Source organism: Pseudomonas sp. A014, assembly GCF_052378495.1.
In the GTDB taxonomy this organism is placed as follows: domain Bacteria; phylum Pseudomonadota; class Gammaproteobacteria; order Pseudomonadales; family Pseudomonadaceae; genus Aquipseudomonas; species Aquipseudomonas machongensis.
The window spans coordinates 1,917,389-1,972,976 of the sequence record NZ_CP199001.1 but is presented as its reverse complement, the minus strand read 5'-3'; the positions used below and the strand labels follow the sequence as shown (position 1 = coordinate 1,972,976).

General features: G+C 65.0%; 53 protein-coding genes, 1 tRNA gene and 1 pseudogene (2 of these 55 cut by a window edge). 32 read left to right on the top strand and 23 right to left on the bottom strand.

All coding sequences use genetic code 11. From position 1 onward, the window contains the following. The 3 genes in view from ACTYOL_RS09225 to ACTYOL_RS09215 are tightly spaced (each overlapping or abutting the next) and all read right to left on the bottom strand, a layout consistent with a single transcriptional unit that may run on beyond the window. Positions 1 to 702 carry the 5' portion of a carbohydrate ABC transporter permease gene (locus tag ACTYOL_RS09225; RefSeq protein WP_054892398.1) on the bottom strand. Its footprint begins 162 nt before the window's first position, so the window shows 702 of its 864 coding nt (coding positions 1-702); it begins with the start codon at positions 700 to 702; its stop codon lies beyond the left edge, outside the window. Beyond that, positions 699 to 1,796: an ABC transporter ATP-binding protein gene (locus tag ACTYOL_RS09220; protein WP_153772946.1), complete on the bottom strand. Its 1,098-nt coding sequence runs from the start codon at positions 1,794 to 1,796 to the stop codon at positions 699 to 701. The genes ACTYOL_RS09225 and ACTYOL_RS09220 overlap by 4 nt, the downstream gene beginning before the upstream one ends. Next, complete coding sequence (locus ACTYOL_RS09215; protein WP_054892400.1) at positions 1,796 to 2,890, bottom strand: ABC transporter ATP-binding protein; 1,095 nt, start codon at positions 2,888 to 2,890, stop codon at positions 1,796 to 1,798. The genes ACTYOL_RS09220 and ACTYOL_RS09215 overlap by 1 nt, the downstream gene beginning before the upstream one ends. 223 nt (positions 2,891 to 3,113) lie before the next feature. Here ACTYOL_RS09215 and ACTYOL_RS09210 point away from each other — a divergent pair, with 223 nt between their 5' ends. The 3 genes from ACTYOL_RS09210 to ACTYOL_RS09200 all read left to right on the top strand — a co-directional run bounded on the left by ACTYOL_RS09210 (position 3,114) and on the right by ACTYOL_RS09200 (position 6,998). Beyond that, a complete protein-coding gene (locus ACTYOL_RS09210; protein WP_444757811.1) occupies positions 3,114 to 4,877 on the top strand; it encodes a sigma-54-dependent Fis family transcriptional regulator in 1,764 nt (587 codons plus the stop codon). Positions 4,878 to 5,014: 137 nt separating this feature from the next. Beyond that, on the top strand, positions 5,015 to 5,932 hold the full coding sequence (gene ctlX / locus ACTYOL_RS09205) for a citrulline utilization hydrolase CtlX (RefSeq protein WP_125930347.1): 918 nt from the start codon (positions 5,015 to 5,017) through the stop codon (positions 5,930 to 5,932). A 19-nt stretch (positions 5,933 to 5,951) separates the two neighbouring features. Then, positions 5,952 to 6,998, top strand: coding sequence for an ornithine cyclodeaminase (locus ACTYOL_RS09200; protein ID WP_444757810.1), 1,047 nt, complete (start codon positions 5,952 to 5,954; stop codon positions 6,996 to 6,998). A 40-nt stretch (positions 6,999 to 7,038) separates the two neighbouring features. Here the strand turns inward: ACTYOL_RS09200 and ACTYOL_RS09195 are convergent, their stop codons facing one another. From ACTYOL_RS09195 to ACTYOL_RS09175, 5 genes are all read right to left on the bottom strand, one after another. Further along, the gene (locus ACTYOL_RS09195; RefSeq protein WP_200603231.1) at positions 7,039 to 8,439 is read right to left on the bottom strand and encodes an aspartate aminotransferase family protein; all 1,401 of its coding nucleotides are present in this window, start codon (positions 8,437 to 8,439) and stop codon (positions 7,039 to 7,041) included. A gap of 167 nt (positions 8,440 to 8,606) precedes the next feature. Further along, positions 8,607 to 9,932 carry an ATP-binding protein gene (locus tag ACTYOL_RS09190; protein WP_054892405.1) on the bottom strand — a complete coding sequence of 442 codons (1,326 nt, stop codon included), beginning with the start codon at positions 9,930 to 9,932 and terminating at the stop codon, positions 8,607 to 8,609. Then, the gene (locus tag ACTYOL_RS09185; RefSeq protein WP_054892406.1) at positions 9,929 to 10,612 is read right to left on the bottom strand and encodes a response regulator; all 684 of its coding nucleotides are present in this window, start codon (positions 10,610 to 10,612) and stop codon (positions 9,929 to 9,931) included. Before ACTYOL_RS09185 ends, ACTYOL_RS09190 begins: the two co-directional genes overlap by 4 nt. A gap of 99 nt (positions 10,613 to 10,711) precedes the next feature. Continuing rightward, positions 10,712 to 11,515 (bottom strand): MOSC domain-containing protein, encoded by an 804-nt coding sequence (locus ACTYOL_RS09180; RefSeq protein ID WP_063544082.1) that lies wholly within the window; start codon positions 11,513 to 11,515, stop codon positions 10,712 to 10,714. Between the two features lie 63 nt (positions 11,516 to 11,578). Then, the gene (locus tag ACTYOL_RS09175) at positions 11,579 to 12,514 is read right to left on the bottom strand and encodes a chemotaxis protein CheV (RefSeq protein ID WP_063544080.1); all 936 of its coding nucleotides are present in this window, start codon (positions 12,512 to 12,514) and stop codon (positions 11,579 to 11,581) included. A 354-nt stretch (positions 12,515 to 12,868) separates the two neighbouring features. Between ACTYOL_RS09175 and ACTYOL_RS09170 the strand changes: the two genes are divergently transcribed. From ACTYOL_RS09170 to ACTYOL_RS09160, 3 genes are all read left to right on the top strand, one after another. Further along, positions 12,869 to 13,387 carry a histidine kinase gene (locus ACTYOL_RS09170; RefSeq protein WP_444758138.1) on the top strand — a complete coding sequence of 173 codons (519 nt, stop codon included), beginning with the start codon at positions 12,869 to 12,871 and terminating at the stop codon, positions 13,385 to 13,387. Between the two features lie 428 nt (positions 13,388 to 13,815). Further along, positions 13,816 to 14,709: a sensor histidine kinase gene (locus ACTYOL_RS09165; protein ID WP_200603229.1), complete on the top strand. Its 894-nt coding sequence runs from the start codon at positions 13,816 to 13,818 to the stop codon at positions 14,707 to 14,709. Then, the gene (locus ACTYOL_RS09160) at positions 14,702 to 15,358 is read left to right on the top strand and encodes a response regulator (protein WP_054892411.1); all 657 of its coding nucleotides are present in this window, start codon (positions 14,702 to 14,704) and stop codon (positions 15,356 to 15,358) included. Before ACTYOL_RS09165 ends, ACTYOL_RS09160 begins: the two co-directional genes overlap by 8 nt. Here ACTYOL_RS09160 and yegS read toward each other — a convergent pair. Then, positions 15,342 to 16,229, bottom strand: coding sequence for a lipid kinase YegS (gene yegS, locus ACTYOL_RS09155; protein WP_063544072.1), 888 nt, complete (start codon positions 16,227 to 16,229; stop codon positions 15,342 to 15,344). The two genes, ACTYOL_RS09160 and yegS, sit on opposite strands and share 17 nt — an antisense overlap. Positions 16,230 to 16,411: 182 nt before the next feature. On the opposite strand from yegS, the gene ACTYOL_RS09150 reads away from it, so the two are divergent. Further along, positions 16,412 to 17,647, top strand: coding sequence for a glycosyltransferase family 4 protein (locus tag ACTYOL_RS09150; protein ID WP_444757809.1), 1,236 nt, complete (start codon positions 16,412 to 16,414; stop codon positions 17,645 to 17,647). On the opposite strand, the gene ACTYOL_RS09145 is transcribed toward ACTYOL_RS09150, so the two are convergent. Continuing rightward, entirely contained in the window at positions 17,636 to 18,823 is a 1,188-nt protein-coding gene (locus ACTYOL_RS09145) for a molybdopterin molybdotransferase MoeA (RefSeq protein WP_153773088.1), read from the bottom strand. The genes ACTYOL_RS09150 and ACTYOL_RS09145 overlap by 12 nt on opposite strands. A 22-nt stretch (positions 18,824 to 18,845) precedes the next feature. Continuing rightward, on the bottom strand, positions 18,846 to 19,385 hold the full coding sequence (moaB, locus tag ACTYOL_RS09140; RefSeq protein ID WP_372821170.1) for a molybdenum cofactor biosynthesis protein B: 540 nt from the start codon (positions 19,383 to 19,385) through the stop codon (positions 18,846 to 18,848). A gap of 162 nt (positions 19,386 to 19,547) precedes the next feature. On the opposite strand from moaB, the gene ACTYOL_RS09135 reads away from it, so the two are divergent. Both ACTYOL_RS09135 and ACTYOL_RS09130 read left to right on the top strand, forming a co-directional pair. Next, the gene (locus ACTYOL_RS09135) at positions 19,548 to 19,769 is read left to right on the top strand and encodes a YgdI/YgdR family lipoprotein (protein WP_054892416.1); all 222 of its coding nucleotides are present in this window, start codon (positions 19,548 to 19,550) and stop codon (positions 19,767 to 19,769) included. An 81-nt stretch (positions 19,770 to 19,850) separates the two neighbouring features. Beyond that, positions 19,851 to 19,927 (top strand) — tRNA-Pro (locus ACTYOL_RS09130). Positions 19,928 to 19,983: 56 nt separating this feature from the next. Here ACTYOL_RS09130 and ACTYOL_RS09125 read toward each other — a convergent pair. After that, positions 19,984 to 21,753, bottom strand: coding sequence for an ABC transporter transmembrane domain-containing protein (locus tag ACTYOL_RS09125; protein WP_444757808.1), 1,770 nt, complete (start codon positions 21,751 to 21,753; stop codon positions 19,984 to 19,986). 242 nt (positions 21,754 to 21,995) lie between these two features. Between ACTYOL_RS09125 and ACTYOL_RS09120 the strand changes: the two genes are divergently transcribed. The 3 genes from ACTYOL_RS09120 (at position 21,996) to ACTYOL_RS09110 (ending at position 24,327) form a co-directional block, all read left to right on the top strand. Beyond that, complete coding sequence (locus tag ACTYOL_RS09120) at positions 21,996 to 22,169, top strand: PA1571 family protein (protein ID WP_176717846.1); 174 nt, start codon at positions 21,996 to 21,998, stop codon at positions 22,167 to 22,169. A 217-nt stretch (positions 22,170 to 22,386) separates the two neighbouring features. Further along, positions 22,387 to 22,971 carry a hypothetical protein gene (locus ACTYOL_RS09115; protein ID WP_444757807.1) on the top strand — a complete coding sequence of 195 codons (585 nt, stop codon included), beginning with the start codon at positions 22,387 to 22,389 and terminating at the stop codon, positions 22,969 to 22,971. A 51-nt stretch (positions 22,972 to 23,022) separates the two neighbouring features. Continuing rightward, positions 23,023 to 24,327, top strand: a complete 1,305-nt coding sequence (locus ACTYOL_RS09110; RefSeq protein WP_444758137.1) for a methyl-accepting chemotaxis protein — start codon at positions 23,023 to 23,025, stop codon at positions 24,325 to 24,327. Positions 24,328 to 24,380: 53 nt separating this feature from the next. Here the strand turns inward: ACTYOL_RS09110 and ACTYOL_RS09105 are convergent, their stop codons facing one another. The 3 genes from ACTYOL_RS09105 to ACTYOL_RS09095 all read right to left on the bottom strand — a co-directional run bounded on the left by ACTYOL_RS09105 (position 24,381) and on the right by ACTYOL_RS09095 (position 26,861). Then, entirely contained in the window at positions 24,381 to 25,691 is a 1,311-nt protein-coding gene (locus ACTYOL_RS09105; protein WP_444757806.1) for an MFS transporter, read from the bottom strand. A gap of 54 nt (positions 25,692 to 25,745) precedes the next feature. Next, positions 25,746 to 26,231: a response regulator gene (locus tag ACTYOL_RS09100; RefSeq protein ID WP_125930357.1), complete on the bottom strand. Its 486-nt coding sequence runs from the start codon at positions 26,229 to 26,231 to the stop codon at positions 25,746 to 25,748. A 153-nt stretch (positions 26,232 to 26,384) separates the two neighbouring features. Beyond that, on the bottom strand, positions 26,385 to 26,861 hold the full coding sequence (locus tag ACTYOL_RS09095) for a sigma-70 family RNA polymerase sigma factor (RefSeq protein WP_054892480.1): 477 nt from the start codon (positions 26,859 to 26,861) through the stop codon (positions 26,385 to 26,387). A gap of 211 nt (positions 26,862 to 27,072) precedes the next feature. Between ACTYOL_RS09095 and ACTYOL_RS09090 the strand changes: the two genes are divergently transcribed. From ACTYOL_RS09090 to ACTYOL_RS09080, 3 genes are read left to right on the top strand one after another with little or no spacing between them, the layout of a single operon-like run. Then, the gene (locus tag ACTYOL_RS09090; protein ID WP_200603223.1) at positions 27,073 to 28,251 is read left to right on the top strand and encodes an efflux RND transporter periplasmic adaptor subunit; all 1,179 of its coding nucleotides are present in this window, start codon (positions 27,073 to 27,075) and stop codon (positions 28,249 to 28,251) included. Continuing rightward, positions 28,252 to 30,216, top strand: a complete 1,965-nt coding sequence (locus ACTYOL_RS09085) for a MacB family efflux pump subunit (RefSeq protein ID WP_444757805.1) — start codon at positions 28,252 to 28,254, stop codon at positions 30,214 to 30,216. Between the two features lie 3 nt (positions 30,217 to 30,219). Next, positions 30,220 to 31,614 carry an efflux transporter outer membrane subunit gene (locus ACTYOL_RS09080; protein WP_444757804.1) on the top strand — a complete coding sequence of 465 codons (1,395 nt, stop codon included), beginning with the start codon at positions 30,220 to 30,222 and terminating at the stop codon, positions 31,612 to 31,614. A gap of 96 nt (positions 31,615 to 31,710) precedes the next feature. On the opposite strand, the gene pvdP is transcribed toward ACTYOL_RS09080, so the two are convergent. After that, the gene (gene pvdP, locus ACTYOL_RS09075) at positions 31,711 to 33,333 is read right to left on the bottom strand and encodes a pyoverdine maturation tyrosinase PvdP (protein ID WP_444757803.1); all 1,623 of its coding nucleotides are present in this window, start codon (positions 33,331 to 33,333) and stop codon (positions 31,711 to 31,713) included. 138 nt (positions 33,334 to 33,471) lie between these two features. Between pvdP and ACTYOL_RS09070 the strand changes: the two genes are divergently transcribed. From ACTYOL_RS09070 to ACTYOL_RS09030, 9 genes are all read left to right on the top strand, one after another. Further along, the gene (locus ACTYOL_RS09070) at positions 33,472 to 34,401 is read left to right on the top strand and encodes a siderophore-interacting protein (protein WP_444757802.1); all 930 of its coding nucleotides are present in this window, start codon (positions 33,472 to 33,474) and stop codon (positions 34,399 to 34,401) included. A gap of 270 nt (positions 34,402 to 34,671) precedes the next feature. Next, positions 34,672 to 35,451 carry an ABC transporter substrate-binding protein gene (locus tag ACTYOL_RS09065; protein ID WP_444757801.1) on the top strand — a complete coding sequence of 260 codons (780 nt, stop codon included), beginning with the start codon at positions 34,672 to 34,674 and terminating at the stop codon, positions 35,449 to 35,451. 94 nt (positions 35,452 to 35,545) lie between these two features. After that, positions 35,546 to 36,247, top strand: a complete 702-nt coding sequence (locus ACTYOL_RS09060; protein WP_200603218.1) for an ABC transporter permease — start codon at positions 35,546 to 35,548, stop codon at positions 36,245 to 36,247. Continuing rightward, positions 36,244 to 36,957, top strand: a complete 714-nt coding sequence (locus ACTYOL_RS09055; protein ID WP_197892539.1) for an ABC transporter permease — start codon at positions 36,244 to 36,246, stop codon at positions 36,955 to 36,957. The genes ACTYOL_RS09060 and ACTYOL_RS09055 overlap by 4 nt, the downstream gene beginning before the upstream one ends. 4 nt (positions 36,958 to 36,961) lie before the next feature. After that, complete coding sequence (locus tag ACTYOL_RS09050) at positions 36,962 to 37,777, top strand: ABC transporter ATP-binding protein (RefSeq protein ID WP_232233559.1); 816 nt, start codon at positions 36,962 to 36,964, stop codon at positions 37,775 to 37,777. 11 nt (positions 37,778 to 37,788) lie between these two features. Beyond that, a complete protein-coding gene (locus ACTYOL_RS09045; protein ID WP_054892429.1) occupies positions 37,789 to 38,283 on the top strand; it encodes an Lrp/AsnC family transcriptional regulator in 495 nt (164 codons plus the stop codon). A 299-nt stretch (positions 38,284 to 38,582) separates the two neighbouring features. Beyond that, positions 38,583 to 39,893 (top strand): C4-dicarboxylate transporter DctA, encoded by a 1,311-nt coding sequence (locus ACTYOL_RS09040; RefSeq protein WP_054892430.1) that lies wholly within the window; start codon positions 38,583 to 38,585, stop codon positions 39,891 to 39,893. A 70-nt stretch (positions 39,894 to 39,963) separates the two neighbouring features. Further along, entirely contained in the window at positions 39,964 to 40,671 is a 708-nt protein-coding gene (locus tag ACTYOL_RS09035) for a FadR/GntR family transcriptional regulator (RefSeq protein ID WP_054892431.1), read from the top strand. Between the two features lie 16 nt (positions 40,672 to 40,687). Further along, entirely contained in the window at positions 40,688 to 41,383 is a 696-nt protein-coding gene (locus tag ACTYOL_RS09030) for a GntR family transcriptional regulator (RefSeq protein ID WP_054892432.1), read from the top strand. On the opposite strand, the gene ACTYOL_RS09025 is transcribed toward ACTYOL_RS09030, so the two are convergent. Then, complete coding sequence (locus ACTYOL_RS09025) at positions 41,365 to 42,330, bottom strand: GlxA family transcriptional regulator (RefSeq protein WP_153772928.1); 966 nt, start codon at positions 42,328 to 42,330, stop codon at positions 41,365 to 41,367. The two genes, ACTYOL_RS09030 and ACTYOL_RS09025, sit on opposite strands and share 19 nt — an antisense overlap. A 182-nt stretch (positions 42,331 to 42,512) precedes the next feature. Here ACTYOL_RS09025 and ACTYOL_RS09020 point away from each other — a divergent pair, with 182 nt between their 5' ends. From ACTYOL_RS09020 to ACTYOL_RS09010, 3 genes are all read left to right on the top strand, one after another. Then, positions 42,513 to 43,154, top strand: a complete 642-nt coding sequence (locus ACTYOL_RS09020) for an HD domain-containing protein (protein WP_054892434.1) — start codon at positions 42,513 to 42,515, stop codon at positions 43,152 to 43,154. Between the two features lie 67 nt (positions 43,155 to 43,221). Beyond that, positions 43,222 to 43,665 (top strand): GNAT family N-acetyltransferase, encoded by a 444-nt coding sequence (locus tag ACTYOL_RS09015; protein ID WP_112897857.1) that lies wholly within the window; start codon positions 43,222 to 43,224, stop codon positions 43,663 to 43,665. Positions 43,666 to 43,763: 98 nt separating this feature from the next. Beyond that, positions 43,764 to 44,762, top strand: a complete 999-nt coding sequence (locus ACTYOL_RS09010; RefSeq protein ID WP_444757800.1) for a hypothetical protein — start codon at positions 43,764 to 43,766, stop codon at positions 44,760 to 44,762. Positions 44,763 to 44,766: 4 nt separating this feature from the next. Here the strand turns inward: ACTYOL_RS09010 and ACTYOL_RS09005 are convergent, their stop codons facing one another. Then, entirely contained in the window at positions 44,767 to 45,195 is a 429-nt protein-coding gene (locus ACTYOL_RS09005) for a PACE efflux transporter (RefSeq protein WP_054892437.1), read from the bottom strand. Between the two features lie 101 nt (positions 45,196 to 45,296). Between ACTYOL_RS09005 and ACTYOL_RS09000 the strand changes: the two genes are divergently transcribed. From ACTYOL_RS09000 to ACTYOL_RS08985, 4 genes and pseudogenes are all read left to right on the top strand, one after another. Beyond that, positions 45,297 to 46,175 (top strand): LysR family transcriptional regulator, encoded by an 879-nt coding sequence (locus ACTYOL_RS09000; RefSeq protein ID WP_063544036.1) that lies wholly within the window; start codon positions 45,297 to 45,299, stop codon positions 46,173 to 46,175. A gap of 6 nt (positions 46,176 to 46,181) precedes the next feature. Beyond that, positions 46,182 to 47,345 (top strand): annotated as a pseudogene (locus tag ACTYOL_RS08995) (HAMP domain-containing protein); the annotation flags it as partial. Then, positions 47,322 to 48,200, top strand: a complete 879-nt coding sequence (locus tag ACTYOL_RS08990) for a methyl-accepting chemotaxis protein (RefSeq protein ID WP_371926246.1) — start codon at positions 47,322 to 47,324, stop codon at positions 48,198 to 48,200. The pseudogene ACTYOL_RS08995 and the gene ACTYOL_RS08990, both read left to right, overlap by 24 nt. Positions 48,201 to 48,563: 363 nt before the next feature. Then, on the top strand, positions 48,564 to 49,349 hold the full coding sequence (locus ACTYOL_RS08985) for a sulfite exporter TauE/SafE family protein (protein WP_054892440.1): 786 nt from the start codon (positions 48,564 to 48,566) through the stop codon (positions 49,347 to 49,349). A 9-nt stretch (positions 49,350 to 49,358) separates the two neighbouring features. Here the strand turns inward: ACTYOL_RS08985 and ACTYOL_RS08980 are convergent, their stop codons facing one another. Then, complete coding sequence (locus tag ACTYOL_RS08980) at positions 49,359 to 49,904, bottom strand: histidine phosphatase family protein (protein ID WP_200603211.1); 546 nt, start codon at positions 49,902 to 49,904, stop codon at positions 49,359 to 49,361. A gap of 97 nt (positions 49,905 to 50,001) precedes the next feature. On the opposite strand from ACTYOL_RS08980, the gene ACTYOL_RS08975 reads away from it, so the two are divergent. Further along, positions 50,002 to 50,607: a biliverdin-producing heme oxygenase gene (locus tag ACTYOL_RS08975; protein WP_444757799.1), complete on the top strand. Its 606-nt coding sequence runs from the start codon at positions 50,002 to 50,004 to the stop codon at positions 50,605 to 50,607. A 193-nt stretch (positions 50,608 to 50,800) separates the two neighbouring features. On the opposite strand, the gene ACTYOL_RS08970 is transcribed toward ACTYOL_RS08975, so the two are convergent. From ACTYOL_RS08970 to rlmM, 4 genes are all read right to left on the bottom strand, one after another. Then, positions 50,801 to 52,996 (bottom strand): TonB-dependent siderophore receptor, encoded by a 2,196-nt coding sequence (locus ACTYOL_RS08970; protein ID WP_444757798.1) that lies wholly within the window; start codon positions 52,994 to 52,996, stop codon positions 50,801 to 50,803. Between the two features lie 195 nt (positions 52,997 to 53,191). Further along, the gene (gene pdxB, locus ACTYOL_RS08965; RefSeq protein WP_414155088.1) at positions 53,192 to 54,334 is read right to left on the bottom strand and encodes a 4-phosphoerythronate dehydrogenase PdxB; all 1,143 of its coding nucleotides are present in this window, start codon (positions 54,332 to 54,334) and stop codon (positions 53,192 to 53,194) included. Between the two features lie 56 nt (positions 54,335 to 54,390). Then, on the bottom strand, positions 54,391 to 54,633 hold the full coding sequence (tusA, locus tag ACTYOL_RS08960; protein WP_054892445.1) for a sulfurtransferase TusA: 243 nt from the start codon (positions 54,631 to 54,633) through the stop codon (positions 54,391 to 54,393). Between the two features lie 81 nt (positions 54,634 to 54,714). After that, positions 54,715 to 55,588, bottom strand: partial view of a 23S rRNA (cytidine(2498)-2'-O)-methyltransferase RlmM gene (gene rlmM / locus ACTYOL_RS08955; protein ID WP_054892446.1) — the 3' portion only. Its footprint extends 191 nt past the window's final position; only the last 874 of its 1,065 coding nucleotides appear in the window; its start codon lies beyond the right edge, outside the window; its stop codon occupies positions 54,715 to 54,717.

The following is a 55,588-nucleotide window of genomic DNA, read 5'->3' as shown; positions in this document are numbered from 1 at the left end:
CCCGCCACCGGTGAGCACGAAAGGCTCGGTATAGATCATGAAGCTGTCCATGAAGCGCAGCATCACCGCGATCAACAGCACGCTCTTGAGCTTTGGCAGCTGGATATGGCGAAACACCGCCCAACCCGAGGCGCGGTCGATGCGTGCAGCCTGGTAGTACACGTCGGGAATGGCGCGCAAACCCGAGTAGCACAGCAGTGCCACCAGCGAGGTCCAGTGCCAGACATCCATCACCAGCACGGTGACCCAGGCATCCAGCGGATCGCCCGCATAGTTGTAGCTGACCCCAAGCTTGGCCAGGGTGGCGCCAAGCAGCCCGATATCGGCGCGGCCGAAGATCTGCCAGATGGTGCCGACCACGTTCCACGGGATGAGCAGCGGAATGGCCATGATGATCAGGCACACAGAGGCCATGCGCCCCTTGGTCGGCATGGTCAGGGCAATGGCGATCCCCAGCGGGATCTCGATCAGCAGCACGCAGCCTGAATAGATGAACTGACGCAGCAGTGCATCGTGCAGCGCGGGGTCGCGCAACACCTGGCGGTACCAGTCGGCGCCAACGAAATAGCGGTTGGAGGCGTCGAAGATGTCCTGCACCGAGTAATTGACCACCGTCATCATCGGCACCACGGCGCTGAAGGCCACCAGCAGGAACACCGGCAGCACCAGCCACCAGGCCTTGTTGTTCGGCACCTTGTTCATGGCGTGGCCTCCAGCAGCAGGTCATCGGCATAGAGCATCAGCCATTGCGCTGGCAGGCTGACCCACGCGCGCCCTTCAGGCAGGGGACGGTCCTCACCCATGCGAGCCTTGAGGGTGACGCCAGCCAGCTCCAGGGTGAGGATGCGGTAGGTGCCCAGGTCTTCTATATCCAGGACCTGAGCCTCGAAGGCATCATCGATCGGACGGTCCCAGACCTGCACGAACTCCGGGCGAATCCCTACCTGCAAGCGCTCGCGCGGTTGCTCGGCGAGGCGCTCGCGCAGGCCATCCGGCAATGGCAGGTGCAGACCGCCGAAACTCACGCCATCGGCTTCGGCACGCACTTCGATCAGATTCATCCCGGGGCTGCCAATGAAGTAGCCCACGAAGGTATGGCGCGGGCGCTCGAACAATTCGCGCGGGGTGCCGAACTGGACAATGCGCCCACCGTGCATCACCGCGATCTTGTCAGCGAAGGTCGATGCCTCCAGTTGATCGTGGGTGACATAGATCATGGTGATGTTGAACTGCTCGTGAATCTGCTTGAGCTTGCGCCGCAGCTTCCACTTCAAGTGCGGGTCGATCACCGTCAGCGGCTCGTCGAAAAGGATCGCCGACACATCGTCGCGCACCAGGCCGCGGCCCATCGAAACCTTCTGCTTTTCGTCGGCGCTCAGGTTGCGCGCCTTTTTCTTCAGCACCGGCCCCAGGTCGAGCACCTCGGCGATCTCTTCGACGCGCGCCCTCACCCGCTGCTCATCCAGGCCCTGGTTACGCAGAGGGAAGGCCAGGTTGTCGAACACGCTCATGGTGTCGTACACCACCGGGAACTGGAACACCTGGGCAATGTTGCGCTGCTGCGGCGACAGCGCATTGACCGGCTGACCGTCGAACTGCACCTCCCCCTGGGACGGACTGAGCAGGCCGGAAATGATGTTGAGCAAGGTCGACTTGCCGCAGCCGGACGGTCCGAGCAAGGCGTAGGCCCCGCCCTGCTCCCAGACATGCTCGAGTTCGTGCAAGGCATAGTCGCCAGCGCCGGAGGGCTGGCGGCTGTAGCTGTGGGCCAGGCGATGCAAGCGGATCTCGGCCATCAGCGGCGCCTCCCCTGACGCAGGCCGGGGGCCTGTACCAGTTGACCGGTGCTGTCGAAGACGAACAGCTTGTGGGTGGGGATGAACACCGGGACCTGGGTGTCCACCTGATATTCGTGCACCCCCGGCAGATGCAGGATCATCCGCCAGTGCTCGTTGCGCACATGCAGGAAGGTCTCCGAACCGCTGATTTCAGCCAGCTCGACCAGCACGGTCAGCTCGAGGTCGTCGTCATGGGAGGGCACCAGGGTGATGTGACTGGGGCGCACACCGAAGCGGTAGTCGCCATCGGCCAGGGCGCGCAGATCATCGGTACGGGCGAAGTGCACGGCGCCGGCCAGGCTCACCTCGTTGCCCGCGACCCGGCCGCTGACCAGGTTGATCGGCGGCTCCGAGAACAGCTCGGCAGCCAGCACGTTGCAAGGCTTGTGGTAGACCTCGGCGGTCGGGCCGCTCTGCAGCAGCCGGCCTTCGTGGAGGATGGTGGTGGTGCCACCCAGGGCCAAGGCTTCGTTCGGTTCGGTGGTGGCGTACACGGCGATGCAGTTGCGTTCGGCGAACAGCGCGCGCAACTCCTGGCGCAGCCCTTCACGCAGCTTGTAGTCGAGGTTGACCAGCGGCTCGTCGAAGAGGATCAGCGAAGCGTCCTTGACCAGCGCGCGAGCCATTGCCGTGCGCTGCTGCTGGCCACCGGAGAGCTCCAGCGGCAAGCGCTGCAGGTAGGCTTCGATACGCAACATCTCGGCGGTCTGGCGCACCCGCTGGCGAATCTGCGCCTCTGGCAGGCGCGCCTGGCGCAGCGGTGAGGCGATGTTCTCGAACACGCTGAGGGTGGGGTAATTGATGAACTGCTGATAGACCATCGACACATTGCGTTCACGCACCGGGCGCCCGGTAACGTCCTCGCCGTCCATCAGCACCCGCCCGCTGTCCGGCCGATCCAGGCCGGCCATCAGGCGCATCAGGCTGGTCTTGCCAGACAAGGTACGACCAAGCAACACGTTGAACGAGCCCGGCTCGAAACGCAGACTGGCCTCGGCGATCCAGGCCTGGTTATCGACGTGGCGGCTGACCTGCTCCAGCACCAGGGTCATGGCGTAGCCTTCTTGTGATTGTTGTCCGCCGAACGGAGCCAGAACCGTGCCAGAAACCGCCGAACGCTCTGGCACCGGCTCCACGCAGCAGCGCTCTGTTCGCCTGCGAACACAAATGAACAGTTTCGCTGGACAGTTGAACAACCACGGCATTGACAATGAACAGTTGTGAACGACACTCAAGGGCGGTCGTCGACAACAACAATCACACAGGGACAGGCCCATGGCCGCTGATACCCCGACCCACGCCCACCTGATCCAGGCCTCCTGGGCCCGCTGCCGCGAATACGGCCTGCAACCGCACAGCGCGCCGGATTTCGACTGCCTGACCGGCGCGCAACTGAGCGAACTGCTCGAGCACCGCCAGGCCCTGCTGCAACTGACCCGCGACGCCGTGCTGCCGCAGTACACACACCTGCTGGGCAATTCCAGCTACCTGGTGATGCTCGCCGACGCCGGAGGCTGCCTGCTCGACGCCTGGGGCACGCGGCGCTTCGTCGAACCGCGCCAGCAGCACGGTTTCACACCCGGTGCACACTGGCAGGAGCGCGGCGTGGGCACCAACGCGCTGGGCACGGCATTGGCCTGCGGTGAGGCCATCCACGTAGGCCAGGACGAACACTTCCTGAGTCAGAACCGCTACATGGCCAGCGCCGCCGCGCCCCTGTTCGATGCCGAGCGCCGCCTGGTGGGCGTACTGGATGTCTCAAGCGATGGCTACCTGCCCGTCGCCCAGACCCTCGGCCTGGTGCGCATGATGGGCCAGAGCCTGGAGAACCGCCTGATCCTCGCCGCCCACGGCGACCGGCATGGGCAACTGGTGTTCAATACCGCGCCCGACAACCTCGACAGCCCCTGGGCCGGCTTGCTGCTGTTCGACGAACGTGGCCGGGTGCTGGCAGCCAATCATCGCGCAGACAGCCTGCTGGGCCAGGATCCGCGGCAATGCACACTCGAACAGCTGTTCCAGACCTCGCTCAAACAGATCCTCGCCCACCCTCAGGAGAGCGCCTTCGCCCTGCAAGTCGCCGGTCGCCACCGTTTCCACTGCCAGTGGCGCGCACCGCATCAACCCATGCGCAGCACACCGCCAAGCAGCGACCCGCGCGTGAGCAAGGCGCTGGCCCAGGCCGGCCTGCTGCTGGAAAAGGATATTCCGGTGCTGATCCAGGGCGAGACGGGCGTCGGCAAGGAGGTCTTCGTCAATGCCCTGCATCAGGCCAGCAGCCGCGTCGGCCAGCCGTTGATCGCGGTGAACTGCGCGGCGATCCCGGCAGAACTGGTGGAGTCGGAACTGTTCGGCTACGAGAAAGGCGCCTTCACCGGTGCCCACCACAAAGGCAACACCGGGCTGATCCGCAAGGCTGACGGCGGCATCCTGTTTCTCGACGAAATTGGCGACATGCCCCTTCCAACCCAGGCCCGACTGTTGCGTGTGCTGCAGTCGCGCTGCATACAGCCGCTGGGCAGTGGTGAGTCGGTGGCGGTGAACATTCGCGTGGTCTCGGCGAGCAACCTCGACCTGGCTGCCGAAGTCCGCGCCGGGCGTTTTCGCCAGGACCTCTACTACCGCATCGCCGGGCTGGCACTGGTACTGCCCCCGTTGCGCGAGCGCAGCGATCGGCGGGCACTGATCGAGCAGGTGCACGCACGTTACCGCGAACCCGGACAGGTACAACGCTTGTCGCCAGGGATGCTGGCGCTGCTCGAGCAGCATCCCTGGCCGGGAAACCTGCGCGAGCTGGTGACCGTGATGCAGGTGGCCCTGGCGTTGGCGGGGCCTGATGCCATCGGCGAAGAGCACCTGCCAGCGGCGTTCCTGGTGGAAGCTTCGGCCCCCCTGCCTGCACCCGAACGGGCCGACACCGGGCAAGACCTCAATACGCTGCTGCGCGAAGCCAACGGTAATCTTTCCTCAGTGGCGCGGGCGCTGGGGATCAGCCGTACGACACTGTACAAGCGGCTGCGCTCGACGGCCGCAGGCTGAGCCAGGGCAGCGCAGCCGATTCCGCTGCAACGCCCACCATTTCAGCTGGAGCCGCTGCCCGTCACCTGCCGTTCAGCAGGCTTTTCCTACTTCCGCACCGGAAAATGGACACACAGCCACCTGTGGATGCGTGCCCAATGCAAACAACAAATACCGTCCTCATGATTCGCCCGGCGCGGTTCGCCTTCAACCCCGACACCGCCCTGACCAACCGCTTCCAGAGCGCACCGCTGGACCCTGACGCCGCCAGCAGCAAAGCCCTCGAGGAGTTCGACGGCTATGTGCAGACCCTGCGCCAGCACGGCGTCGAGGTTCTGGTGGTGCAGGACACGCCCGAACCGCACACACCCGATTCGATCTTCCCCAACAACTGGTGGAGCAGCCATGCCGATGGCAGCCTGGTGCTCTACCCGATGGAAGGTCACAACCGTCGCCTGGAGCGCGAAAAGGGTGTGCTGCAAGTGATCGAGGAACGCTTCGCCATCGAACGCACCATCGACCTGAGCCCACTGGAACAGCAGAATCTGTTCCTCGAAGGCACTGGCAGCATGGTTCTGGATCGCGAGCACCGTATCAGCTACGCCTGCCATTCCGGCCGCACCCACGAACAGGCGCTGCGCCAGTTCGCCGAACGCCTCGGCTACCGCCTGTGCCTGTTCCACGCCCTCGATCGCCAGCAGGCACCGATCTACCACAGCAACGTGATGATGAATGTCGGCCGCACCCTGGCTGTGGCCTGCCTTGACGCCCTGCCCCACGCCGACGAACGCCGCACCCTCGAACACTCCCTGCGCGACACCGGCAAGGAGGTCCTGGCTTTGGGTTTCGACCAGTTGGAGGGCTTCGCCGGCAACATGCTCGAAGTGCACGACCGCAGCGGCCGCTCGCTGCTGGTGATGTCGCGCAACGCCTGGCGCTCGCTGGACGCCAGCCAACGCCGCCAGGTCGAGCGCCACAGTCATCCGCTGGTGGTCGATATCGACCACATCGAACGCATTGGCGGGGGCAGCGCACGCTGCATGCTCGCCGAAGTCCACCTTCCCTCGCGCCACTGAGCCCCCAAAGGAGCACTCCATGACTCGCTATATCGACGTGCAAGACCTCGCCCGCCTGGTCAACCGCAAGGGTCTGCCCACCTGCCTGGCGGAGATGGCTGAATACATTCGTGACGACTACCTGCGCTGGCACGACTTCGAAAAGTGCCCGCGCCTGGCCAACCACTCGCCCGATGGCGTGATCGAACTGATGCCGGTGTCCGACGCCAGCCTGTACGCCTTCAAGTACGTCAACGGCCACCCGAAGAACACCCACAACGGGCTGCTCACCGTAATGGCGTTCGGTGCGCTGGGCGATGTCGGCACCGGCGCCCCAGTGCTGCTCAGCGAAATGACCCTGACCACCGCTATTCGCACCGCCGCCACCTCGGCCCTGGCCGCAGGCTACCTGGCACGCAAGGACAGCCGAAGCATGGCGCTGATCGGCAACGGTTCGCAAAGCGAGTTCCAGGCCATCGCCTTCCACACCCTGCTGGGCATCGAAGAGATCCGCCTGTTCGACATCGACCGCGCCGCCTCGCAGAAACTCGCGGCCAACCTGGCCGGCTACCCCAAGCTCAAGCTGATCATCGCAGCATCCGTGGCCGATGCGGTACGCGGTGCCGACATCGTCACCACGGTCACTGCCGACAAGGCCTATGCCACCATTCTCACCCCCGAAATGATCGAACCGGGCATGCACCTCAACGCCGTGGGCGGCGACTGCCCGGGCAAGACCGAACTGCACCGCGAGATCGTCGAGCGCGCACGGGTGATCGTCGAGTACGAACCGCAGAGCCGCATCGAGGGTGAAATCCAGCAGATGCCGGCGGATTCGCCGACCACAGAATTCTGGCAGGTGGTCGAAGGGATCGCTGCCGGTCGCGAGAACGCCGCGCAGGTGACCCTGTTCGATTCGGTGGGCTTTGCCCTGGAGGACTACTCGGCGCTGCGCTATGTGCTGGATGTGGCCAAGGCGCTGGATATCGGCCACGACATTGCCCTGGTGCCCGAGCTCGAGAACCCGAAGGACCTGTTCGCCCTGCTGCAACCAAAAGCCGCGGCGCGTAAGGCCAGCGCAGCATAAAAAAGCGGGGGCTGTAGTGCGCAGCCCCCGCAGGCCTGGATCAGTCGCCGGCCACTGCAGCCTGGACGGCACGGGCGAAGCGGTCGGCCACTTCGTCGATCTGCTCGGCGCTGATGATCAGCGGCGGCAGGAAACGCACTACCGCGCCATGCCGGCCGCCCAGTTCAAGAATCAGGCCGCGCTTGAGGCACTCGCGCTGAACCTTCGGTGCCAGGCTGCGTGAGGCCGCCGGGTGGCCGAGGGCATCCAGCGCACCGTCCGGATCGATCAACTCGACCCCCAGCATCAAGCCTCGACCGCGAATATCGCCCAGGTGCGGGTAGTCACGCTGCAGGTGCTGCAGATGGCCGCGCAGGCGCTGGCCCATGGCGGCGGCGTGTTCGTCCAGGCGATGCTCCACCAGGTAATTGATCACCGCCGACCCTGCGGCCATGGCCATCTGGTTGCCACGGAAGGTCCCGGCGTGAGCCCCGGGCGCCCAGGTGTCGAGCCACTCACGGTAGACCACTACCGCCAGCGGCAGGCTGCCGCCAATGGCTTTGGACAGGGTCACCACGTCCGGCACGATGCCCGCATGCTCGAAGGCGAACATACGCCCGGTGCGGGCGAAGCCGCTCTGGATCTCGTCGACGATCAGCGCCACCCCAGCCTGCTCGGTGATACGGCGCACACCGCGCAGCCACTCGATATCGGCCGGAATCACACCGCCCTCGCCCTGCACCACCTCGAGAATCACCGCCGCCGGCAGCTGTACCCCGGCCTCCGGGTCGAGCAGCAGGTTTTCCAGGTAATGCAGGTTGGCACGCACCCCCGCCTCGCCGCCCAAACCGAACGGGCAGCGGTAGTCATAGGGATAGGGCATGAACTGCACGCCGCTGTTGAGCAGTGCACCCAGGGGCTTTTTCGGCCCCAGGCTGCCCATCAGGCTCAGGGCGCCCTGGGTCATCCCGTGGTACGCCCCCTGGAAAGCCAGCACCGTGCTGCGCCCGGTGGCGGTACGCACCAGCTTCAACGCAGCTTCCACCGCATCGGTGCCAGTCGGCCCGCAGAACTGGATCTTCGCCTCGCGACGCAATGCCTCGGGCAGTACCGCAAACAGGTCCTGAACGAAGCGATCCTTGACCGGCGTGGTCAGGTCGAGGGTGTGCAGCGGCAGCTCATCGGCCAGCACGCGCTGGATCGCTTCGACCACAACCGGGTGATTGTGCCCCAGCGCCAGGGTACCGGCACCGGCCAGGCAGTCGATGAACTGACGGCCTTCGACGTCCTCGACATGGATGCCCCGGGCGCGCTTGAGCGCCAGCGGAATGCGACGTGGGTAGCTGCGGGCATTGGACTCCTGCTGCTGCTGGCGCAGCAGCAAGGCTGAATCCTCGAACTGGTACAGAGATTCCGGCGCAACAGCCGGCAGTGCCTGGGCAAGGCTGGAAGCGGTAGACATCGGCGAACCCTCGCAAGCAAGTAGGAATGCCCGCCACGTCCCTGTAACCGGATGTGTGTCGGGAAGTCATCGCTTGGGAGACGCTTGAGTAGGGTGTGGATTTAGCAGATTTTGGGGCCAAGGTGGCTTTTCGCAGAGGCGTCCGCGAAAGCCACGTTGACCGATGATCAGGCCCGAGCCTCCCGCGCAGGCACCTGCAGCCAGACCCGCAGCCCGTCACTGCGACTGTCGAAACGCAAGCTGCCCGCGCAGCGCTGGACGATCGCCTGGACAATCGCCAATCCCAGCCCACTGCCGACACTCTTGCTGTTGCGCCAGAAACGCTCGGTCAGGTGCTTGAGGTCCTCGTCGGCAATGCCCGGGCCATGATCGCGAACCAGGAAGCCCACCTGCCCATCGGCCATCTGCACCTCCAGCTCCACCGCCTCATTGCCACCATGGCGCAGGGCGTTGTCCAGCAGGTTGCGCAGCGCCGCCACCGCCAAGGGCGCGGGCATGCCCAGGTAGATGCGGGTGGCCTCTTCGGGCAGGCGCAGGACGATCCGCCGGTTGTCGCCGCCACCGGCGTCCTGCACCGCCTGGCGCGCGACTTGCTCGGCACTGCACAGCACGCCATCTTCGAACGACAGGCTACCCTCGACCCGGGCCAGCATCAGCAGTTGCTCCAAGGTCCGGTGCATGCGGTCGGCGCCCTGCTCGGCATGCTCCAGGGCCTGCTCGCGCACGCTTCCATCGGTCATGCGCGCCACTTGCAGGTGGGTCTTGATGGCGGTCAGAGGGCTGCGCAGTTCGTGCGCCGCATCATCGGTCAGGCGTCGCTCGCGCTCGATGGTCTGGGCGATCCGCAGGAACAGCTGGTTCTGGGTTTCCAGCAATGGCTGCAGCTCGCTGGGCATGCCCGCCACCTGCAAGGGTTCGACGCTGTCTGCTCGGCGCTTGCGCAGGGCATCGCGCATGCGGTTGAGCGGCTCCAGCCCCTTGCCCAGACCAATCCACAGCAGCCCCAGGCTGCCGAGCAAGGCCATCAGCACCGGTGCCGAAGCGGCCAGCAGGATTGACTGGTTGAGCGCCTCGCGTTCCTGATGGCGATCGGCCGTGGTGATCCGCACATCACCGTGGTTGTAGGTGAAGGTGCGCCATGAACTGCCATCGATCGTCTGGTCACGGAAGCCGCTGCGCTGATCGTCCATGCTGCCATCGTGCTTGTGGTTGCTGGCCAGGATCTCGCCGCGCAGGGAACTGACCTGGCAGGCCATGCCGTCCGGCACGCTGAACTGGTCGGCCGCAAAGTGCGCGTCCCGGCCCTTGGCCCCCAGCGGCTGCGGCAACTGGTCGACCAGGCCCGCCACCATCCGTGCCGAAGCCACCAGGCGCTGGTCGAGGGAGAACATCATCTGCTGACGCAGGTCGCGCAACATCCAGGCCGCGGCCAGGATCCAGATCAGGATGAAGGCACTGCCCAGGATCAGCGACAGACGAACCCGCAGGCTCATGGCGCGGTCTCCTGCGGGGCCTGCGCTGCACCCAGGCGATAGCCCAGCCCGCGTACGGTCTCGACGATACTGTTGCCAAGCTTGCGCCGCAGGTGGTGGATGTGAACGTTCAGGGCATTGCTCTCGACTTCATCGCTGAAGCCATAGACGCAATCCTTGAGCTGTTCGCTGGACAGCACGCGCCCGGGATTCTGCAGCAAGGCCTGAAGCAAGGCCTGCTCGCGTCGGGACAGATCGACCGCACGACCGGCCAGGGTCGCCTCACAACTGCTGGGGTTATAGACCAAGGGGCCGTGCTCGATGACATTCACGGCGCGCCCGGCCACGCGGCGCAGGAGCGTGTGCAGGCGCGCCGCCAGCTCGCGCAGGTCGAAAGGTTTGAGCAGGTAGTCGTCGGCGCCGGCCTGCAGGCCATCGACCCGGTCGGTGACCGCATCACGGGCCGTGAGCACCAGCACTGGCAGCACCTCGCCCTGCTGGCGCAGGCGCCGCAACAGCTTGAGGCCGTCTTCGTCGGGCAACCCCAGGTCGAGGATCATCACGTCGAACTGGGCCGCCTGGAGCAGTGCACGTGCCGCCGAGGCGCTGGCGACCCGATCGACGGTCAGGCCCTGGGCCGTGAGGCCGGCGCAGATGCCGCTGGCGATCAGGTCGTCGTCCTCGCAGAGCAGTACGTGCATGGGAAATCTCCGGGTAGGTGGATGCGCAGTGCAACAAAACGGGATTAAGCGCCGATTATGAACCTCACCCCGCGTTTCGTCGCCTGCGCCAGCCGTCGATTACTCGAGTACCTCGACCGGCATGCCGACTTCAAGTCGCCCGCTGCCATCGACCGCCAGGTTCTGCCCGAACAGTACGTCCCCTTCCCGCTCACGAAAGGTCTTGAGGGTGGTCAACGGCTCCCGGTCGCTACTGCGCTCACCCGTCTGTGGGTCGAGGGTCGTAAGGATGCAGCGCACACTGGGCTTGAGCACCCGCAGGGTCAGGTCGCCGATACGGATACGCTTCCAGCCGTCTTCGGCAAACGCCTCGGCGCCCTCGACCACCAGGTTGGGACGAAAACGCAGCATCTGCATCGGCCGGCCGATGCGCCGGTTGAGCTCATCGAGCGAGCCCTGGCCGATCAGTAATAAAGGAAAGCCGTCGGGGAAGGCCGCACGGTCACTGTTGAGCCCATAGCCGCTGGGCAGGTAGCGTGCTCGCTGCTGTGGACAGTGCACCAGGCGTACCGCCTTGCCGAGCATCTGACTGAGCCACGCAGCGGCCTCGTCGCCGGCATCGGGCACGCGCAAGGTGTCGCGCCAGATGGTCACCCCGCGCAGGTCGTCGTCGGCACCCGGCACCTTGACCGTCAGCGGCGCCTGCCCAGGGGTTTGCAGCAGCAGGCTTTCTTCATCGCCACCGGTGGCCGTGAGCCGTCCCAATTGTGGCCAGGCACGCTGGGTAAGGAAGCGCCCGGTGTCCTGCTCGACCACCATCCAGCGCCGGTCGCCCGACAGTCCCATGGCATCCACCGTAGACTCGCCCAGACTCTGCGCCTGGCAAGACTTCACCGGATACCGATACAACGCACTCAGAAACATCCCAGCCCGCCTTGTGCCAGTCAAAAAGCCAAGCTTATACCCACCACGGGGCGTGTGCAGGTATCAGACTGGCGCATGATCGAGCGACAGACGCTCGCGCACCACATCCACCAGGCGGTCCGGCTGGAACTTGGAGAGGAAGTTGTCGCAGCCGACCTTCTTCACCATCGACTCGTTGAAGCTGCCCGACAGCGACGTGTGCAGCACCACGTAAAGCCCGCGCAGACGCGGGTCATTGCGGATCTCGGTGGTCAGGCGGTAACCGTCCATCTCCGGCATTTCGGCATCGGTGAAGATCATCAGCAGTTTTTCGCAGACGTCCTCTCCGGCATCGGCCCAGCCCTTGAGCATGCGCAGCGCCTTCAGGCCATCACTGGCGATGTGCAGCTTCACACCCAGTTGCGACAAGGTGTCACGCAGTTGGGCCAGGGCCACGCTGGAGTCATCCACGAGCAGCACTTCACGACCGCGGGCACGGGCGAGCACCGGGTCTTCGAGCTTGTCGCGCGACACCTTGGCGCTGTAGGGCACGATCTCGGCCAGCACCTTCTCCACGTCGATGATCTCCACCAGTTTCTCGTCGACCTTGGTGATCGCGGTCAGGTAATGCTGGCGGCCGGCACTGGTAGGCGGTGGCATGATGGCTTCCCAGTTCATGTTGACGATGCGGTCGACGCCGCCCACCAGGAACGCCTGTACCGAGCGATTGTACTCGGTGACGATGATGGTGCTGTCCGGCCCTGGCTGCAGCGGGCGCATGCCGATCGCCTGGGACAGGTCGATCACCGGCAGCGTCTGGCCGCGCAGGTTGACCACGCCACAGACGAAGGTGTGGCGCTGCGGCATCAGGGTCAGCTTGGGCAGTTGCAGCACCTCCTGCACCTTGAACACGTTGATCGCGAACAGCTGTCGCCCCGCCAGGCGGAACATGAGGATTTCCAGGCGGTTCTCGCCTACCAATTGCGTGCGTTGATCTACCGTGTCGAGAATGCCAGCCATTGCGCAACCCCCTGGCTCTGAGCCGGAAAAAGTGGATACATCCGCCCTGTATCGGCACAATCCGCCGGAGCTTGACCCCTGCAGAAAAATGCCTGAACGGCGATTGATATCACTTTACCATCATGCTTTACTGCTGCCACATCCCTCCTCATCCGCCGCGCTGCGGACGTACCACTGCCTCTGAGACCTCATCAGGGAAACCCCTAGGAGCAATCGGGAGCAACCTGATATTCGCAATATCCATTAGCCATTAATGTGACGCCATTCTCACTGCATGAACGGAGTCAGGCTCTTGTCAGCGAACATCTCGGTGTGGCCAACCCCTGCTCCAACCCCGCACGTTGGAGTTTCATGATGGAGCGGGCGCTCTCGAACACAGCGATCCTGCAGGACTTCCTGCTGGATGCGCAGGTCCTGCTGAACGAGTCCCAGGAATGCCTGCAACACCTGGAGCTGATCAGCAATGACGCTGACGCCTGCCATTGCCTGAGCAAAGCCCTCGAGACACTCGCCCGTCGAGCAGACGCCTCGGGCGTACTCGAGATCGCCCACTACGCCTCGGCCCTGCACCGCCTGCTGGCGCCTGGCTGCACCAGCCGCAACCTGCCGCAGGGCGCGCTGCCGGCACTGGCCGACTGCCTGACACTGCTGGCCTGGCAACTGGAACTGGTCGATGAACGCACCGGACACCTGAACCTGGACAGCAGCGAGCAGCACCTGCTGCTGGTCACCCTGGCGGGTGTGCTGGATCAACCACTCCCGCAGGCCTGTACCCTGTGCGACGAAAACGAGCGCCACTGCGTGCACCCCCAGTTGCTCAATATGCCCATTGAGCCCAAGCACGCCTACGGCACATCAACTCGCAAAGACTAGGGGTCTGTCTGAAATGTGCAGACACATTTCAGACAGACCCCTAGTGATGTGGCCCCGCGTAACTCGTGTGACTGGGCGGCCCCAAACACATGGCCACTTGGCAAGTTTGTACAAGTTCTGTCTAGTTCCGCAGACTCGCCGCGTTAGTTGAGTTTGGAAGTTACTGCCTTCTCAAACGATAATGGCTTATTGCCACTTCTACAGGCATTGCACCCCATTGCCATGCCTCGGAAACACCGTGGTTTCAGGCAACTAACCAGCCGGGACCAAACCAACTCGAAGTGATACCATGCGCGCAAATGAACGAACGCCCAACGGATCTTCAGCGATTACAACAGGGCTCGTTCCTGGTTGAAAGGCAGGACATTCACGATTCTCCAGAGAGATTGGCGACCTGCGCCGGCAATAATTCAGTGGCTTTCCTATCTATGCTCCCACGCTTGAAGATTTCCCTGCGTTGTCGCTCTCGCACCGCCTTGCTGCGTGCGGCAACCGCCGTGCTGTGCGTGGCATCGCTGGTCACCAACCTGGTGCTCTACAGCAACGGGCAACCTGTATCGGCCGGTGCCCTGGCGCTGCAGTTGGCCGCCCTGCTCGGGGCCGGCTGGCACCTGCGTCATGGCGCTCGATCGATCAACCTGCTGCCGGCGGAGCTGGCCGACCGCATGCTCAAGGTCCAGGAAAGCGAACGCCAGCACCTGAGCCGCGAGTTGCACGATGACATCGGCCAGTTGCTCACCGCCGCCAAGCTTCAACTCGACTGGTTGCAACGTCGCGTGCCTGCACCGCTGCAGGCGCAGTGCGACACCCTGCGCAAGACCCTCGACGACACCCTGGGCAACGTGCGTGACGTCTCGGCGTTGCTCAACCCACGGCAACTGGCCAGCCTGGGCCTGGAGGCCAGCCTGCGCGCGCACCTGCTGCGTGCCCTCGAGAACAGCGAGGTGCACTGGAGCCTGGAATGCAAACAGCGCTTGGGCGGCATCTCCGAGGAAGTGACCATGGCCGCCTTTCGCATCACCCAGGAAGCGGTCACCAACGTGCTGCGCCATGCCCAGGCGCGCAACTTGCTGATCAGCCTGCAACGCACCCCCGCCGGGTTGCTGCTGACGATCCTCGATGACGGTGTGGGCTTCGTCCCGGCCAGCAAACCGGGCGAAGTCGGGCAACGTGGCATGGCCGGCATGCAGGAGCGAGCCACCGCCCTGCAGGGCAGCCTGAGCGTGACCAGCCAGCCCGGAGCGGGCACCCGAATCGAAGCGCTGTTCCCCTGGCCTGCACGCAGCCAGGAACGTGCCAGGACACCCGCCACCGATGATTAGACTGCTGTTGATCGACGACCATTCGCTGATTCGCGCGGGCGTGCGCGCACTGGTGTCCGATATTCCCGACTACACCGTGGTCGGTGAAGCCGACGACGGCCAGCACCTGCTGGAGATGGTCCAGCGCCTGAGCCCCGACATCGTCCTGCTGGACATCTCGATGCGCTCGACCAACGGCCTCGACGCTCTGACGCAATTGCGCGCAAACGGTTGCACCTGCAAGGTGCTGATCCTGTCGATGCACACCGACCCCGACCTGATCATGCGTGCCCTCGAAAGCGGCGCCCACGGCTACCTGCTCAAGGACACCACCGCCAACGAGCTGGAGCACGCCCTGGCCGCGTTGCGCAACGGCGAGCGCTACCTCAGCCCGGCCATCGCCCACACGGTGATCAATCAGGCCCTGCTGCGCGCACAGGCCAGCAAGCAGCCGAGCAGCGATCGCCACAACCTCACCGCCCGACAACTGGAAATCCTGCGCCTGATCGTGCGTGGCAAGTCCACGCGCGAGATCGCCGCAGGCTTGGGGCTGTCGATCAAGACCGTTGAAACCCACCGCTCGCAAATCATGAAGCGTCTGCAGATCTACGATGTCGCGGGCCTGGTGCTGTTCGCGGTGCGCGAGAAAATCATCAGCCTGGACGACTGAACAGCGGCGAATCGGCGGGCAGGTGCACGCGCAGGGCGCCCGGCGCCGCCTCGAAACGCAGGCTGCCGGCCTGCAACGGCTCACCGTCCAGGTTGATGTCCAGCCCCTCAGCCTGGCCGATCTCGACCCAGGGCAGGCGCGCACGCACGAACAGCTCCTCGCCCGTCAGCAAGTCACGCAGTGCGCCCACCATCGCCTCGGGTGCAGGCAGAATCGCGACCTCCAGCAAGCCATCATCGACCAGCGCCTCGGGGCACAGCACATGGCCGCCGCCGGCCTGGCGACCGTTGCCGATGGCCAAGGCCAGCAACTGCCCCTGCCAGTGGAAATCAGGCCCGTGCAGGGTCGCCGAAGCGGCCTGCAACTCACTGAAGCGCGACAACCCGGTGAACAGGTACGCCGCCCCACCCAGTACCTTCTTCAAGTCTTCGGACGTGTTGGCTGTCACCTGGCTGCCAAAGCCGCCGGTGGCCATGTTGAGGAACATCTGCTCACCCACCCGCCCCAGGTCGATGGGACGGGCCGGTACATCCAGCAAGGCCAGGGCGGCCGCCGGCTCCAAAGGCACACCGGCGGCGCGGGCAAAGTCGTTGGCAGTGCCCAGCGGCAGCAAGGCCAGGCTGGCGTCGGCCTGCATTTGGGCCATGGCCTCGGCGATATCGCGAAGGGTACCGTCGCCACCGCCGGCTACCACTTGCGTGTAACCGCCCGCCAGGGCTTCTTCGACCAAACGCCGGGCATCGCCCGCCTCCCAGGTCAGGCGCACATCCAGTACCTGCCCGCGCTCGCGTCGCACGCCCACGGCGCTGCGCACCTCTTCGTTCATGGCCTGCTTGCCATGCAGGATCAACATCGCCTTGTGCCCGTGCATACGAGATTCTCCTTATGAAGACGCCAACCTCAATCTCGACCACAGGCAACCGGCAATTGCTGCACGGCAACGCAAAATTCAACCCAGGCCATCACTCGACAAATAATTGGCTACGCTTAAGAGAGCCCCGCCACACAGTCATATTATTGACCCTTGTGCAGCCTCACCTGACAGGAGCGGTCATGCGTATTCTCTGGACATTGCCCTACCTGCCCTGGCCCACCACCAGCGGCAGCAAGACCCGCCAGTACCACTTGCTGCGCGAACTGGCACATCACGGCCACCGCATCACGTTGCTGGTGCAATCGAAGGTGCCTCTGTCCGATCCCGCGCGCCAAGCCCTCGAACCGCTGCTCGAACGCCTGATCGTGTTGCCACGGCGCCCCGTGCAGAGCCCGCTTAACCTGCTCGCCTCGCCCATCATCGACTACCCCATGCGCGCCATCATCAATGGCTTGGCGCCCTGCCTTCGGCACCGCTTCGAGCAGTTGCTTGACGAGCACTGGGATGTCATCCAGATCGAACACAGCTACGCCTTCCAGCCCTTCGAGAAGGCCCTGCAACGGCGCGGCCTGCCCTACCTGCTCAGCGAACACACCCTCGAGTCGGTGATGGGCGCAGCCTGCCATGATCGCCTGCCCTTGTGGTTGCGTCCGCTCAACGCCTTCGATCGCTGGCGCTACCGGCGCTGGGAGCAGCGCGTGCTGCGCCAGCCCAATGAAGTCGTGGCGGTCAGCCCGCACGACGCCGAGCTGATCGGGCAGATCAGCGGGCGGACGGTGAACGTGGTGGTCAATGGCGTCGACTGCGATCACTACCAGCACGTGCAACCGGCCCTGCACAGTCAGCGCCTGTTGTTCGTCGGCAATTTCGAATACGGCGCGAACCTGGAAGCCATCGAGTGGGCACTGGAAGACATCCTGCCCCAGGTCTGGCAGAGCAATCCGGCAGTGCGCCTGGCCATCGCCGGACACGCCCTGCCCGCGCACTGGAAGCTGCACTGGAACGACCCGCGCATCGAATGGCTTGGCTACCGCCCCGATCTTCGCGAAGTGCAACGGCGCTCGGCGCTATTCTTCGCGCCGCTGCGTTATGCCGGCGGGTCGAAGGTGAAGATTCTCGAGGCGATGGCCGCTGGGATGCCGGTGATCACCACCGGAAAGGGCGCTTCGGGCCTGGCAGTGAACAATGGCGAGCACTACCTCGGCAGTGACGACGGCAGCCAACTGGCGCTGCTGCTGACCCAGTTGCTCAACCAGCCCTGGCGCATGAGCCAACTGGGGGAAGCCGGGCGACAGTTCGCCCGGCAGCGCCATGACTGGAGCGTTGCCGCCCAGCAACTGGAGAACGTGCACATGCGCCTGACCCAACTGGCACCGGCGCAGGCCGCGCCGCTCGGCGGGATGCTAGCCAAGTAGCTCGCTGAAGGGGATGAACGTCACGCTGTCGCCTGGGCTCACCGTCGTGCCCTCACGCACCTCGACCAGCCCCTCGGCCCAGGCTGCGCTGCGCAGTACACCCGAGCTCTGGTTCGAGTAGATGCGTACCTGCCCACCCTCGATCCGCGCACGCAGGTATTCGCGACGATTGCCCGGCTTGGGCCAGTCGAAACCTGCCGGCACGTCGAAACGCAGCGGCGTGACCTGCTCGACGCCCAGGCGACGCAGCAAGTAGGGACGTGTCAGCAAGGCGAAGGTAACCAAGGTGGACGCCGGATTCCCCGGCAGGCCGATCACCGGCACGCCACGGAAATGCCCGAAGGTCAGTGGCTTGCCCGGCTTGATCGCCAGCTTCCACAGCGCCAGCTCGCCAGCCTCGCGCAGGGCCATGCCCAGGTAGTCGGCCTCCCCTACCGACACACCGCCGGTAGAAAGAATCAGGTCGACGTCGCCCAGACTGGCCAGGCATTGGCGGGTCAGCGCCAGGTCATCGGCGAGGATGCCGGCATCGATGACCTCGCAGCCCATGCGCTGCAACCAGCTGACCAGCAGTCGGCGGTTGCTGTTGTAGATCTGCCCCGGGCCCAGCGGCAGCCCCGGCTCGACCAGCTCGTCTCCGGTCGACAACACCGCGACCCGCACCCGGCGCCGCACACGCAGGTAGCCGTGGCCCAGGGTGGCGGCAAGACCCAGTTCGATCGGGCCCAACAGCGTGCCGGCGTTCATCACCTGCTCGCCAGCGCGGGTTTCCTGGCCTTGGGGCCGCACATTCTGGTGCGGCGCCAAAGCTTCGACAAAGCGCACGCGGCCATCGTCGAGCACCTCGGCGTTTTCCTGCATTTCGACGCAGTCGGCACCTTCAGGCAGCGGCGCACCGGTGAAGATCCGCGCGCAGGTGCCAGGTTGCAGCGGTGCCGGAGCGTGACCGGCAAAGATGCGCTGGCTCACCGGCAGCGGTTCGCCCTGCCAGTCGGCAAGACGCAAGGCGTAGCCGTCCATGGCGCTGTTCGGCCAGGGCGGCAGGTCGACGCTGGCGAACAGGTCGTGCGCCAGTACACGGCCTTCGGCATCGGCCAGCTCGACCTCTTCGGTTTCACTGATCGGCGCCGCCTCGGCCAGCGCCAGCAGGCGCTCCAGCGCTTCTTCCACCGGCATCAACGGCCGGCTCGACGCAGCCTCAGCCACGGCTGTCACAGGCCTGCGCCTGCTTCAGGTGCGCGACGAAATTGCAGGGACGATGGCGGGCGTCGAGCTGCTCGGCGAGGATGCCGTCCCAGCCCGTGCGCACCGCGTTGGTCGAGCCGGGCAGGCAGCACACCAGGGTGCCGTTGGCCAGGCCCGCAAGGGCGCGGGACTGTACGGTGGACGTGCCGATGTCCGGCACCGAGATCTGCCGGAACAGCTCGCCGAAGCCATCGACTTGCTTGTCCAACAGGCAGGCGACGGCTTCGGGGGTGCTGTCGCGGCCAGTGAACCCGGTGCCGCCGGTGATCAGCACCACCTGTACCAGATCGTCGGCGATCCAGGTGGCGACCTGGGCGCGGATCTTGTAGAGGTCATCCTTGAGCAGCACCCGCTCCGCAAGGCGGTGGCCTGCGGCGCTGAGGCGATCGACGAACATCTGCCCGGAGGTGTCGTTGTCGAAGGTACGGGTGTCGCTGACTGTCAGCACGGCAATGTTCAACGGCACGAAGGGGGTATCTGCCTTGGCTTTCATGAGGGTCCGTCGCAGGGGGAAAGAATGCGCCAGTTATATCACAGCGCAGCCTTGTTCTTGGTCAATGCCCGGTGATTGCCGCTATGCTCGACTATGCGAGGAACTTTGCAAGGACGCCTCGCGTCATAACGTCATCAAGCACCATCGCACTGGAGAAACACGATGATTCAACGGACAATTCCCGCCTTCATGCTCGCCCTGGGCCTGGCCACCCTCGCCGGTTGCGCTTCGCCAACCGTCATCACGTTGAACGACGGCCGCGAGATTCAGGCCGTGGACAAACCTTCCTATGACGAAGACTCCGGCTTCTACGAATTCGAACAACTCGATGGCAAGCGTACACGCATCAACAAGGATCAGATTCGCACCGTGAAAGAGCTCTGATCTGCACCTCGTTTTGAGCAAACGGCCTTTTAACAACAAGGGCTTGCGTTCAAAAATACGATGCAGTAGGATTTTCGAAATCGGAGTGTAGCGCAGCCAGGTAGCGCGTCTCGTTCGGGACGAGAAGGCCGCAGGTTCGAATCCTGTCTCTCCGACCAGATCCTTCGAAAAAGCCCGCCTAGTGCGGGCTTTTTCGTGCCTGGGTGATCGCCATTCAGGCGCTGCCTGCAGCGAATTGCAGCGCCGCCAACCTGGCATAGAGTGGGTTTTCCTCGACCAGTTGGCGATGACTGCCGACAGCAACCACCCTACCCTGGTCGATCACCGCAATGCGATCGGCATGCTGCACGGTCGCCAGCCTGTGGGCGATCACCAAGGTGGTACGCCCGGCCATCAACTGCGGCAAGGCCTGCTGGATCAGGTGCTCGCTCTGCGCGTCGAGCGCGCTGGTAGCCTCATCGAGCAGCAGCACCGGCGCATCCACCAGCAGCGCCCGGGCAATCGCCAGGCGCTGGCGCTGACCACCCGACAGGCCGACGCCACCCTCGCCCAGCGGCGTCTGGTAGCCCTGGGGCAATTGCTGGATGAATTCGTGAGCATGGGCACTGCGCGCCGCCGCCTCGACCTGGGAGGCACTCGCCTGCGGCCTTCCGTAGCGGATATTGGCCTCGACCGTACCACGAAACAGCGCTGGGTTCTGCGCCACCAAGGCGAACTGGCGACGCAGGTCGTCGGGGTCGAGCGCTGCAATCGGCTGTCCATCGAGCAGAATGCTACCGGACTGTGGGTCGTGAAAACGCAGCAGCAGGTCGAACAGCGTCGACTTGCCCGCCCCCGATGGCCCCACCAACGCCACGGTCTGCCCAGGTGCTATGACCAGGCTCAGGCCATCGATGGCAGCCACCGACGGGCGTGACGGATAGGCGAAGTGCACATCGCGCAACTCGATCTGCCCGCTGGCCCGTGCGCCGGGCAGTGTCGAGGGCTGCGACGGCGGTACGATCGCGCTGCTTGCCGCGAGCAACTCGGCAATACGCTCGGCGGCCCCGGCAGCCCGCTGCAACTCACCGATCACTTCGCTCAAGGTGCCCACGGCGCTGCCCACGATCAGGCTGTAGAACACGAACGCGGCCAGCTCGCCCCCGGAGATGCGCCCGGCGATCACATCCATGCCGCCCACCCAGAGCATCACGGCCACGGCGCCCAGGACCAGAACGATCACCACGGTGATCAACCACGCCCGCTGGGCAATGCGCCGGCGCGCCACATCGAAAGCCGCCTCGACGGTATCGGTGAACAACTGGCGATCATGGGCCTGGTGGTTGTAGGCCTGCACGGTCTTGATCTGCCCGAGCGTCTCGGCGACGTAGCTGCCGACGTCAGCGACCCTGTCCTGGCTCTGGCGTGACAGGCTGCGCACCCGGCGGCCGAACAGCAGGATCGGCGACAGCACCAGCGGCAGCGCCAGCACCACGATACTGGTCAACTTGGGATTGGTGACGAACAGCAACACCACCCCGCCCAGCACCATCAGCGCATTACGCAGGAACATCGACAGCGACGAGCCGATCACCGATTGCAGCAGCGTGGTATCAGCGGTCAGCCGCGACTGGATCTCCGAGCTGCGGTTATCCTCGAAGAACCCCGGATGCAGGCTGATCAAGTGATCGAACACCGCACGGCGGATATCGCCGACGCAACGCTCGCCAGTCCACGACACCAGGTAGAAGCGGCTGAAGGTTCCAACCGCCAAGGCCAGCACCAGCACCATGAACAGCGCAATCGTCTGGTTGAGCTGGTGCGCTGAACCGGTCATGAAACCCTGATCCACCAGCAGGCGAATACCCTGGCCCATGGACAGGGTGATGGCTGCGGTGACGATCAGCGCCAGCAAGGCCAGCATGGCCTGTCGGCGATAGGGACGCACGAATTGCCAGGCCAGCCCCAAGGCGCGGCGCTGGCGGGAGGAAAGCGGATCGGACATGGCGCGGACCGGTGAGCGGGAAACCTGCAGACTACCATTCATCTGCCCGAGTGGAACGCCTGCAACCGCCGCGAGGTCGCAGTTCGGTAGGGCCAGTGGCTATAGCTTATCGATCTAACCCGTCACTGGAGCTTTACTGCACTTTCTGTTGCACTGTGCCTGTCGTGATACCGAAGGAGCTGTCACAGGTCAGTCACGGCGAGTGGTTACCCTGAGCTTGCAACCTGATGAGGAGACAGGAAATGAGCTTGCAACATAGCAGCGACACCGTGAAAAACGCCCAGCCCCCGAAGCCGCAGGTGTGTGGCTCGATCATCGATGCCCAGGGCCGTGAGGTTCCGATCACCGAGCAGATGATCCAGAAGGCCTGCAAGGAACTCGAGGAGAGCCGGGTGGAGAAAGTCCGCAAGGCTTGAAAAGCCAATGAATCCCTTACAACCCGGCGCTCGCGCCGGGTTTTTCGTTTTTGCGCCCCGGGCAGGCCCGACAACCCGGAACAATCATTTATTTTTTTGTACACGAAATATGCGTTAAAGATTTCCCAGAGACGCGCCGAAACAGGATAAATAGCAGATAGCCATCACGCATGCGAAATGGCTCCCTGCTTTTCACTCCCACGAATGGTTCGTCCCGATGAAGATAAAAAATAAGCTGGTGCTTGCGTTCGTATTGGTGGCTTTCATCCCGGTGGCCCTGGTCGGTGTGATTTCCGTAGTGAACATCCGCGCTGAGGCGGTGGATCAGTTCCTCGACGGCAGCACCCGCGAAATTCGCCAGATCGACGGCAACATGCGGCAGTTCTTCGACGGCACGCTGCAGAACGTGGAACAAATGGCGACGGATCCTGTATACACATCAGTAAGTACACTCAAGGATTACACCTCTGCCGACGCTGCCAGCCACCCCCTGCCTGCAGCCACCCAACAGGTCATCGACGCCTTTGCCCGCTACGGCGCCACTCATCCTGCGGCCGCCATCATCTCCATCGGCCTCGAAGATGGCACCTACGCCAAATGGCCGGATGACCCGAAACTGGCCAGCTACGATCCACGCGCACGCCCCTGGTACAAGGCCGCCATGGCCACCCCAGGCAAGACCGTGCGCACCGCCGCCTACTACTACGACAAGGACGACGTCGCCCTGGTCGGCACCGCGCGTACGCTCAACGATGCCAGCGGCAAGCCCAAGGGGGTGTTCGTGGTCAGCGTGTCGCTGTAGAACCTCACCGAGCTGGTCAAGAGCATCAAGCTGGGCAAGAGCGGCTACGTGATGCTGATCGAGAACGGCACCGTACTGGTTGATCCACGTGATGCCAGCCATGGCTTCAAGCAACTGAAGGACCTGGGCGAGCCCTACGCACAACTGGCAGCCACCGAGCAAGGATCCACCGAGGTGGTGATCGATGGTGTGCGCTACATGGCCAATGTCTGGACCTCGCCTGACCTGGGCTGGCGCTTCGTCGGCCTGATCGAGTACAGCGAAGTGATGGGCGCCGCCACCCACATGACCTACCTCACCGCCGTCATCGTGCTGGTGCTGGCACTGGTCTTCGCCCTGGTTGCAGCCGCGTTCTCGCGGGTCATCGTCAAGCCTATCGGCCAGGTCAGCACGGGCTTGCAGCAGATCGCCCAGGGCGAAGGCGACCTGCGCCAGGACCTGGTGATCCAGGGCAAGGACGAAACCGCCGAGCTGGCCGGCTGGTTCAACAAGTTCCTCGCGGCGATCCGCCAACTCATCCAGCACATCGGCGCCGCCTCGGGCAACCTGCACGAGGCATCGCGGGCCAACAGCGAACTGGCCGGCAACATGAACGAAGCCGCAGGGCGCCAGCGTGAAGCCGTGGAACTGGTGTCCACCGCCTTCAACGAGATGGTCGCCACCGCCAACGAGGTCGCGCGGTCCTGCAGCAGCGCAGCCGACGCCGCAGAGAACGGCCATCACCGCGTCGCCGAGGGCAAGCAGCAGATCGAGTTGACCACCGACAACGTCAATCGCCTGGGTAGCCGCCTGAGCGAGTCGTCGCAGGCGATGGTCGAGCTCGAGGAAGGCAGCCGCAATATCAACCAGATCCTCGGCACCATCCGCGCCATCGCCGAGCAAACCAACCTGCTGGCACTGAACGCAGCGATCGAGGCCGCCCGTGCCGGTGACCAGGGCCGCGGTTTCGCCGTGGTCGCCGATGAAGTGCGGGCGCTGGCCAAGCGTACCGCCGACTCCACCGGCGAGATCGACCAATTGCTCAACACCCTGGGCAACAAGACCCAGGAGGTGTCGCAGAAGATGGAAAGCTGCCTGGACCTGTCGCGGGCCAGCGTGTCGTCGATCGAACGCGCGCGAGACAGCTTCGAGGGTATCCAGCTGTCGGTGAACGAGATACGCGATCAGAACCTGCAGATCTCGGCGGCCGCCGAGGAGCAGCACAGCGTGGCCGAAGAGATCAACCGGCACATCCAGCAGATCTACGACGAGGCAAGGCTGGTGGAAGGCCTGGCCAGCTCGGCGCAATCGGACTCGGGCAGGCTGTCGCAGCTATCGGAAGAGTTGAACGGCCTGGTCGGGCGCTTCAAGTCCTGACCCTCCTTGTGGGGCGCCGGTTCGGCGCCCCGACGTGCCGCGCGCCTGCACACTCAACAACCGACCGCACGCTCCTCGGCACACAGGGGCGTGGCCTGGGCGTAGAAGACACTGGTCAAGGCCCCGACCACGCCCATGATCAGGCAGAACCCGACGCACACCCAGGGGCTCCACGGCATCAGCGCAATCAGTGCCAAGGGCGTGGTGCTCGCCCAAAGGGCATAGGCCAGGTTGTAGGTGAAGGAAATCCCCGACACCCGGATCTGCGCCGGGAACAGCCCGACCATCACCGATGGCACCACCCCCACCACGCCACACGACAACCCGGCTAACGCATAAGCCGCCCAGGTCCAGCCCCACTGCCCTACCAGGCTGGCATACAGCACGCCGATCCCCAGCGGCAGCAACAGGCTGTAGATCGTCACCGCGCGCCAGGCGCCGATGCGGTCGACCAGCAGCCCCGCCAGTACGCAACCGATATTGAGAAAGACGATACCCACACTGCTGAGCGCGAAGGTATGCCCGGCATCGATCTCGAAGCGCTGCTGCATGACCGTCGGGGTGATCACCACCAGCACCACCACCGCAGAGGTCAACACGCACGTCAGCAACGCGGCCGGGATCAGCGAAGCGCGGTGGCCGGTGAGCACCGTGCGCAGCGGAAATGCCACGGGCGGCGCCTGCCGCTCACGCAGGGCAAGAAACACTGGCGTCTCGCTCAGCCAACGGCGCAGCCAGACACCGAACACGCCGAACACCCCACCGAGCAGGAAGGGATAACGCCAGGCGAAGTCGAGGATTTCCTGTGGGGTGTAGAGCCGCGCCAGCAAGGTGGCGACCAGCGCGCCAAGCAGGTAACCGAAGGTCAGCCCCGCCTGCAGGAAGCCCAGGGCGTAGCCGCGACGCCCAGGCGGTGCGTGCTCGGCCACGAAGGTCCAGGCGCTGGGCACCTCGCCGCCGACCGCAGCACCCTGCAGGATACGCAGGGCCAGCAGCAGCAGAGGAGCGGCGTAGCCGATGTCGGCGTAGGTCGGCATGACTCCGATCAGCAGGCACGGCAGGGCCATCATCAGGATGCTCAGGCTGAACACGCGCTTGCGCCCAAGATGGTCGGCGAAGTGCGCCATGAGGATGCCGCCCAGAGGGCGTGCCAGGTAGCCGGTGACGAAGATCCCGAAGCTCTGCAGCAGGCGCAGCCACTCCGGCATCTGTGGCGGGAAGAACAGCTGGCTCAGGGTCAGGGCGAAGAACACGAAGATGATGAAATCGTAGATCTCCAGCGCGCCGCCAAGGGCCGCAAGGCCCAGGGTACGGTGATCGCCGCGGCTGAAACGAGGCGCGCGGGCGGTATCGATGGCAGTCATTTCTGGGTTCCGCAGATCGGCAAAGGGCAAGAGGATAGCAAAAGCCGATGCGTCTCAGCTGGAACGGCTGAAGGCGGTGTGCGAGAAGTTCATCCGCCGCCAGGAGCAGCCTGCGCCGCCAGCCAGCGCCGACGGCAGCGCAACCTGCCCCAGCAACTGCGGGGTGTCGATGATCGCCATGAACGATTCCAGTGCCTCGCTATCGGGCACCTTGGGCAGGCTGACACTGACCGCCTGGCGTTCGCTCTGCGCGACGCTCGGCACTTTCAGATGCTGGGAGTGGTACAGCAGCACATGCTGGATCTGCGGACTGACGCGGCAGAAGCGGGCCAGATCGACGCCGGCATGGCTGCCCAGTTCGATATTGCCCACCAACAGCTGGAACGGGTGCAACGCGCTCTGCACCAGGCGCTGCAGGTCTTCGAAGCTTTCCACCGGGGCGATCCGGTAATAGCCCAGGCCATTGAGCATGCGTTCCAGCTGCAGGCGCTGAGCGGGATGCTCGTCGGCGATGAGGATACGCATGGACTTGTTCGGCATGGTCCGGACCCTGGCGGCAAGGTGGTCAGAGACACTGCCTGGCCTTGCTGCGCCTGTGCGGGCAATGACGGGTCTCTGTCTTGATAGTTGTCGGGAACCGACGATAAATCAAGGCGCTGCACAGGGATTTTTCACCCCTGTTTCACGCGCTTTTCACTGCTCCCACTGACGCATGCGCAAGCGACAGTGCTTCATGGCATTGACGATGTGCTTTTCCACCACGCTCTGCGAAACCCCGAGGCGCTCGGCGATCTGCGGATGCGACAGACCCTCGAGCTTGCGCAGCAGGAAGCTCTCGCGGCACGGCGCACTCAACTCGTCCAGTGCGCGCCGAACCATCTCCAGGCGCTCATCGAGGTGCAGCAGCTGGGACGGTGCCGGACTGTGCCAGCGCTCGTCGCTGTCCAGCACTTCAAGCGGCTCGGACTGGCGCACCGACTGACGCCGGTGCCGGTCGATCACCAGGTTCAGTGCCGTGCGGTAGAGGAAGGAACGGGGTCGCTCGATCGGCGGGTGACCGCCGCGCTCGAGCAGGCGCAGGCAGGCGTCATGGGCAACATCTTCTGCCGCGTGCCGGCTGCCCAGACGCGAGGAGAGGAAACTCACCAGTTCGCGATAGTAATGTTCCACCACGGCCCTTGCCTCTCCCGTTGGGCAACGTCAATGCGATTGAAAATACGCATCAGTGATATCAGCGTGTCATCTTACAAATTACAACCATTCTCAGCAACACACCCTCTCACCTGCGGCTAAATCCATTTCCCCAGTGTTCGTCTAACTGTGACCTCCGTGCGTGCCCTGCAAGGCGCGACACGCCCTTCATCCCTGGCTGGAAGTCTGCATGAGACGTACATCCACACTCCGTCGCCGCCTCGTTCTCGGCGGCCTGGGCCTGACCGCGCTGGGCAGCCTGCTGGCCTGGAAAGCCCTGCCGTTCGGCACTCTGCCGGTCAGCACCGTGCAGGTCACCCGCGGCGACATCGAAAGCAGCGTCACCGCCCTTGGCACCCTGCAGCCTCGTCGCTATGTGGATGTCGGCGCCCAGGCCTCCGGGCAGATCCGCAAACTGCACGTGGAAGCCGGCGATGAAGTGCGCAAGGGCCAACTGCTGGTGGAGATCGACCCCTCCACTCAACAGGCCCGCCTGGACGCCGGCCGCTACTCGATCGAGAACCTCAAGGCCCAGCTTGCCGAACAGCGTGCCCAGTATCTGCTGGCCCAACAGCAGTTTCAGCGCCAGCACGACCTGGCCAGGGCCGGCGCGACCCGCCAGGAGGATGTCCAGCAGGCCCAGGCGCAGCTCAAGGTGACCCAGGCACGCATCGACATGTACCAGGCGCAGATCCGCCAGGCCCAGGCCAGTCTGCGCAGCGACGAGGCAGAACTCGGCTATACGCGGATCTACGCACCGATGGACGGCACCGTGGTGGCGGTGGACGCGCGCGAGGGCCAGACCCTCAACGCCCAGCAGCAGACCCCGCTGATCCTGCGCATTGCCCGCCTGTCGCCGATGACCGTCTGGGCCCAGGTTTCGGAGGCCGACATTGGCCAGGTCAAGCCTGGCATGACCGCCTACTTCACGACACTGGCCGGTGGCAAACGCCGCTGGACCAGCACCGTGCGCCAGATCCTGCCGATCCCACCCAAGCCGCTCGACCAGACCAGCCAGGGCGGCGGCAGCCCGGCCAGCGCCAGCAGCGGCACCACCGGCAGCAAGGTGGTGCAGTACACGGTACTGCTCGACGTGGAAAACCCTGACGGCGCACTGATGGCCGAGATGACCACCCAGGTGTTCTTCGTCGCAGGCCAGGCCAGCCAGGTGCTCACCGCGCCGCTGGCGGCGCTGGACGACGCGCCCACCGAAGGCATGCGCCTGGCGCAGGTCCTGAACCGTAACGGCAAAGTCGAACAGCGCCAGGTACGCACCGGCTTGAGCGATCGCCTGCGGGTACAGATCCTCGACGGCCTGAGCGAAGGCGAGCAACTGGTCATCGGCGCACCACGCGCCAGCGGAGGCTGAATGAACGCACCGCTGATCGAGCTCGATGACATCCACAAGGTCTACGGCGGCATCTACTCGCCCGAGGTCCAGGTGCTGCGTGGTATCAGCCTGAGCATCCAGCCTGGCGAGTTCGTCGCCATCGTCGGCGCCTCCGGGTCCGGCAAATCCACCCTGATGAACATCCTGGGCTGCCTCGACCGCCCCTCCCGAGGCAGCTATCGCTTCGCTGGCCGTGACGTCGCCGAACTCGACAGCGACGAACTGGCCTGGCTGCGCCGCGAGGCCTTCGGTTTCGTGTTCCAGGGCTATCACCTGATTCCCTCAGGCTCGGCCCAGGAGAACGTCGAGATGCCGGCGATCTACGCCGGTACCCCTGCAGCCGAACGCCATGCGCGCGCCGCCGCGCTGCTCGAACGCCTTGGCCTGGCCAGCCGCACCGGCAACCGCCCGCACCAGTTGTCCGGGGGCCAGCAGCAACGGGTATCGATCGCCCGGGCACTGATGAATGGCGGCCACATCATTCTCGCCGACGAACCCACCGGCGCCCTCGACAGCCACAGCGGCGCCGAGGTCATGACCCTGCTGGACGAACTGGCCAGCCAAGGTCACGTGATCATCCTCATCACCCACGACCGTGAGGTGGCGGCGCGGGCTCGGCGGATCATCGAGATCCGCGACGGCGCGATCATCAGCGACTCGGCCGCCGATCGCTCCCCCGCTGCGCCCACACCTGGCTTGCAGGCCGATGATCTGCGCCAGCGTCTGGACCGCGGCGCCAGCCTGCGCGGCGCCTGGAAAGGCGAGCTGGTCGAATCGCTGCAGGCCGCCTGGCGGGTCATGTGGATCAACCGCTTCCGCACCGCCCTGACCCTGCTCGGCATCGTCATCGGCGTGGCCTCGGTGGTGGTGATGCTCGCCGTCGGCGAAGGCAGCAAGCGCCAGGTGATGGCGCAGATGGCCGCCTTCGGCTCCAACATCCTCTATCTGAGCGGCAAGCACGCCACCGCCCGCGAAGCGGCGGGCCTGGTCTCCCTCGACGACGTTGCCGCCATCGCCGGCCTGCCCCAGGTGCAGCGCATCATGCCGGTGATCGGTGGCGAGCTGATGGTTCGCCACGGCAACAACAACCAGTCGTTCTACGTGGGGGGCAACAACACCGAGTTCCCGCACATTCTCAACTGGCCGGTGGTCGAAGGCAGCCTGTTCACCGACGCCGACGAGCGCAGCGGCGCCGCCGTGGCGGTGATCGGCCAGAAGGTCAAGGAAAAGCTCCTGCCCCCCGGCAGCAATCCGCTGGGCCAGTACCTGCTGATCGAGAACGTGCCCTTCCAGATCGTCGGCGTGCTCGCGGCCAAAGGCGCAAGCTCCGGCAACCAGGACAGCGACGAGCGCATCGTGGTGCCCTACTCGGCCGCCTCCATGCGCCTGTTCGGCAAGCACGATCCCGAATACGTGATCATCACCGCTGCCGACTCCAGCCGGGTCTCGGAGACCGAAGCGGCCATCGCCCACCTGATGCGCAAGCGTCATCAGGGCAAGCAGGATTTCGACCTGACCAACGACGCGGCGCTGATCCAGGCCGAGGCGCGCACCCAGAACAGCCTGTCGCTGATGCTCGGCGCGATTGCCGCCATCTCGCTGTTGGTCGGCGGCATCGGGGTGATGAACATCATGCTCATGACCGTGCGTGAACGTACCCGCGAGATCGGTATCCGCATGGCCACCGGCGCTCGCCAGCGCGACATCCTGCGCCAGTTCCTCACCGAGGCGGTGATGCTGTCGATGGTCGGCGGCGTGACCGGCATCGCCCTGGCCCTGACCATCGGCGGTGCGCTGCTGCTGGCCGATATCGCCGTGGCCTTCGCCCTGCCCGCCATCCTCGGCGCCTTTGCCTGCGCCGTGATCACCGGTGTCGTGTTCGGCTTCATGCCGGCGCGCAAAGCCGCCCGACTCGACCCGGTCAAAGCCCTTACCAGCGTGTAGCCCATGACATTGCCAAGCCGCATCAGCCTGTTGACCCTGAGCCTCTGCCTCGCCGCCTGCAACAGCACACCGCCGCCGCAGGCCGACATCACGCCACCGCCCACCTGGCAAGGCGCCACCGACACCCACCAGGCGCTGCCGGACAGCGCCTGGTGGCAGGCGTTCGCCAGCCGCGAACTGGATCGCCTGATCGAGCGCGCCCGCAGCAACAGCCACGACCTGGCGGCCGCTGCCGCACGGGTGCGCCAGGCCCAGGCCCGCGCCGTGATCGCCGGAGCGCCGTTGTTGCCCGAACTGCAATTGGGGGTGGACGGCAGCCGCCAACGCCTGCTGCGCGGCGACGGTAACGACCAGCTCGACGCCACCAGCAGCGAACGCACCAGTACCGCCTTCGCCACGCGCCTGAGCGCCAGTTACGAAATCGATTTCTGGGGCGGCCTGCGCGCCGCCCGCGACAGTGCATTGCGCAACCTCGACGCCAGCCGATTCGACCGCCAGACGGTCGAGCTCACCTTGTTCAGCGCTGTCGCCGACAGCTACCTGCAAGGGCTGGCATTGCAAGAGCAGCGGCGTATCGCCCGGCTCAACCTGGACAACGCGCGCGATGTCCTGCGCCTGGTCGAAGCCCGTGAACGCTCCGGTTCGGCGACCCGGTTGGAACTGGCCCAGCAACGCGGCCTGGTCGCCGCCCAGGAGCGCCAGGTGCCGTTGCTGGAGCAACAGTGGCAGGACAACCGCGTCACACTCGCCACCCTGCTCGGTGACCCGGTGCAGAGCCTGGGTACCAGCCAGGAGTCGATCAGTGCACTGAACTGGCCAGGCATCGGCAGCGGCGTACCCAGTGCACTGCTCAGTCGCCGCCCGGACATCGCCGCCGCCGAGGCACGCCTGGCGGCGGCCAGCGCCGACGTGCAGGTCGCCAGGGCCGCCATGCTGCCGCGCGTGGTACTGGGCGCCGACCTGGGCAGTGGCGCCCGAACCTTCGCCAACGTGCTCGACAGCCCCTTCTATACCCTCACCACCGCCCTCACCGCGCCCATCTTCGACCGAGGCCGACGCGGCGCCGAACGTGACCAGGCCAAGGCGCGCCAGGAAGAATTGCTGGAAAATTATCGCGCTCAGATCGTGGCGGGATTTGCAGACGTGGAAAAGGCGCTCAATGCGATCGACGGCGTCGACCGGCAACGCCAGTGGCAGGATCAGGAAGTGGAACAGGCGCGCATCGCCTTCAGCCTCGCCGAACAGCGCTATGCGTCGGGGGCCGAAACCTTGCTGACGGTACTGGAAACGCAGCGCACCCTGTACCTGGCTGAAGACCAGCAGGCGCAGCTGCGCCTGGCCAGGTTGCAGGGGAGCGTGGCGCTGTACAAGGCGTTGGGCGGGGGATGGAGGCTCTGAGGTCAGCCCGTCGGCGCGGGTTGTCTTCTTCGCGGGCAAGTCGCAGCGGCGAACCGCCGCTGCGACTTGCCCGCGATAAGCACAACTCGGTGTTACTCAGGAAAGAATATTTTTCATCGACAGGTTACGCGCGTACCAAGGCCGACGCGGCACGCGCCGCAGCAGGTCGGCGATGCCGTCCTCTTCGCCGAAGGTGATACGCAGCGCAAGCTTCATCACCTCGACATCCATCTCCACCGTCTTGCCCGGACGAATACCTGGCGTGGTGCTGCACCCATGCGTGTCCGGCCCCAGCCAAGGGTCTGCGACTTCCACCCAAGGGCCCGGCGCGAACCACTTCACGCCATTGACCTCCAAGCGCCGCACCTGGCCCGGGTGATAGCGCTCATGGGCGCGATACCAGTCTTCGATCCGGTCGTCGATCCAGCCGTGGAAACCCCAGAACACCGGGTGTACGTGAGAGGAAAACGGATCGCCCAGGAAGTCGTTCTCGCGGCCGAACCAGCGCCCGGCAAAATCCGACGGGTCGCGCGCAAAGGGCACCGGTGCACTGTTGGACGGGTCCCGGGGGACCGAGGCCCAGCACATGTGCAGCCAGTCGTGCAGGTTCATTTCCACTTCCGAGCCGAAGGTGCCCAGGCTCAGCTTCGACAGGTACTGCGGGTCCTGGTATTGCGATTCCCAGACCTGGAAATTGCTGCAGAAGGTCTCCCCGGCCTTGATCGCCGACACCCACTGGCCATACTCGTCGTCGCCCGGCGCTTGCCAGGGCGGCGGCACGCAGCAGCCGTCGTGGTTGTCGTAATAGCGGGCAAAACCCTGCCGGTCGAACTCGACATTGGGCTGTGGCAGCGGAAAGCGCTGCCAGGAGGGCAGGTCCTGCAGGGCGCGTGCAGCATCGAGCATGTGCCGGTGCATGAACAGAAAGTCCACGCCCGAACCATTGCGGTGCTTGCGCGGGCCGCGGGCATCGCGTTCGCGGTCCCGCGGCCCTGGCTGCCAGCCCAGGCCGCGCAACGCATTGCGCTTGTCTTCGGGAATCTTGTGCCACTGATCGCGGGTCGCATGCCAGAGCTGGTGGAAAAGGCGGTGCTCGGGGCTGATGACCCAGGCCTGCATGGCCGGGGTATAGGGCAGGCGCTCACGCGCCTCTGGGAACAGGCGCTTGACGGCAACGAAACGGCTGTCCTCCACCGGCAAGGTCAAGGGCCGGTCCAGGCGCTGCAAGCGGCCGCTGAGGGTGCCGCTGCCGGCGTTGGCGAACTCGCCCCAGACCTCGTCGAGGCTGGCCACGCACTCATAGCCCGGCCCGCCTTTCTCACTGAGCAGACGCCAGCGCACCTGGGCAGACGACGCGCCGACCAGATCGCCCAGCACCCGGTAGGCGGCGGGCCCATCAGCCCGCAGGCGCTCGCCGGTATCGACGAAACCGCGCAGGCCACGGCCTTTGGTGGCGACGTCGAAGAACACTTCGACCCCCTCACGCGGCAGGCCTTCAAGGCCGCCATCGGCGCCTTCGAAACGGATATCCCAGACACCGCGCAAATGGTCGGCCAGCAGTTGCCCGGCAAGGTCGGCAAGCTCGACGCTGGCCTCGCCCGGGGTGACGATGTCGTCTTCAGGGTCGTGGGTCAGCTCCTTGTGCGCATAGTAGGCGGCGGTACCCGCGGCCCCCGCCACTGCCAGGCCTGCGATGAATCCTCGTCGGGAAATGGTCATTGCGCCTCTATCCGTTCCAGCCATGCTGCGGCTTCTATCCAAGCTAGAACGTACGCTGGCGGGCAAAATTTACCGGGTCTAATTCACCGCCGCTGGCGCTCGTTCCTTCAGAAGACTCCTTGCCAGCAGAGGCTGCCGATGACCTCCTTCCTGTCGCGCCTGATACGCCCGAATCGCGCCAGCGCCTACCGGATCTTCGATGTCGAACTCAAGACCATCGTGCCTTTGAGCCCTTCGCTGTGTCGCTTCGTCTTCACCGGCGAAGACATCGGGCAGATGACCACCCTGGCGCCGGACCAGCGCATCAAGCTGTTCTTCCCCTCCCCTGACGGCCAGCCGCCACGACTCCCCCAGCACGAGAAATGGCAGCAGGCACGGCGCGACCTCCCGGCGGAGCAGACGCCCCCAATGCGCACCTACACGTTGCGCGCGCTGCGGCGCGAGCAGCATGAGGTGGAGGTGGATTTCGTCCTGCATGGGATCAATGGCCCCGCCTCGGCCTGGGCGACCCATGCGCGTCCCGGTGATCGGCTGCAGATGGTTGCACCGAACCTCGCCTATGACGGCGACCCCGGCGGTTATGAGTGGAAGCCCCCACGCGAGGCACGGCAGATTCTGCTGGTAGGCGACGAGACCGCGCTGCCGGCGATCGCCGGGGCGCTCGAACAGTTGGCCGACACCCGCCCGCACCTGGCGGTCGAAGCCTTTATCGAGGTTCCCCTGGAGCTCGACTGCCTTGACCTGCACCATGGCCCGGCCACCCGGGTGCACTGGCTGCCCCGCGACGTGCTGGCCTGCGATCACGGCCAAGGCATGCTGCACGCGATACATGAACTTGCCACGCTGCCGAACGCGACAGCGCCCCGCAACGCCGAGCTCGAGGAGGTCGACATCGACCAGCGCCTCTGGGAGCTGGCCAGCGACCAGGCCGCCGCCTTTCACGCCTGGATCGCCGGCGAGTCAGCGACGGTGATGGAGATCCGCCGCTACCTGATCAAAGAGCGTGGCCTGGCACGCGACAGCCTGACGCTGATGGGCTACTGGCGGGCCGGGCGCACCCTGGAATAGCGCCGACCGAATAGCGACGACCAGAATCGCACCCGCCCTATTTCCGGGCCCACCCACCAAAACCGCTGTCGCACATCTGTAAATCGATGTCATGACAGCGGATTCCGCCGTCGCTCCGCCGTTAACGACCGAATCCGGTCTCCAGCACCCGCACAAACGACACAAAAAAACCCTCTGCCTCGCGCATCCTGACCCCGACTCCAGAGTCACGGACAGACCTACGCACTTGCGCCGCCCTACAACCAATAACAACACCCAGGGACCACACCTATGCTCTCCATGCGAAAACGCTTCGGCGTCCTGCTGTTCTCGCTGTGTGCCACTGCCGTCCAGGCCAAGGAATGGACAGAAATCCGCTTCGGCGTCTTCCCCGAATACCCACCCTTCGAATCCGTCGCCGCCGATGGCAGCCTGCAAGGCTTCGACATCGAGCTGGGCAATGCCATCTGCGCCAAGCTGCAGGTCAAGTGCACCTGGGTGCACAACGAGTTCGACGGCATGATCCCGGCGCTGCGTGCGCGCAAGTTCGACGCCATCATGTCATCGATGGCGGTCACGCCCGCGCGCCTGAAGCAGATCGATTTCACCGACCGTCTGTTCCTCAGCCCCACCTCGGTAGTGGCGCGCAAGTCCGCCACCTTCGGCGACACCCCCGAGTCGCTCAAGGGCAAGCAGGTTGGCGTGCAGCAGGGTTCGCTGCAGGAAGCCTACGCCCGCGCCGTGCTGACCCCGCTCGGCGCGCAGGTCAAGGCCTACCAGTCCCAGGACCAGAACTACGCCGACCTGCAGAACGGTCGTCTCGACGCTACCGTCACCGACCGCCTCGAAGCCCAGCTGAATTTCCTCTCCAAGCCTGAGGGCGCCGATTTCAAGAGCGGCCCGGCGATCAAGGACCCAAGCCTGCCGCTGGACATCGCCATGGGCTTGCGCAAGACAGACCCGGAGCTCAAGGCCCTGCTCGACAAGGGTATCGCGGCGATCCACGCCGATGGCACCTACGCCGAAATCCAGAAGAAGTACGTGGGCGACCTGGACATCTACAACGAGTGATCGTCGCTGCCAGCGCTGGCCCCGACTTGCCCGCGAAGCGGCCAGCGCCGACAGCTTCGATCCCCAAGCCATCCCGTCGCACGAGACCCCTCTCATGAACGACTTGCTTTCTCTGCAAGGCTTCGGCCCGTTGCTGGCCCAAGGCACCTGGATGACCCTGAAGCTGGCATTCCTGTCGTTGCTGCTCAGCCTGCTGCTCGGCCTGGTCGGCGCCAGCGCCAAGCTGTCGCACTCCAAGGTGCTGCGTATCCCGGCCACCCTCTACACCACACTGATCCGCAGCGTCCCGGACCTGGTGCTGATCCTGTTGCTGTTCTACAGCATGCAGATCTGGCTCAACGACCTCACCGAAGCACTGGGTTGGGACTACGTGGAGATCGACCCCTTCGGCGCCGGCGTGCTGACCCTGGGCTTCATCTACGGCGCCTACTTCACCGAGAACTTTCGCGGCGCGATCCTCAGCGTGCCAGCGGGTCAACTGGAGGCAGCCACCGCCTACGGCCTGAGCCGCGCCCAGCGCTTTCGCCTGGTGCTGTTCCCGCAACTGATGCGTTTCGCCCTACCGGGCCTTGGCAACAACTGGCTGGTGTTGCTCAAGTCCACTGCACTGGTGTCGATCATCGGCCTGGCCGACCTGGTCAAGGCCGCGCAGAACGCCGGCAAGACCACCAATGACATGCTGTTCTTCCTGTGCGTGGCCGGGTTGGTCTACCTGCTGATCACCACCCTTTCCAATCGTCTGTTCAAGCACCTTGAGCGGCGCTACAACACCGGCGTGCGGGGACTGGCACGATGATCGAACTCCTTCAGCAATACGGCATCGCCTATCTGTACAACGATGGCAGTGGCCTGTCGGGCCTGGCCATGACGCTGTGGTTGTTCCTGGCGAGCATGGTCCTGGGTTTCGTCCTTTCGCTACCCCTGGCGCTGGCGCGGGTGTCGCGCCACAGCTGGCTGCGCGTGCCGGTGCAGGTGTACACCTTCGTGTTCCGCGGCACACCGCTCTATATCCAGTTGCTGATCTGCTACACAGGCCTCTACAGCCTGGAGGTGGTACGCGAACACGCGGTGCTCGACCAGTTCTTGCGCAACGCACTCAACTGCACCCTGCTTGCGTTCGTGCTCAACACCTGCGCCTACACCGTGGAGATCTTCGCCGGGGCGATCCGCAACCTGCCCGCCGGCGAACTGGAGGCGGCCCAGGCCTATGGCCTGCGCGGATGGAAGCTGAACCTGTTCCTGGTACTGCCGGCGGCCCTGCGCCGCTCGCTGCCGGCCTACAGCAACGAGCTGATCCTCATGCTGCATGCCACCTCGCTGGCCTTCACCGCCACCGTCGCCGACATCCTCAAGGTGGCGCGCGACGCCAACGCCGCGACCTTCCTGACCTTCCAGGCCTTCGGCGTGGCTGCGCTGCTGTACATGTTGCTGTCCTTCGCCCTGGTCGGCCTGTTCCGACTCGCCGAGCGCCGCTGGATGCGCTTCCTTGATCCCGTACGAGGCTGATTCCATGACCGCCACCGCACTGCCTTTGAACTTCGAACACGCGCCCTCCACCCAGGCCCATGCGAGCGCGATCAAGCTCAGCGTCGACGGCCTGCACAAGCACTACGGCGAGCACCAGGTGCTCAAGGGCGTATCGCTGCAAGCCCGCAAGGGCGACGTGATCAGCCTGATCGGCGCCAGTGGCTCGGGCAAGAGCACCTTCCTGCGCTGCATCAACTTCCTCGAACAGCCCGATGCCGGCAGCATCACCCTCGACGGCCAGACCCTGCAGATCCGCCCCGGCACCCGCACACCGCCACCTGCACAACTGCAGAACCTGCGCACACGCCTGGCGATGGTGTTCCAGCATTTCAACCTGTGGAGCCACCTGACCGTGCTGGAAAACATCTGCCTGGCGCCGCGCAAGGTACTGGGCATCAGTGCCGCCGAGGCCCAGGCACGAGCGCGCACCTATCTGGACAAGGTCGGCCTGCCCGCGCGCGCCGCCGAGCAATACCCTGCATTCCTCTCCGGCGGCCAACAGCAGCGGGTGGCGATCGCCCGCGCACTGGCCATGGAGCCGGAGATCATCCTGTTCGACGAACCGACCTCGGCGCTCGACCCCGAGCTGGTCGGCGAAGTGCTCAAGGTGATACAGACGCTCGCCGAGGAAGGACGTACCATGCTCATGGTCACCCACGAGATGGGCTTTGCCCGCCAGGTGTCCAGCCAGGTGCTGTTCCTGCACCAGGGACTGGTGGAGGAGCACGGCAGTGCCGACATCCTGGACCACCCGCAGAGCGCGCGCCTGCAACAGTTTCTCTCAAACCGTTTGAAGTGAAGTCACGCCGTATGGATAGCAAGGCCACCCGCTCCCCCGCCAACCCGCCGCTGGACCGCATCGATGAAGCGATCATCGATGTGCTGCGCCACCACGGCAGGATCACCTACGAGAAGCTCTCGACCCTCGTGCACCTGACGCCCAGGCCTTGCCTTGAGCGGGTGCGCAAGCTGGAGCGACGAGGTGTGATCCGCGGCTACGGTGCGATCATCGACCTGCAGCAGGTGTCGCCTGGCCTGTCGCTGCTGGTCCTGGTGGCCTTGTCCAACCAGAGCGGGCGTTCCGCCCAGCGCGCCTTCGAGGCCACCGTGCGGGCCTGCCCGCAGGTCTATGAATGCCAGCTGATCAGCGGCCATTTCGACTACAGCCTGCGCATGCGCTGCCGCGACATGGAGCACTACCGGGTGCTGACCGAAGCCTGGATGAACGACGACGAACTGCATATCGACAAGCTGGTCGCCCACCCGGAACTGGCGTCGGTCAAGAGCCTCGCACCACAAGCCTGACCTCTTCAAAATCCCCCATTCGCTGATATCGGGCCGCCCGTCGGCCCGGTATCCAGCGACGCCGCACCCGTCAAAATTTATTTTCCTCTCCAACACCCCGCGCAGAGCGCCTGCAGTGCACTCGCCTGCAACTGGTCAGACCGGTAAGTCCAAAAGCCCTTGCCAAGCTCGGAAATTCGCGCTTACATTTACCCCGCACTGGACAAACCGGTAAGACCACAATAATTAAGTCCTGCGCTCTTTCGCCCGCCATCCCCTGGCGTGCATCGAAGCAGGGACACCGATCAGAGATCCCTCCCATGCTCAAATGGTGCTCGCGTTCGATCTTCCTCCAAGTTGTCCTGGGCCTAGCCCTGGGCGTTATCTGCGGTCTCAGCTTTCCCGAAGTTTCCCTGCAGCTCAAACCCCTCGGTGACGGCTTCATCAAGCTGATCAAGATGCTCATCGGCATCATCGTGTTCTGCGTGGTGGTCAGCGGCATCTCCGGCGCGGGCGACCTGAAGAAGGTCGGACGCATCGGCCTGAAGTCGGTGATCTACTTCGAAATCCTCACCACCATCGCCCTGGTCATCGGCCTGGTGCTGGCCTTCTCCACCGGCATTGGTCAAGGTGCCAACATCCACCTCGACCAGCTCTCCAGCGCCGATGCCGGCGCCCTGGCCGATCGCGGTGCGCACATCCACGGCGCCACGGCGTTCTTCATGGAGCTGATTCCGACCTCGGTGATCGGTGCCTTCGCCGACAACAACATCCTCCAGGTCCTGCTGTTCGCCGTGCTGTTCGGCAGTGCACTGAACCTGGTCGGCGAGTCGGCCTCGGGCATCTCGCGCCTGATCAACGAACTCAGCCATGTGATCTTCCGCATCATGGGCATGATCGTGCGCCTGGCGCCGATCGGCGTGTTCGGCGCCATCGCCTTCACCACCAGCAAGTACGGCCTGGAATCGCTGCAGCACCTGGGCGGGCTGGTGGCGCTGTTCTACATCACCTGTGCAGGCTTCGTGCTGCTGATCCTGGGCACGGTAATGCGCGTGTCGGGCCTGAAGCTGATCCCGTTCATCAAGTACCTGCGCGAGGAACTGACCATCGTCCTCGGCACCGCCTCCTCCGACGCCGTACTGCCACAGGTGATGCGCAAGCTCGAACACCTGGGGATCGGCAGTTCCACCGTGGGACTGGTGATTCCGACCGGCTACTCGTTCAACCTGGACGGTTTCTCGATCTACCTCACCCTGGCCATCGTGTTCATCGCCAACGCCACCGGCACGCCGCTGGCCATGACCGACCTGCTGACCATCCTGCTGGTGTCGCTGGTCACCTCCAAGGGCGCCCACGGCATCCCGGGCTCGGCGCTGGTGATCCTGGCCGCCACCCTGACCGCTGTGCCGGCGATCCCGGTGGTCGGCCTGGTGCTGGTGCTGGCCGTGGACTGGTTCATGGGCATCGGCCGGGCACTGACCAACCTGATCGGCAACTGTGTCGCCACCGTGGCCATCGCCCGTTGGGAGAAGGACATCGACATGGAGCGCGCCAACAACGTGCTGGCCGGCAAGCCCGGCTTCGCACCGGTAGCGCGCAAACCGGGCCAGGCCCATCAGCAGGAATTCTGACCGTGCCAGGGCCGGCGTTCAGCGCCGGCCCACAGGCGCCAAGACTCAGGTTTCAATCAGGGAGCGAACCGTGATCAGCTCATCGACCGTCGTCAACTCCGTGGTGGAAAAGCTGCGCAAGGCCCTGGCCCGCGGCCAGTGGCGCAGCGGCGAAATGCTGCCAGGCCAGCGCGAGCTGGCCGAACAATTGGGCATCAGCCGCCCCAGCCTGCGTGAAGCGGTGACCGTACTGGAAACCCTCGGGCTGGTGCGTTCGATGCCTGGCAAAGGTGTGCTGGTGCTGGAGGCCGACGCCACGCTGGTACAAAGCACCGATAGCGTCGGCGCTGCCAGCCTGGCCGATGTGCTGGAGCTGCGCTACACCCTCGAGCCCTTCATCGCCGGGCTGGTCGCGCAATCGGCGGGCAACCAGGACATCGGCCAGCTGCGCCTGACCCTGATGGACCTGCGCGAAGCCGTTGACGCCTGCGACAGTGAGGCAGGCGTAGCCGCCTACATCGCCTTCCACGAGGCGCTGTTCGCGCTGACCACCAACCCGATCTTCCAGAGCGTGGTGCAGCAGACGAGCAACGCGCTCAAGCAGAGCGCGGCCATGCTGCGCGACTCCCCTGAACACCTGGCCGCACGGCTCGACGAGAACGAGGCAGTGGTGCGCGCCATCCGCGCACGCAACAGCGCCCAGGCCAGCGCCCAGATGCGCCGGCACATCCTCGCCGAGGGCCAGCGCATGGGCATCGAACTGAATATCCCGGACGACCATCCGGACCCGCATCTTTGACGTCAGGAGAGCGATCATGACCGCCTTCGCCCACGCCGACCCGTGCCTGCCCCAGTTGATCAAGACCGGCGAAGGCCGCCTGGGAGCCGAACAGATCTACCCGCGCCTGTTCGACGCCATCCTCGAACAGCGCCTGCCACCTGGCAGCGCCCTGCCCGAGCAAGCGCTGGGCAATGCCTTCGGCGTCAGCCGCACAGTGATCCGCCGGGTGCTCGGGCGCCTGGCCGACCAACAAGTGGTGGTGCAGCGCCCCAGCCACACCGCACATTTGGCCGCACCCGATCCACAACAGGCACGCCAGGTGCTCAGTGCACGGCGCCTGGCTGAAACCACACTGATCGGCCTGGCCACCCAGCGCGCGCGTCCGGGGCAGATCCGCCAACTGCGACAACTGGTCGAGCGCGAGCGCCTGCACCACGAACGCGGCGAGCGCTGCACGGCCATCCGTCTGGGCGGCGAATTCCACCTCAAGCTTGCGCAGATGGCCAACAACGCACCCTTGGCGCGCTTTCTCAATGGCCTGGTGCCGATGACCTCGCTGATCATCGCCCGCTACGAGTCGCCCTGCTGCGAGCACTGCGCCTGGGAAGAGCACGCAGCAATCATCGACGCGGTGGAAGATGGCGACAGCACCGCGGCGCTGGCGTTGATGCACCAGCACCTGGACCGCCTCGAAGCCAAGCTCGACCTCGATCAGAGCGTGCGCGCGTAACGTTTGCGGTAGTCCGCCGGGGTGACCCCGACATGCCGCACGAAAGCGCGGCGCAGGGTGTCGACATTGGCGAAGCCACAGAAGGCGGCCACCTGCTTGGGCGGCTCGCGTCCGCCCTCGAGGCGCTCACGGGCGGCATTGACCCGTGCCAGTTCCACCCAGGCGGCCGGGGTCATGCCCACATCGGCCTGGAACAGCCGGGCGAAGTGCCGCGGGCTGAGACCCGCCCGCTGCGCCAGGCTGGCGATGCTGTGATCCTCGGCCGGATTGGCGGCCACATAGCGCTGCAACCCCTGAAGCACCGAGCGCCCGACCGGCGACGAGGCGCCCTGGCGACTGAACTGCAACTGCCCGCCCGGACGCTTGAAGTACATCACCAACTGCCCTGCCACCTGCTTGGCGAGCTCTCGCCCCAGGTCCTCCTCCACCAGGCTCAACGCCAGGTCCAGCCCGGACGTCACCCCCGCCGCAGTGCGCACCTTGCCGTCATGGACCTGGATCGCATCGGCGTCCACCTGCACCTCGGGATAGCGCTCGGCCAAGGCCTCGGCGACGGCCCAGTGCGTGGTGATGCGTCGGCCATCGAGCAGGCCGGCAGCCGCCAGGGCGAAGGCGCCAGTACAGACTGATCCGTAGCGTCGACAACTGGCGGCGCGCCCCCGCAGCCAGTCGAGGATGCCGCTGCGCAGGTGCTGGCTGGCCGCCTGCGGCGTACCGGCGATCAGCAGGGTGTCGATGGGCTCGTGGGTGTCGCCGATCCAGCCATCGGGCAGCAGGCGTGCGCCGGATGAACTGACCAGTGGGCCGGGTTCGCAGGCCAGCAGGCGCAGGCGATACACCTCGCGACCGGCCTGGCGGTTGGCCTCGGCGAAGACATCGAGCGGGCCGCTGGCATCGAGCAACTGGACGCCGGGCATGGCAAGGATGGCGAGGGTCAGCGAGGGCATCTGGAGATCCTGTAGGCACGCAAAAGGGTGGGTAGCGACAGCATAAAACCCCGACCGACCCCATGCGCAGGCCATGTCTGTCGCAGACCGACAATGGCAGGATATGGCGCATAACGTCAATTGAGGACAGCCACCCGCCCCGCCACACTGACTCCACCACCACACCACCCCAGGAGTCACCCATGTCCACCTCCATCGCCGGTATCCAGGTGCCTGACAGCGCCATGGCCCGTGAAATCACCGAACTGGTCCGCGACACCGCCTCGCCGCTGCTGTTTCACCACTCCAGCCGGGTGTTCTACTTCGCCGCCCTGGCCGGCAAGCGCCTGGGCCTGAAGTTCGACAGCGAACTGCTGTACTGCGGCTGCATGTTCCACGATATGGGCCTGACCCATCAGCACAGCAGCGACTGCTGCCGCTTCGAGGTCGACGGCGCCAACGCCGCCCGTGACTTCCTCAAGGGCCATGGCATCGCCGAACGCGACATCGAGCGGGTCTGGACCGCCATCGCCCTGCACACCACACCGGGTATTCCCGAGTTCATGCACCCGCTGATCGCACTGGTGACCGCCGGTGTCGAGACCGACGTCCTCGGCCTGCACCACGAGGGGCTGAGCGCCACCGAGCGCGACGCCGTGGTCCAGGCCCACCCTCGCGGCGAGCAGTTCAAGGAAGCGATCATCCAGGCCTTCTACGATGGCATCCGCCACAAGCCGCAGACCACCTTCGGCAACGTCAAGGGCGATGTCATCGCCGACAAGGAACCGGGTTTCCATCCCGGCAACTTCTGCAGCGTGATCCGCCAGTCCTGCTGGCCGAGCTGAGGCCTCGCTGGCCAAGGCTTGCCGGGCGCCTTACCATGCGCCCGGCAAATATACGCCAGGAGGTCTTATGCAACACACCATCGCGCCAGTCGGCGCAGAGCAGTTCGAGCGACTGACCGAACTGTGGGAAGCCTCGGTGCGGGCTACGCACGATTTTCTTCCCGAAGGCTACATCGAACGCCTGCGCCCGCTGGTACGCGACCAGTACCTGGGCTTCGTCCAGCTGCGCGCCGCATACGATGAACAAGGGCAGATCCTCGGCTTCGCCGGGGTACACGAGGGCAAGCTGGAGATGCTCTTCGTCGATCCGATCTACCGCGGCCAGGGCATCGGCAAGACGCTGTTGGCTGACGTCGTCGCCGAGCTGGGCGTGCGTGAGGTCGATGTCAACGAACAGAACCCGCAGGCCGTGGGCTTCTACCTCAGCCAGGGCTTCGTCCAGACCGGACGCAGCGAAGTCGATGGCCAGGGCGATCCGTATCCGCTGCTGCATCTGAAACGCGAGGGCTGAACATGGCTTCCGCACTGCAAAAAGGGGCCGCTCTGCGGCCCTTCCCGCTCCTATAATCAGAAGACCTAATCCAGCCTCTACCCAGGGAGGCTACCAGCGTGAACCCGCGCATTCCCCTCTTGCTGCTGTGCCTGCTGCTGGCCCTGGCTGGCTGTGCCGGCAAACGCACCTCACCCGCCCCGCCCCCGGCCACGCTCACCCCCGCCCTCTGGCAACAGATCGACCAGGACCTGATTAGCGCCTCGGTTGCCGCCACCGGCTCGGCCAGCGACTATGCCCGTCGCTCGATGCGGGTCTGGCGCGAACAGGTGCAGCAACGCACCGAAAGCGACTTCATCCCCTGGTTCACCGGCTACTGGACCCAGCAGTGGCTGACCCTCAAGGTTGCCTGGTACAAGATGAACAGCGGCAACGGCAGTGACCCGCCAGAAAAACGCCTGGCGCTGTACCTGCAGGCGCAGTACCACGAACGGGTGATCGAACCGGTCGCCGAGCAGATCAACCCCGAAGGCATCCGCGACCGCGCCAGCGCGCTGTACCTGGAACTGTTCGCCAAGCAGTTGCCGACAATCATCCAACGCTACAACGCCCCGCCCGATCAGGTCAGCCAGCGTCTGAATCACCTTGCGGCCATCGACCTGGGCCCGCCCGCGGCCAGGGATGCGACGCTCTACCAACTGCTGCGCGCCCAGTCACTGGACCAGCAGCCCGCCTGGCAGGCGCTGCGCCAGCACCTGCACGACCAGGCTGCCAAGGCTCCCGGGCAAACCGAGGTGGGGCTGTCGTCGGTGGCCACCCGCGCCAGCGAAAAACTCGGCGCCACCCTGGCTCCGCGCGGCATCGCCAGCGCGGTGGCGGCCGCAGTAGGCAAGGCCGCCGGGGCGATGATCTCGGTGGCGGTGGCCGGTTTCGGCATGATGACCCATGACCGCGAACAACCGCAGATGGTCGAGCAACTGCGGGTGATCCTCAACGTGGCGCTGAACGAGGAATGGCGCGAGCTGATGGAAAACCGCCAGAGCGGCGCGCTCTCGGGGGTGTACTACCTGTCGGGGCAGATCGAGGATGGCCTGTTGTCGGGTGCTGGCCGGCCCTGACGCCTCAGGCCACTGCCATGGCCGAGGTCGGCAGGCCGAAGATGCGGTCGAACGCCCAGTTGTAGGCGAAGGTGTAGCACGGCACCAGCACGATGAACGCCAGGTCCACCACGAACGCCTCGACCAGGCTCATGTCCAGCCACCAGGCAATCAGCGGAATCAGGTACAGCACCAGCGTCAGCTGGAAGCCCACCGCGTGCGCCACACGACGTGCCAGGCTGCGCCCACGCTTGGCCTGACGGCTTTCCCAGTGTTCGAACAGGCTGTTGTAGACCAGGTTCCAGAACATGGCGATGGTGGTGATCATTACCGCCAGGGGGCCGGTGTGCGAGGCCGGGGTGTCGGAGAGATAGGCCAGCCCCAGGGTCGACATGCCCAGGCCGATCAGTTCATAGAAGGTCACGTAGACCAGTTTGCGCTTGACGCCTTGCACCGTGGTTACCTCGGAATGCAGGAAATGAAGGCGACGAGAATGAATCAATATTCTTGACAGAAAAAGTCAGCACCTTTCAGATTGACTGAAAGGAGAACTGCATGAACTTTTCCAGCGACAACATCCAACTGTTCCTCGCCGTGCTCGACCGCGGCTCGTTCTCCGCTGCCGCACGAGTGCTGGGGCGAGTGCCATCGGCGGTGAGCATGGCCATCGGCAATCTCGAGGCCGAACTCGGCTACGCGCTGTTCGAGCGTGGAGCGCGCGAGGTCCGCGCCACAGACCGCGCCCGCGCTCTGGAGCCGCACGCACGGCTGATCGCCGAGCAACTGGGGTTACTGCAAGTGCATGCGCTTGAGCTGTCGCGAGGACTGGAAAGCAGCCTGGCCATCGCCGTGGTGCCGGACATCGACCCGCGTCCGCTACTGGCCGCCATTGCGCGGCTGGGCGAACGCTATCCGCTGCTCGACATCGAACTGCTCAGCGCACCGCAGGAGGACGCCCTGCACCTGCTGGACAGCGGCCGCGTCGGGCTGTGCCTGGCCTTTGCCGGATTGCAGGTCGATCCGCAGCGCAGCTTCCAGCATCTGGGCAGCGAGTCGCTGGTGGCAGCCTTGTCGCCCAACCATCCAGCCCTGCGTCAGGGGCGCATCCGCGACCTCGAAGACCTGGTCAGCCTCCGTCAGATCCTGGTACACAGCCGCGACCTGCCGCTGCGCGACACCCGCTCGCTGATCGGCACCACGCACTGGCGCACCGACAGCGTCGACCTGGCCCTGCAGATGGTCGAAGCAGGCCTCGGCTGGGGCGACCTGCCGGCAACGCGGGTCGCCCCCTTGGTGGAAGCCGGGCGGCTGGTGCGCCTGGCGTTTCGCAACACCCGCAACGAACTGCAGTTGCCGGTGCATGCGCTGTGGCTCAAGCAACAGCCCCTCGGGCAGGCCGCGCGGGCGCTGGTGGAGCTGCTGGCTGGCGGTTGACCGCACATGGCCGCTCGTCGGGCAGAACAACGTCTAACTCAACCTTTTGACTGGCAGGCCGATAGCGATCCCGACAGGCGTCGCTACGCGCCAAAAGTGCACGGCGGCCTCCCCAGCAACGGCTCAAGGTCTCGAAACATGAACCTGAAGTTCCGCCACAAGATCCTCCTCAGCGCCTGCGGTGTCGTGGTACTGGCATTCGCATTGTTCACCCTCTACAACGACTACCTGCAGCGCAACACCATCCGCCAGAACATCGAATCCTCGGTCCAGCAGGCCGGCGCGCTGACCGCCAGCAGCGTGCAGAACTGGATGGGCGGACGCATCCTGATCCTGGAGAACCTCGCCCAGGACATCGCCCAGCAAGGCACCGGCAGTCAGGTCGCCGGACTGGTCGACCAACCCTCTTACACCAGCAACTTCCAGTTCACCTACTTCGGCCAGAACACCGGGCTGTTCACCCAGCGCCCCGACGCACAGATGCCCGAAGGCTACGACCCGCGCAAACGCCCTTGGTACACCGCTGCGGTAAGCGCCAACCAGACCCTGCTGACACCGCCCTACCAGGCATCGGTGGGCGGCCTGGTGGTGACCATCGCCATACCGGTCAAGGCCCGCAACAATGGTGAGCTGCTCGGGGTTGTCGGTGGCGACCTGAGCCTGGACAGCCTGGTCGACATCATCAACGCGGTGGACTTCGGCGGTATCGGCCATGCCTTCCTGGTCGACCGTGAAGGCCAGGTAATCGTCAGCCCCGACAAGGACCAGCTGATGAAGAACCTCAAGGACATCTACCCCGGCAGCGGCCTGCGGGTCGAGCCGGGTATGCAGGACGTGACCCTCGGCGGCGAAGAGCGGATCGTCTCCTTCACCCAGGTCAAGGGGCTACCCTCGGCGCAGTGGTACATCGGCCTGTCCATCGACAAAGACAAGGCCTACGCCGCCCTCGGCCAGTTCCGCAGTTCGGCCATCATCGCCATGATCATTGCCGTGGCCGCCATCGCTGCCGTGCTCGGCCTGCTGATCCCACTGCTGATGCGCCCGCTGACCACCATGGGCCGCGCCATGCACGATATCGCCGAAGGCGAAGGCGACCTCACCCGTCGCTTGCAGGTGCAGCACAAGGACGAGTTCGGCGAGCTGGCCATGGCCTTCAACCGCTTCGTCGAGCGTATCCATGCCTCGATCAGCGAAGTGGCCTCGGCCACGCGGCAGGTGCACGACCTGTCCGAACAGGTGATGAGTGCTTCCAACGCCTCGATCAACGGCTCCGAGGAACAAAGCCTGCGTACCAACAGCGTGGCGGCAGCGATCAATCAGCTCGGCGCCGCCACCCAGGAAATCGCACGCAATGCCGCCGATGCCTCGCAGCACGCCAGCGGCGCCAGCGATCAGGCCAACGACGGGCGCCAGGTGGTGGAGGATGCGATCAATGCCATGACCGCGCTGTCGCACAAGATCAGCGAGTCGTGCGAGCAGATCGAAACCCTCAACGCCAGCACCGACGAGATCGGCAAGATCCTCGACGTGATCAAGGGCATCTCCCAGCAGACCAACCTGCTGGCGCTCAACGCCGCCATCGAAGCCGCGCGCGCCGGGGAAGCGGGCCGAGGCTTCGCCGTGGTCGCCGACGAGGTGCGCAACCTGGCACACCGCACCCAGGAGTCGGCCGAAGAGATCCACCGCATGATCACCAGCCTGCAGGTTGGCTCGCGCGAGGCGGTGCACACCATGAACGCCAGCCAGGTCTCCAGCGAGCAGACCGTGCAGGTGGCCAACCAGGCGGGCGAGCGCCTGGCCAGCGTGACCCTGCGCATCGGCGAGATCGATGGCATGAACCAGTCGGTGGCCACGGCGACCGAGGAGCAGAGCGCGGTGGTCGAGAGCTTGAACCTGGATATCACCCAGATCAACGCACTCAACCAGCAAGGGGTGCAGAACCTCAACGAAACCCTGCGCCACTGCGATGCGCTGACCCAGCAGGCGGGACGCTTGAAGCAGTTGGTGGGCAGCTTCAGGATCTGAAACTGCTTCACTGCACTTGGAGGAGCAGCTGTCTTATTCAAAATCTGACAGCCAGCTCAATCCCTGTGGGAGTCACTGTCTTACTCAAAATCTAAAGGTCAGCCCAATCCCTGTGGGAGTAACTGTCTTACTCAAAATCTAAAGGTCAGCCCAATCCCCTGTGGGAGCGGGCTTGCCCCGCGATCACCGGCGCAGCCGTTGCCATGCTCCGCGGTGTTCTTTTCGCGGGCAAGCCCGCTCCTACAGGAGACCTGTCGCGCTGCCGCGTTATAACCTAATAACGAACAATTCTATTTGGCTATAAAGAACAATCTATATCCTGCTGCCATCCGACAACGGGCTAGCGGGCAGATTGAGTAGCGTATGGATGTAGGTTCTTTCGGTTTCACCATTGCCGGGCTGGTCGTGGGCTTCATCGTTGGCATGACCGGCGTCGGCGGCGGTTCGCTGATGACGCCGATCCTGCTGTGGTTCGGTATCAATCCCGCCACCGCCGTGGGCACCGACCTGCTCTACGCGGCAATCACCAAGGCCAGTGGCGTCTGGGTGCATGCACGCAACAAGAACATCGACTGGAAGATCACCGGCTGGCTGAGCCTGGGCAGCGTGCCCGCGGCAGCGCTGACCCTGTGGTTCCTCAGCACCCTGCATGCCGATACCTCGGCACTCAACGCCATCATCAAGCAGGGCCTGGCGGTGGTGCTGATCCTTACCGCCCTGGCGATCCTGTTCAAGTCGCGCCTGCAGGCCTTCGCCAGCAAGCATGCAGGCGACCACTACCATCTCAGCGACCGCAGCCTGAACCTCCTCACCGTGATCACCGGTGTAGTGCTCGGGGTCATGGTCACCCTGACCTCGATCGGTGCCGGCGCCCTGGGCACCGTGGCGCTGTTCCTGCTCTACCCGTTCCTGGTGACCCGGCGCCTGGTCGGTACCGAAATCGCCCACGCCGTGCCACTGACCCTGGTCGCGGGCCTGGGCCATGCCGGCATGGGCAACATGGACTGGTCGCTGCTCGGCTACCTGCTGCTCGGCTCGCTGCCGGGCATCTACCTGGGCAGCCACCTCACAGGCCGCATCTCCGATCGTGTGCTGCGTCCCTGCCTGGCGGGCATGCTGCTGCTGATCGGCTACAAGCTGGCCTTCTGATCCCGCCCCTCAGGCCGGGCCCAGGCGCATGCGCCAGACCTCGGTTCGGCTGAGTTCGAGCCGAGAGCACGGCGGGACGTCGATACGTTGGTAGGCCCCGAGCGAACTGCCGAGCACTTCGACCATCGCGGCGCGCATCACCATCGGGTGCGTGACCGCCCACCAGTCGCCCGGCGTGTCGAATGCCTCCAGCCACTGCGCCACGCGCTTGTGCAGCGCGGCGAAGGACTCTCCACCATGGGGCGCCGCGTCCACGTCGACCTGCCACCACGCCAGGGCTTCGCTCTGCTCGCGCTGCAACTGCTTGAGCGCAACGCCCTGCCAATGCCCCATGTCACAGTCGGCCAGCGCCGTCTCGATACGCACCTCGGGGGCGAGCCAGGCGGCGGTTTCACGGGCGCGCAGTTCGGGTGCGCTGAGTACTTGCACTCCGTCGGGCACAGCCTTCAACAGCGGGGCATCGCCCAGTACGGGATCGTCGGCCAGCGCAAATCGCCCGGTTTTCTGGGCGTGGGTCAGGGCATGGCAGACCAGGGTCAGACGGACGGCTTTCACCTTGGAGTTTCTCTGGCAAATGAGGATTAGGGCATCGAGGAACGCTGCGCTAGGATCGTCAGTCTAACCCAGGCAATTAGCCATCAGAGTCGATTCGATGACCATCACCTCCCGCCCCCCTCCCGGTCCTGTCCTGCTCGCTCTGCGTGAAGGTACACAAGCCTGTCACAAGGCCCTGGAGGCGCGCCTGCCGTTTTTCAGCGAAGGTTTCGACCATGACGCCTATCGCCGCCTCATCGAGGCGTACTACGGCTTTCACGCACCGCTCGAAGCATTGCTGGCAACGCACCAGGGCAGTGAGCGCAACAAGGCTGGGGCGCTGTGCCGCGACCTGCAGGCGCTCAAGCTGAGCGCCGAGCAGATAGACGCGCTGCCGCTGTGCCGGGACTTGCCAGCCATCACCGATGAGGCCAGCGCGCTGGGTGTGATGTACGTACTGGAGGGCTCCACCCTCGGTGGCCAGGTGCTCAAGCGTGTCGTGGCGCAGCGCCTGGGTATCGACGCCGACAGCGGCGGTGGTTTTCTCGATGTGTATGGCAGCGCCACCGCCAGCCAGTGGCGCGGCTTTCTCGAACGCCTGGATCGGCACCCCCTGCCACCCGAAAACCAGGCCCGCGCCGTGGCTGCGGCGGTCGCGACCTTCACCTGCTTCGAGCGCTGGCTGGAGCAGCGCGCGGTGTTGTTGCACCCAACTGAATGCTAAGCGCCACCGTTGATCAACCTGAAAAACGTCACATACCCTGTAGGAGCGGGCTCGTCCCGCGATCGGGCGCGAAGCGGCCGTAAAACCGGGCTTCGAGGTGTTTCAGGAATACCCCGGTTGCCTGATCTACGGCCGCTACGCGCCCGATCGCGGGACGAGCCCGCTCCTACAGGGGGGCGCCTGTGTTTTGATATCAGAACGAAATATTCAACGCCGCAAACAGCGCCCTGCCCGGCTGGTTGTAGGTGTTGGCACCGGCGCTGCTGGCGTTGCCGCCGCGCAGGATCTGCTTGTCGAACACGTTGTTCACCCCCACCCGCACATCGTAGTTGGCGTTGAACTTGTACCCGGCACTCACATCCACCAGCCCATAGGCTTCGACATCCTTCTGCGCCGACTCGTCATAGCGCTCCTGGGTGCGGTAGTTCCAGGTCGGCGACTTCTGCTTGCCGAACCAGGTACCGGCCAGCTGCAGCGACAACTTGTCGGTCGCGCGCCAGTCCAGGGTGGTGTTGACCGTGTACTCGGGGATCACCGACAGCGGCTCGCCGGTCTCGCGGTTGTCGTTGTCGAGCATCCAGGTCAGGTTGGTGTTCCAGTCCAGGCTCGGGGTGAGCTCGACGAACAGGTTGCCCTCGAGGCCCTCTACCCGTGCCTTGCCGGCGTTTTCCCACTGGGTCACACGACTGCCGCCATTGATCGCGTAGACCACGTCGGTGCCGCCAATGATCTTGTTCTGGTAGTCGTTGCGGAAATAGGTCGCACTGGTACGCCAGGTGCCGCGGTCATACAGCAGGCCGATCTCCTTGTTGATGCTGATCTCAGGCTTGAGATCGGCGTTGCCCTGCAGGTAGCAGCCGCCGGAGTTGGTCTGCTGCACGCTGCAGCCATTGCCGCGGCTGTAGAGCAGGTAGCTGGGATTGGACTGGTACAGGTTCGGCGTCTTGTAGGCGCGGGCGATGCCGCCCTTGAAGGACAGTTCGTCGGTGATCTTGTGCGACAGGTTCAAGCTAGGGCTGAAGTTGTCGCCGAAGGTCTCGTGGTGATCGAAACGCAGACCCGGCGTGACGGTGGTAGCGCCAATGATGATGTTGTCCTCGACGAACAAGGCATGGCTGCGCGCCTGCATCTTCGAATCGCTGCGGTCGAAGCCTGCGATCACATCGTTGCCAACGCCTGTCGGGTCGGAGCTTTGCGGACGGAACGAGCCCTGGTCGTTGAGGGTTTCATAGAGGTACTCGCCGCCAACGGTCAGCACGTGCTCCGTGGCGCCCACTGCGAACGGCAAGTTGACCTCGCTCGACAGGCGCGTGTTGCGCAAGCGCGAGAATGCCGCATCGTTGCCGTCGATCGCCCCTTCGGTACGCCCAGCCATGCCCTCGTTCAAGCGCCAGTTGCGCACGTACTCATAAGCCAGCACGGTCTTGCTGGTGCCCCAGGTGAAGTCGCCCAGGTGCGTCAGGTCGTAGGTGTTGCGCTGCATCACGTTGGTCTCGTGGCCATACAGGCTGGAGATCAGCTGCGCGTTGCCACCGCCGTTGCTGTTCATGGTGTCGCCAGCGTAGATATTGCCCTGGCGGCTGTAGCCTGCGCTCATCTCCAGGCGATGCTCGTCGTTGAGCTTCCAGCTCAGCAGGCCGTTGATATCCTTGTTGCGCACACCCTCGCGCCCGGCCACGGTCGGGCTGCCGGCGTGTGCGGCGTTGATGTCCAGGTCGTCGGCGTCGGTCTTGGCCAGGCCGCCATAGAGACGGAACCCCAGGGTGTCGGTCAGGCCACCCCCGAGGTTGAAGTTGGTCCGGTGGCTGGCGCCCTCGGCGCTGTCCTCCGGCATCAGGGTGTACAGGCTGACGCTCCCCTTGAGTGCTTCGCTGGGGCGCTTGGTGATGATGTTGACCACTCCGCCCATGGCGCCCGAGCCATAGCGCGCGGCTGCGGGGCCACGCAGGATCTCGATGCGCTCGACCGCTTCGGCCGGCACCCAGTTGGTTTCGCCGCGGGTATCGCGGTCGCCGTTCCAGCCATAGCGCACCGAGTTGCGTGCACTCGATGGCTTGCCATCGATCAGGATCAGGGTGTTTTCCGGGCCCATGCCGCGCAGGTCGATCTGCCGGTTGTTGCCACGGGCGCCGCTGGCACTGTTGCCGGTGAGGTTGACCCCCGGTTCGCGGCGGATGATGTCGGACAGGTCATTGGCCGGCGGGCGGCGCTTGATGTCCTCTTCGGTGATGACCGACGATCCCAGCGCCTGGCGTGCCTCACGTTCGGCGGTCACCAGCGTGTCTTCGATGACCAGCGCCTGCTCGGCGAATGCTGAAGTCGTTGCCACAGGCGCGGCCAGGGCAACGATGGCCAGCGCCAGGCGGTGCGGGGAAGGTCGGGTGTGCATCGGTACATCTCCTGAAATCGTGTGCGAGAAGCAAGCCGCGCCCCGGTCGGCAGGCCCCTCGCCCACCGGCCCGGCAAAAAGGCGGGTCCGTCAGGGATGGCGAATATAACGATTCTCAAATAGGTTTAAATCTTATTTACGAAATTTACAGATTGCCCGTAAACCCGCCTGGCAGACACCCGCACCCGAGGCGGGCTAGACCAGCACCGCGCCCAGAGCATTGATGGCCTGCACCAGCTGTGGTGCGTCACCCTGTACCCGTACCGCCAGCCCTTCGATCTCGCGACGGACCGGATACTGCTTGCGCAGCAGGTCGAATGCCGCACGTTGCTCGGTGGGATCCTCGCTCAGGCTGCGACGAAAATCCGCATCGTCGCGACGCGGGTCGTAGACCGCACGGCACAGGGTTGCCAGCGCCCAGGCCGGGTCGGCGCTGGCATCGAAGTCCAGGCGTGCCAGCGCTGGCGACGGCAGCAGGTCGGCCAGGTGCACCTGCTCCGGCAAACCTTGCGAACGGCAGAAGGCCTGGTAGATCTGCGCGGTCCCGCGCTGCTTGCCATCGAGGCTGTAGCCGGCGATATGCGGCGTGGCCAGGGTGCACAGGTCGGCCAGCGCCAGGTCGACCTGCGGCTCGCCCTCCCAGACATCCAGCACCGCGTGGACATCCTCGCGGTCCAGCAGCAGCTCGCGCAGGGCGTCGTTGTCCACCACCGGCCCACGGCTGGCATTGATCAGCCAGGCCCCTGGGCGCAGGCGGGCCAGTTGCCGCGCACCGAGCAGATGCCAGGTCGGATGTTCGCCGCCGCGTTGCAGCGGGGTATGCAGGCTGATGGTGTCACACTGTTCAAGCAACGTGTCCAGGCTGACGAAGTCGCCCTCTTCGCTGGCTGCGCGCAGCGGATCGCACACCAGCACCTGCCAGCCCAGGCCCCGCAGTACACGGACCAGACGCCCGCCCACCTCACCGGCTCCAACCACGCCATACACCCGCTTGGGCAGCTCCACGCCATCGAGCTCGGCCAGGGTCAGCAGGCTGCCCAGCACGTAGTCCACCACGCCGCGGGCGTTGCAGCCAGGCGCGCTGCTCCAGTGGATGTCGGCCTGAGCGAAGTATTCGAGATCAAGGTGGTCGGTGCCGATGGTGCAGGTGCCGACGAAGCGCACCTTGCTGCCTTCGAGCAGTTGCCGGTCGACGCGGGTGACCGAGCGCACCAGCAGCAGATCGGCATCCCTGACGCAGGCTGCATCGATGGCCCGGCCAGGGTAACGGCGGATTTCGCCGAATCCGGCGAAGAAGGCATCGAGCAGCGGGATATTTTCGTCGGCAACGATCAGCATGGGCGCTCTCCTTTCAGGGGAGCGCAGTGTAGGCGCTGTGGCCTGTGCGATCCAGCTCAGTCGGCCTTCTTGCGAATCCAGTACAGGTAGGTGCCGGCGTCTTCCTGCTGTTGCACCAGCTCATGGCCGAGGAAGGTGCAGAACTTGGGGATGTCGCGGCGGGTCGAGGGGTCGGTGGCGATGACCTTGAGCAGGCCGCCAGCAGCGAGGTTGCGCACGTGCTGATGCAGCATCATCACCGGCTCCGGACAGTTCAGGCCGGTGGCGTCGAGGGTCGCGTCTGGAGTGAAGTCGGTCATGGTGGGCTCCGCAAATTGTGGGGTATTGTCGCGCAAACCGCGTGCAGGTCAAACAGGGGCCGCAGCACGGCCCCGATCGTCTCAGCGCGGCTTGAGGTCGAGCCGGCGAAGGTGGCAAGTGACCTCTTCGCGGTCGTGGTACAGCTGCTTGCAGGCGATCGACACCTTGACCTTGCGCGCCTTGAACGAGGCCTCGATGCGATCGAGCAACTTGCGCACCTCGGCGTGACGCTGCTTCATCGGCAGCTTGAGATTGACCACGGCCTCGCGACACAACCCCTCGCCCAGCCAGGTTTCGATCAGCGAGGCCGTGCGTGCGGGCTTCTCGACGATGTCGCAGACCATCCAGTCAACGGTCTGCTTGGGCTTCCAGGTAAAGCCATCGGCCATCAAATGCTGCACCAGCCCCGTATCCATCAGGCTTTCAGCCATCGGGCCGTTGTCGATGGCGGTGACCAGCATGCCACGCTTGACCAGCTGGTAGGTCCAGCCGCCCGGTGAAGCGCCCAGGTCGACGCCGGTCATGTCGTCGTTCAGGCGTTGGTCCCATTGATCGCGGGGGATGAACTGGTGCCAGGCTTCCTCAAGCTTGAGGGTCGAGCGGCTCGGCGCCTCGCGCGGGAACTTCAGGCGCGGGATGCCCATCGGCCACAGTGCCGAATTGCCCGCTTCGGCCAGGCCGAGAAACACCCGTCGGCCACTGATGAACGTCAGCAGCAGGCGTGGCTTGCTGGCATCCTCGACCAGACGCCCGGCCTTCTCCAGCGCCTTGCGCAGCGGCACCTCGAATTTGCGGCAGAAGGTCGACAGCTCCTTGCCGTCGTTGCTGTCGAGCACCTCCAGCCACAGGCTGCCACACACCGGCAGGCCCGCCAGGTGCTCGAGCAGCACACTGATCCGGTCAGTTTCCGGCAGCTCGACGAAGTCGCCGCGCGCCCATTGGCGCGGGAAGATC

Coding starts and splice junctions, on each gene's coding strand:
- ACTYOL_RS09220 (WP_153772946.1), bottom strand. CDS start 1,796: ATGGCCGAGATCCGCTTGCATCGCCTGGCCCACAGCTACAGCCGCCAG.
- ACTYOL_RS09215 (WP_054892400.1), bottom strand. CDS start 2,890: ATGACCCTGGTGCTGGAGCAGGTCAGCCGCCACGTCGATAACCAGGCC.
- ACTYOL_RS09210 (WP_444757811.1), top strand. CDS start 3,114: ATGGCCGCTGATACCCCGACCCACGCCCACCTGATCCAGGCCTCCTGG.
- ctlX (WP_125930347.1), top strand. CDS start 5,015: ATGCAAACAACAAATACCGTCCTCATGATTCGCCCGGCGCGGTTCGCC.
- ACTYOL_RS09200 (WP_444757810.1), top strand. CDS start 5,952: ATGACTCGCTATATCGACGTGCAAGACCTCGCCCGCCTGGTCAACCGC.
- ACTYOL_RS09195 (WP_200603231.1), bottom strand. CDS start 8,439: ATGTCTACCGCTTCCAGCCTTGCCCAGGCACTGCCGGCTGTTGCGCCG.
- ACTYOL_RS09190 (WP_054892405.1), bottom strand. CDS start 9,932: ATGAGCCTGCGGGTTCGTCTGTCGCTGATCCTGGGCAGTGCCTTCATC.
- ACTYOL_RS09185 (WP_054892406.1), bottom strand. CDS start 10,612: ATGCACGTACTGCTCTGCGAGGACGACGACCTGATCGCCAGCGGCATC.
- ACTYOL_RS09180 (WP_063544082.1), bottom strand. CDS start 11,515: ATGTTTCTGAGTGCGTTGTATCGGTATCCGGTGAAGTCTTGCCAGGCG.
- ACTYOL_RS09175 (WP_063544080.1), bottom strand. CDS start 12,514: ATGGCTGGCATTCTCGACACGGTAGATCAACGCACGCAATTGGTAGGC.
- ACTYOL_RS09170 (WP_444758138.1), top strand. CDS start 12,869: ATGGAGCGGGCGCTCTCGAACACAGCGATCCTGCAGGACTTCCTGCTG.
- ACTYOL_RS09165 (WP_200603229.1), top strand. CDS start 13,816: ATGCTCCCACGCTTGAAGATTTCCCTGCGTTGTCGCTCTCGCACCGCC.
- ACTYOL_RS09160 (WP_054892411.1), top strand. CDS start 14,702: ATGATTAGACTGCTGTTGATCGACGACCATTCGCTGATTCGCGCGGGC.
- yegS (WP_063544072.1), bottom strand. CDS start 16,229: ATGCACGGGCACAAGGCGATGTTGATCCTGCATGGCAAGCAGGCCATG.
- ACTYOL_RS09150 (WP_444757809.1), top strand. CDS start 16,412: ATGCGTATTCTCTGGACATTGCCCTACCTGCCCTGGCCCACCACCAGC.
- ACTYOL_RS09145 (WP_153773088.1), bottom strand. CDS start 18,823: ATGCCGGTGGAAGAAGCGCTGGAGCGCCTGCTGGCGCTGGCCGAGGCG.
- moaB (WP_372821170.1), bottom strand. CDS start 19,385: ATGAAAGCCAAGGCAGATACCCCCTTCGTGCCGTTGAACATTGCCGTG.
- ACTYOL_RS09135 (WP_054892416.1), top strand. CDS start 19,548: ATGATTCAACGGACAATTCCCGCCTTCATGCTCGCCCTGGGCCTGGCC.
- ACTYOL_RS09125 (WP_444757808.1), bottom strand. CDS start 21,753: ATGTCCGATCCGCTTTCCTCCCGCCAGCGCCGCGCCTTGGGGCTGGCC.
- ACTYOL_RS09120 (WP_176717846.1), top strand. CDS start 21,996: ATGAGCTTGCAACATAGCAGCGACACCGTGAAAAACGCCCAGCCCCCG.
- ACTYOL_RS09115 (WP_444757807.1), top strand. CDS start 22,387: ATGAAGATAAAAAATAAGCTGGTGCTTGCGTTCGTATTGGTGGCTTTC.
- ACTYOL_RS09110 (WP_444758137.1), top strand. CDS start 23,023: ATGCTGATCGAGAACGGCACCGTACTGGTTGATCCACGTGATGCCAGC.
- ACTYOL_RS09105 (WP_444757806.1), bottom strand. CDS start 25,691: ATGACTGCCATCGATACCGCCCGCGCGCCTCGTTTCAGCCGCGGCGAT.
- ACTYOL_RS09100 (WP_125930357.1), bottom strand. CDS start 26,231: ATGCCGAACAAGTCCATGCGTATCCTCATCGCCGACGAGCATCCCGCT.
- ACTYOL_RS09090 (WP_200603223.1), top strand. CDS start 27,073: ATGAGACGTACATCCACACTCCGTCGCCGCCTCGTTCTCGGCGGCCTG.
- ACTYOL_RS09085 (WP_444757805.1), top strand. CDS start 28,252: ATGAACGCACCGCTGATCGAGCTCGATGACATCCACAAGGTCTACGGC.
- ACTYOL_RS09080 (WP_444757804.1), top strand. CDS start 30,220: ATGACATTGCCAAGCCGCATCAGCCTGTTGACCCTGAGCCTCTGCCTC.
- pvdP (WP_444757803.1), bottom strand. CDS start 33,333: ATGACCATTTCCCGACGAGGATTCATCGCAGGCCTGGCAGTGGCGGGG.
- ACTYOL_RS09070 (WP_444757802.1), top strand. CDS start 33,472: ATGACCTCCTTCCTGTCGCGCCTGATACGCCCGAATCGCGCCAGCGCC.
- ACTYOL_RS09065 (WP_444757801.1), top strand. CDS start 34,672: ATGCTCTCCATGCGAAAACGCTTCGGCGTCCTGCTGTTCTCGCTGTGT.
- ACTYOL_RS09060 (WP_200603218.1), top strand. CDS start 35,546: ATGAACGACTTGCTTTCTCTGCAAGGCTTCGGCCCGTTGCTGGCCCAA.
- ACTYOL_RS09055 (WP_197892539.1), top strand. CDS start 36,244: ATGATCGAACTCCTTCAGCAATACGGCATCGCCTATCTGTACAACGAT.
- ACTYOL_RS09050 (WP_232233559.1), top strand. CDS start 36,962: ATGACCGCCACCGCACTGCCTTTGAACTTCGAACACGCGCCCTCCACC.
- ACTYOL_RS09045 (WP_054892429.1), top strand. CDS start 37,789: ATGGATAGCAAGGCCACCCGCTCCCCCGCCAACCCGCCGCTGGACCGC.
- ACTYOL_RS09040 (WP_054892430.1), top strand. CDS start 38,583: ATGCTCAAATGGTGCTCGCGTTCGATCTTCCTCCAAGTTGTCCTGGGC.
- ACTYOL_RS09030 (WP_054892432.1), top strand. CDS start 40,688: ATGACCGCCTTCGCCCACGCCGACCCGTGCCTGCCCCAGTTGATCAAG.
- ACTYOL_RS09025 (WP_153772928.1), bottom strand. CDS start 42,330: ATGCCCTCGCTGACCCTCGCCATCCTTGCCATGCCCGGCGTCCAGTTG.
- ACTYOL_RS09020 (WP_054892434.1), top strand. CDS start 42,513: ATGTCCACCTCCATCGCCGGTATCCAGGTGCCTGACAGCGCCATGGCC.
- ACTYOL_RS09015 (WP_112897857.1), top strand. CDS start 43,222: ATGCAACACACCATCGCGCCAGTCGGCGCAGAGCAGTTCGAGCGACTG.
- ACTYOL_RS09000 (WP_063544036.1), top strand. CDS start 45,297: ATGAACTTTTCCAGCGACAACATCCAACTGTTCCTCGCCGTGCTCGAC.
- ACTYOL_RS08990 (WP_371926246.1), top strand. CDS start 47,322: ATGGCCTTCAACCGCTTCGTCGAGCGTATCCATGCCTCGATCAGCGAA.
- ACTYOL_RS08985 (WP_054892440.1), top strand. CDS start 48,564: ATGGATGTAGGTTCTTTCGGTTTCACCATTGCCGGGCTGGTCGTGGGC.
- ACTYOL_RS08975 (WP_444757799.1), top strand. CDS start 50,002: ATGACCATCACCTCCCGCCCCCCTCCCGGTCCTGTCCTGCTCGCTCTG.
- ACTYOL_RS08970 (WP_444757798.1), bottom strand. CDS start 52,996: ATGCACACCCGACCTTCCCCGCACCGCCTGGCGCTGGCCATCGTTGCC.
- pdxB (WP_414155088.1), bottom strand. CDS start 54,334: ATGCTGATCGTTGCCGACGAAAATATCCCGCTGCTCGATGCCTTCTTC.
- tusA (WP_054892445.1), bottom strand. CDS start 54,633: ATGACCGACTTCACTCCAGACGCGACCCTCGACGCCACCGGCCTGAAC.